The sequence below is a fragment of the Amycolatopsis thailandensis genome, from assembly GCF_002234405.1.
GTDB classification, from domain to species: Bacteria; Actinomycetota; Actinomycetes; order Mycobacteriales; family Pseudonocardiaceae; genus Amycolatopsis; species Amycolatopsis thailandensis.
This window is the reverse complement of sequence record NZ_NMQT01000008.1, coordinates 1-57,671: the sequence shown is the minus strand read 5'-3', so window position 1 is coordinate 57,671 and position 57,671 is coordinate 1. Positions and strand designations below refer to the sequence as shown.

42 protein-coding genes, 1 tRNA gene and 1 pseudogene (1 of these 44 running past the window's edge) are annotated in these 57,671 nt (G+C 66.6%); 13 read left to right on the top strand and 31 right to left on the bottom strand.

The window, feature by feature from the left end:
- The 4 genes from CFP71_RS01850 to CFP71_RS01835 form a co-directional block, all read left to right on the top strand.
- Nucleotides 1-947 carry the 3' portion of a M20/M25/M40 family metallo-hydrolase gene (locus tag CFP71_RS01850; protein WP_093932067.1) on the top strand. Its footprint begins 469 nt before the window's first position, so only the last 947 of its 1,416 coding nucleotides appear in the window; the start codon falls outside the window, past its left edge; the stop codon is at nucleotides 945-947.
- 7 nt (nucleotides 948-954) lie between these two features.
- A complete protein-coding gene (locus CFP71_RS01845) occupies nucleotides 955-1,572 on the top strand; it encodes a maleylpyruvate isomerase mycothiol-dependent enzyme family protein (protein WP_093932066.1) in 618 nt (205 codons plus the stop codon).
- Nucleotides 1,573-1,710: 138 nt separating this feature from the next.
- Complete coding sequence (locus CFP71_RS01840) at nucleotides 1,711-1,965, top strand: hypothetical protein (RefSeq protein WP_093932065.1); 255 nt, start codon at nucleotides 1,711-1,713, stop codon at nucleotides 1,963-1,965.
- Between the two features lie 45 nt (nucleotides 1,966-2,010).
- Nucleotides 2,011-2,805 (top strand): LmeA family phospholipid-binding protein, encoded by a 795-nt coding sequence (locus CFP71_RS01835; RefSeq protein ID WP_093932064.1) that lies wholly within the window; start codon nucleotides 2,011-2,013, stop codon nucleotides 2,803-2,805.
- Between the two features lie 10 nt (nucleotides 2,806-2,815).
- On the opposite strand, the gene CFP71_RS01830 is transcribed toward CFP71_RS01835, so the two are convergent.
- The 6 genes from CFP71_RS01830 to CFP71_RS01805 form a co-directional block, all read right to left on the bottom strand.
- The gene (locus tag CFP71_RS01830) at nucleotides 2,816-3,412 is read right to left on the bottom strand and encodes a hypothetical protein (RefSeq protein ID WP_093932063.1); all 597 of its coding nucleotides are present in this window, start codon (nucleotides 3,410-3,412) and stop codon (nucleotides 2,816-2,818) included.
- Nucleotides 3,409-5,022 (bottom strand): hypothetical protein, encoded by a 1,614-nt coding sequence (locus CFP71_RS01825; protein WP_425266590.1) that lies wholly within the window; start codon nucleotides 5,020-5,022, stop codon nucleotides 3,409-3,411. The genes CFP71_RS01830 and CFP71_RS01825 overlap by 4 nt, the downstream gene beginning before the upstream one ends.
- A gap of 8 nt (nucleotides 5,023-5,030) precedes the next feature.
- Entirely contained in the window at nucleotides 5,031-6,185 is a 1,155-nt protein-coding gene (locus CFP71_RS01820; RefSeq protein WP_093932061.1) for a toxic anion resistance protein, read from the bottom strand.
- Nucleotides 6,185-7,273 carry a hypothetical protein gene (locus tag CFP71_RS01815; protein ID WP_093932060.1) on the bottom strand — a complete coding sequence of 363 codons (1,089 nt, stop codon included), beginning with the start codon at nucleotides 7,271-7,273 and terminating at the stop codon, nucleotides 6,185-6,187. The genes CFP71_RS01820 and CFP71_RS01815 overlap by 1 nt, the downstream gene beginning before the upstream one ends.
- A 574-nt stretch (nucleotides 7,274-7,847) precedes the next feature.
- Nucleotides 7,848-9,269 (bottom strand): ATP-binding protein, encoded by a 1,422-nt coding sequence (locus CFP71_RS01810; protein WP_093932059.1) that lies wholly within the window; start codon nucleotides 9,267-9,269, stop codon nucleotides 7,848-7,850.
- Complete coding sequence (locus tag CFP71_RS01805; protein WP_093932058.1) at nucleotides 9,266-10,921, bottom strand: NAD(P)/FAD-dependent oxidoreductase; 1,656 nt, start codon at nucleotides 10,919-10,921, stop codon at nucleotides 9,266-9,268. The genes CFP71_RS01810 and CFP71_RS01805 overlap by 4 nt, the downstream gene beginning before the upstream one ends.
- Before the next feature lie 32 nt (nucleotides 10,922-10,953).
- On the opposite strand from CFP71_RS01805, the gene CFP71_RS01800 reads away from it, so the two are divergent.
- On the top strand, nucleotides 10,954-11,670 hold the full coding sequence (locus tag CFP71_RS01800) for a GNAT family N-acetyltransferase (protein ID WP_093932057.1): 717 nt from the start codon (nucleotides 10,954-10,956) through the stop codon (nucleotides 11,668-11,670).
- On the opposite strand, the gene CFP71_RS01795 is transcribed toward CFP71_RS01800, so the two are convergent.
- Together CFP71_RS01795 and CFP71_RS01790 are read right to left on the bottom strand one after the other, a co-directional pair.
- Nucleotides 11,657-12,211 carry an HdeD family acid-resistance protein gene (locus CFP71_RS01795; protein WP_093932056.1) on the bottom strand — a complete coding sequence of 185 codons (555 nt, stop codon included), beginning with the start codon at nucleotides 12,209-12,211 and terminating at the stop codon, nucleotides 11,657-11,659. The two genes, CFP71_RS01800 and CFP71_RS01795, sit on opposite strands and share 14 nt — an antisense overlap.
- A gap of 105 nt (nucleotides 12,212-12,316) precedes the next feature.
- The gene (locus tag CFP71_RS01790) at nucleotides 12,317-14,470 is read right to left on the bottom strand and encodes an RICIN domain-containing protein (RefSeq protein WP_093932055.1); all 2,154 of its coding nucleotides are present in this window, start codon (nucleotides 14,468-14,470) and stop codon (nucleotides 12,317-12,319) included.
- A gap of 269 nt (nucleotides 14,471-14,739) precedes the next feature.
- On the opposite strand from CFP71_RS01790, the gene CFP71_RS01785 reads away from it, so the two are divergent.
- Nucleotides 14,740-14,812, top strand: a tRNA-Ala gene (locus CFP71_RS01785).
- Nucleotides 14,813-15,370: 558 nt separating this feature from the next.
- On the opposite strand, the pseudogene CFP71_RS01780 reads toward CFP71_RS01785, so the two are convergent.
- The 3 genes and pseudogenes from CFP71_RS01780 to CFP71_RS43320 all read right to left on the bottom strand — a co-directional run.
- Nucleotides 15,371-16,318 (bottom strand): annotated as a pseudogene (locus CFP71_RS01780) (DUF349 domain-containing protein); the annotation flags it as partial.
- An 86-nt stretch (nucleotides 16,319-16,404) separates the two neighbouring features.
- Nucleotides 16,405-16,962 (bottom strand): RNA polymerase sigma factor, encoded by a 558-nt coding sequence (locus CFP71_RS01775; RefSeq protein WP_167405965.1) that lies wholly within the window; start codon nucleotides 16,960-16,962, stop codon nucleotides 16,405-16,407.
- A 5-nt stretch (nucleotides 16,963-16,967) separates the two neighbouring features.
- A complete protein-coding gene (locus tag CFP71_RS43320) occupies nucleotides 16,968-17,183 on the bottom strand; it encodes a hypothetical protein (protein WP_143267024.1) in 216 nt (71 codons plus the stop codon).
- A gap of 406 nt (nucleotides 17,184-17,589) precedes the next feature.
- On the opposite strand from CFP71_RS43320, the gene CFP71_RS01770 reads away from it, so the two are divergent.
- Both CFP71_RS01770 and CFP71_RS01765 read left to right on the top strand, forming a co-directional pair.
- Nucleotides 17,590-20,574 carry an ATP-binding protein gene (locus CFP71_RS01770; protein WP_167405964.1) on the top strand — a complete coding sequence of 995 codons (2,985 nt, stop codon included), beginning with the start codon at nucleotides 17,590-17,592 and terminating at the stop codon, nucleotides 20,572-20,574.
- Between the two features lie 312 nt (nucleotides 20,575-20,886).
- Entirely contained in the window at nucleotides 20,887-22,761 is a 1,875-nt protein-coding gene (locus tag CFP71_RS01765) for a tetratricopeptide repeat protein (RefSeq protein WP_167405963.1), read from the top strand.
- On the opposite strand, the gene CFP71_RS01760 is transcribed toward CFP71_RS01765, so the two are convergent.
- From CFP71_RS01760 to CFP71_RS01750, 3 genes are all read right to left on the bottom strand, one after another.
- A complete protein-coding gene (locus CFP71_RS01760; RefSeq protein ID WP_093932109.1) occupies nucleotides 22,758-23,687 on the bottom strand; it encodes a carbohydrate kinase family protein in 930 nt (309 codons plus the stop codon). The genes CFP71_RS01765 and CFP71_RS01760 overlap by 4 nt on opposite strands.
- Before the next feature lie 5 nt (nucleotides 23,688-23,692).
- Entirely contained in the window at nucleotides 23,693-24,877 is a 1,185-nt protein-coding gene (locus tag CFP71_RS01755; RefSeq protein ID WP_143267021.1) for a hypothetical protein, read from the bottom strand.
- A 255-nt stretch (nucleotides 24,878-25,132) separates the two neighbouring features.
- Nucleotides 25,133-25,945 (bottom strand): hypothetical protein, encoded by an 813-nt coding sequence (locus CFP71_RS01750; RefSeq protein WP_143267020.1) that lies wholly within the window; start codon nucleotides 25,943-25,945, stop codon nucleotides 25,133-25,135.
- Between CFP71_RS01750 and CFP71_RS01745 the strand changes: the two genes are divergently transcribed.
- Nucleotides 25,933-26,826 (top strand): tyrosine-type recombinase/integrase, encoded by an 894-nt coding sequence (locus tag CFP71_RS01745; protein WP_093932049.1) that lies wholly within the window; start codon nucleotides 25,933-25,935, stop codon nucleotides 26,824-26,826. The two genes, CFP71_RS01750 and CFP71_RS01745, sit on opposite strands and share 13 nt — an antisense overlap.
- 359 nt (nucleotides 26,827-27,185) lie before the next feature.
- Here CFP71_RS01745 and CFP71_RS01740 read toward each other — a convergent pair whose 3' ends face one another.
- The 5 genes from CFP71_RS01740 to CFP71_RS01715 form a co-directional block, all read right to left on the bottom strand.
- Nucleotides 27,186-27,464, bottom strand: coding sequence for a hypothetical protein (locus tag CFP71_RS01740; RefSeq protein ID WP_244199523.1), 279 nt, complete (start codon nucleotides 27,462-27,464; stop codon nucleotides 27,186-27,188).
- 216 nt (nucleotides 27,465-27,680) lie between these two features.
- A complete protein-coding gene (locus tag CFP71_RS01735) occupies nucleotides 27,681-28,208 on the bottom strand; it encodes an N-acetyltransferase (protein WP_143267019.1) in 528 nt (175 codons plus the stop codon).
- 86 nt (nucleotides 28,209-28,294) lie between these two features.
- Nucleotides 28,295-28,657: a hypothetical protein gene (locus tag CFP71_RS01730; RefSeq protein ID WP_208635853.1), complete on the bottom strand. Its 363-nt coding sequence runs from the start codon at nucleotides 28,655-28,657 to the stop codon at nucleotides 28,295-28,297.
- 481 nt (nucleotides 28,658-29,138) lie between these two features.
- Nucleotides 29,139-29,423, bottom strand: a complete 285-nt coding sequence (locus CFP71_RS01720; RefSeq protein ID WP_093932046.1) for a hypothetical protein — start codon at nucleotides 29,421-29,423, stop codon at nucleotides 29,139-29,141.
- Nucleotides 29,420-35,713: a PA14 domain-containing protein gene (locus tag CFP71_RS01715; RefSeq protein WP_244199522.1), complete on the bottom strand. Its 6,294-nt coding sequence runs from the start codon at nucleotides 35,711-35,713 to the stop codon at nucleotides 29,420-29,422. The genes CFP71_RS01720 and CFP71_RS01715 overlap by 4 nt, the downstream gene beginning before the upstream one ends.
- 273 nt (nucleotides 35,714-35,986) lie before the next feature.
- Between CFP71_RS01715 and CFP71_RS01710 the strand changes: the two genes are divergently transcribed.
- Complete coding sequence (locus tag CFP71_RS01710) at nucleotides 35,987-37,642, top strand: DUF2079 domain-containing protein (protein ID WP_093932045.1); 1,656 nt, start codon at nucleotides 35,987-35,989, stop codon at nucleotides 37,640-37,642.
- A gap of 551 nt (nucleotides 37,643-38,193) precedes the next feature.
- On the opposite strand, the gene CFP71_RS01705 is transcribed toward CFP71_RS01710, so the two are convergent.
- The 9 genes from CFP71_RS01705 to CFP71_RS44755 all read right to left on the bottom strand — a co-directional run bounded on the left by CFP71_RS01705 (nucleotide 38,194) and on the right by CFP71_RS44755 (nucleotide 52,050).
- Entirely contained in the window at nucleotides 38,194-39,534 is a 1,341-nt protein-coding gene (locus CFP71_RS01705; RefSeq protein ID WP_244199521.1) for a tyrosine-type recombinase/integrase, read from the bottom strand.
- A 414-nt stretch (nucleotides 39,535-39,948) separates the two neighbouring features.
- Entirely contained in the window at nucleotides 39,949-40,080 is a 132-nt protein-coding gene (locus CFP71_RS45295; protein ID WP_279629200.1) for a hypothetical protein, read from the bottom strand.
- Nucleotides 40,081-40,475: 395 nt separating this feature from the next.
- The gene (locus CFP71_RS01700; protein WP_093932043.1) at nucleotides 40,476-41,765 is read right to left on the bottom strand and encodes a PrsW family intramembrane metalloprotease; all 1,290 of its coding nucleotides are present in this window, start codon (nucleotides 41,763-41,765) and stop codon (nucleotides 40,476-40,478) included.
- Complete coding sequence (locus CFP71_RS01695) at nucleotides 41,765-42,085, bottom strand: hypothetical protein (RefSeq protein ID WP_143267018.1); 321 nt, start codon at nucleotides 42,083-42,085, stop codon at nucleotides 41,765-41,767. The genes CFP71_RS01700 and CFP71_RS01695 overlap by 1 nt, the downstream gene beginning before the upstream one ends.
- A gap of 350 nt (nucleotides 42,086-42,435) precedes the next feature.
- Nucleotides 42,436-49,368, bottom strand: a complete 6,933-nt coding sequence (locus CFP71_RS01690; RefSeq protein WP_093932041.1) for a LamG domain-containing protein — start codon at nucleotides 49,366-49,368, stop codon at nucleotides 42,436-42,438.
- 233 nt (nucleotides 49,369-49,601) lie between these two features.
- Nucleotides 49,602-50,252 carry a condensation domain-containing protein gene (locus tag CFP71_RS01685; RefSeq protein ID WP_093932040.1) on the bottom strand — a complete coding sequence of 217 codons (651 nt, stop codon included), beginning with the start codon at nucleotides 50,250-50,252 and terminating at the stop codon, nucleotides 49,602-49,604.
- Nucleotides 50,253-50,574: 322 nt separating this feature from the next.
- Nucleotides 50,575-50,886 (bottom strand): hypothetical protein, encoded by a 312-nt coding sequence (locus tag CFP71_RS01680; RefSeq protein WP_093932039.1) that lies wholly within the window; start codon nucleotides 50,884-50,886, stop codon nucleotides 50,575-50,577.
- Nucleotides 50,867-51,199: a cytochrome P450 gene (locus CFP71_RS43315; protein WP_244199526.1), complete on the bottom strand. Its 333-nt coding sequence runs from the start codon at nucleotides 51,197-51,199 to the stop codon at nucleotides 50,867-50,869. The genes CFP71_RS01680 and CFP71_RS43315 overlap by 20 nt, the downstream gene beginning before the upstream one ends.
- A gap of 50 nt (nucleotides 51,200-51,249) precedes the next feature.
- Nucleotides 51,250-52,050 (bottom strand): cytochrome P450, encoded by an 801-nt coding sequence (locus tag CFP71_RS44755; protein ID WP_244199520.1) that lies wholly within the window; start codon nucleotides 52,048-52,050, stop codon nucleotides 51,250-51,252.
- A gap of 139 nt (nucleotides 52,051-52,189) precedes the next feature.
- Between CFP71_RS44755 and CFP71_RS01665 the strand changes: the two genes are divergently transcribed.
- Nucleotides 52,190-52,819: a tyrosine-type recombinase/integrase gene (locus CFP71_RS01665; protein WP_208635852.1), complete on the top strand. Its 630-nt coding sequence runs from the start codon at nucleotides 52,190-52,192 to the stop codon at nucleotides 52,817-52,819.
- 35 nt (nucleotides 52,820-52,854) lie between these two features.
- On the opposite strand, the gene CFP71_RS01660 is transcribed toward CFP71_RS01665, so the two are convergent.
- Entirely contained in the window at nucleotides 52,855-53,721 is an 867-nt protein-coding gene (locus tag CFP71_RS01660; protein WP_093932107.1) for a TIGR02391 family protein, read from the bottom strand.
- Nucleotides 53,722-54,148: 427 nt separating this feature from the next.
- Here CFP71_RS01660 and CFP71_RS01655 point away from each other — a divergent pair, with 427 nt between their 5' ends.
- Both CFP71_RS01655 and CFP71_RS01650 read left to right on the top strand, forming a co-directional pair.
- Nucleotides 54,149-54,505, top strand: coding sequence for a hypothetical protein (locus CFP71_RS01655; protein ID WP_093932036.1), 357 nt, complete (start codon nucleotides 54,149-54,151; stop codon nucleotides 54,503-54,505).
- A 141-nt stretch (nucleotides 54,506-54,646) separates the two neighbouring features.
- Complete coding sequence (locus CFP71_RS01650) at nucleotides 54,647-55,324, top strand: AAA family ATPase (protein ID WP_244199519.1); 678 nt, start codon at nucleotides 54,647-54,649, stop codon at nucleotides 55,322-55,324.
- 43 nt (nucleotides 55,325-55,367) lie between these two features.
- On the opposite strand, the gene CFP71_RS01645 is transcribed toward CFP71_RS01650, so the two are convergent.
- Together CFP71_RS01645 and CFP71_RS43310 are read right to left on the bottom strand one after the other, a co-directional pair.
- Nucleotides 55,368-56,084 (bottom strand): hypothetical protein, encoded by a 717-nt coding sequence (locus CFP71_RS01645; RefSeq protein ID WP_143267016.1) that lies wholly within the window; start codon nucleotides 56,082-56,084, stop codon nucleotides 55,368-55,370.
- A 65-nt stretch (nucleotides 56,085-56,149) separates the two neighbouring features.
- Complete coding sequence (locus tag CFP71_RS43310) at nucleotides 56,150-56,560, bottom strand: hypothetical protein (protein WP_143267015.1); 411 nt, start codon at nucleotides 56,558-56,560, stop codon at nucleotides 56,150-56,152.
- Between the last annotated feature and the right edge of the window lie 1,111 nt (nucleotides 56,561-57,671).

Genomic DNA, 57,671 nt, shown 5'->3' with positions numbered 1-57,671 from the left:
ACGACTCGCGGTGTTCGGATCCGCTCGACGCGGTGCAGGACGCCCCCGGCGCCGACGACGACGCCTCCGGAGTGGCCGTCGCGATGGAAGTCGCCCGGGTGCTGGCCACTCGCCGCCCGGCGGCGACCATCGTGTTCGCGGCGGTCGCGGGCGAGGAACAGGGCCTGTTCGGCGCGCGGCACATGGCCACGCGGTACAAAGCGGCGGGCACGGACGTGCAGGCGATGTTCACCAACGACATCGTCGGTTCGAGCCGCGCGGACGACGGCACGCGGGACCCGCGCACGATCCGCTTGTTCGCCGAGGGCGTACCGACGTCGGAAACCCCCGCACAGGCCGAGATCCGGCGCGCGGTCGGCGGCGAAAACGATTCGCCGTCCCGTCAGCTGGCCCGGTTCGCGCGGTCGGTCGCGGAGAACGACGCGACCGGTATGTCCGTGCGGGTGATCTACCGGCGCGACCGGTATCTCCGCGGCGGCGACCACATCCCGTTCCTGGAGCAGGGGTATCCGGCCGCACGGTTCACCGAGCCGCACGAGGATTACGCGCATCAGCATCAGGACGTCCGGGTGGAGAACGGCAAGCGGTTCGGTGATCTGCCGGAGTTCTGCGACTTCCCGTTCATCGCCAGGGTCGCGCGGGTGAACGCCGCCACGCTGTGGTCGCTGGCGACCGCCCCCGGCACCCCCGAAGACGTCCGGATCCGCACCAACCAGCTGACGAACGACACGGATCTGGTGTGGCGGCGCGGAACGGACCCGGATCTCGCCGGATACGAGGTCGTCTGGCGGGAGACCACGGCGGCCGAGTGGACCCACGCGATCGGGGTCGGCGACCGGACCGAGGCTAAAGTGGATCTGTCGAAGGACAACGTGTTCTTCGGTGTCCGCGCGGTCGGGAAGAACGGCCGCCGCGGTCCGGTCGCGTTCCCGACACCTTTGAGCTGAGGCCACGATGCCAGTCACCCCCGACGACCTCGACGCCGCGATCGGGAGTGTGACCGCCGGGCTGGGCCAGGCGTCGGGCCGTGACTGGTCGGCGGTGCCGGGCACCGGCGAACTGACCGCCTGGCAAACGGCCGAGCATCTCGGCGACTGTCTCATCTCCTACGCGGGGCTGCTGATCGCCCGGCCGTCGCTGCCGCGTTTCGTCTGCTTCGAAGCCGTCGCCGAGGCGACAGCGAAGCCGTGGGAACTGCTGGAGTTCGTCATGGTCGGTGGCCGCGTCCTGGGTGCCGTCCTCCGCACGACGGACCCGGACGTCCGCGCGTACCACCCGAGCGGCGAAGCGGACATCGAGGGCTTCGCCGGGATGGGGTGCGTCGAGGTCTTGGTCCACGGCGAGGACATGGCCAGGGGGCTCGGCGTCACCCTCGATCCGCCGCGCGACCTCTGTTCACGGGTGCTCGCGCGGATGTTCCCGGACGTCGACGCCGGCGACGTCGACCCCTGGACGGCGTTGCTGTGGGCGACGGACCGGACGGACCTTCCCGGACGGCCTTCCCGCGAGGGCTGGCAGTGGCGAAGTGCCCCTTTGGACGATCCTCGATCTGACCGGCCGAACGGTTCCTGACCGTCACCGACCTCCTACGAGGAGTACGTGGGTACGGCCGATCGGCGCAACTTCGCCGTTGAAACGTTTGTCACCGCGGAATCCGGGAACTTTTCCGCCATGTCCAGATGGCGAACCACCAGTAGGAGCAACACGGCCGTGCGGGTCATCACCGGCATCGGCGCGCTGTTCGCGTTCATCGAGCTGCTGTACATGGTCATGGTGCTCGCGGGAGCCAACGCGGGCAACGGTTTCTTCATCTTCATCCAGGCGCTGGCCAAGCCGCTGGCGTTGTTCTGGCCGGGTCTCTTCCCGGTCAGTGACCCGAATCTCGCGGTCATCCTCGACTACGGTCTGGCCGCGGCGTTCTGGGTGATCCTGGCGGGCGTGATCGCCCGTTTCGCGGCCCGCTGACCCCCTGCGGCGGCATTCGGCGTCCCGTTCGGCGACACTGGACGAATGAGCGACGGCAGATGGTTCGAGCTGAACCCCCTCCCCGAGCTGTTCGGCCTGGCCGCCGCCGGGCGGGCGCTGTTGCCGAACGTGCCCGTGACCCCGGCCGCGGTGCTGAAGACCGTGACCGAACAGCTGGTCGGGCGACGGCTGACCGCCAAAGTGGACGGCCACGACGTCGGCCTCACCCTGACCGGGCTCGACTACCAGGCCGACAGTCTCAGCCTGGCCGCCACCGGCCGGATCGGCGACGTCCGCATCGTCGTCGAGGACGTCGACTGGCCCGAGACGCCGCTGCGGCGCATCACCGTGCTGGCGTCCAACGTCCGGCTCCGTTCGCTTCCGTCCCCGGCCGCCATCCCCGAACAGGTGAGGATGGCGATCCGGGTGTCCCCCGAGGTTCTCCAAGCGCGCGTGGCCGAGGCCCGGCCGGGCATCATCGTGACCCCTGGCGACGACGGGCATTTCCACATCCGCTGGGAAAAGCGCCCCCGCTGGGGCCATCTCGCGCTGGAGTCCACTGTGGAGGGCGACGCCGTCGTGCTCCGGCCGATGTCCGTCCACATCGGACGCCGCCGGTTCGGGCCACCGGCGCGGCTCAAGCCGATCGTGCTTCCGCTGCCGGAGCTCCCGCGAGGGATCCGGCTCATCGCGGTCGAGGCGCACGACGGTCACCTGGTCCTGCACACGCTGGCGGAGGAATGGCCGGAGAAGCTGTCCACCATCCCGCTCGGTGACCTGCTGGGCTGGGTGACGACGGCGGTGACCACGCTGACCCTGCCCAGGCTCGGCGGCCGCTAGCGGTACCGCGCTAGGCGTTTTCGCCTCGCTCACGCAGGTATCGCGTGTGGTCGGCCTGCTGGTGGACGTCGCCCGCGTAAAACCGTTCCGCGATGCGATGCGCCTCGGTCTCCATCAGCTCCAGTTGCGCGAGGAGTTCATCGGACGCGCTCGGCTCGCCGCCGGCCCGCCGTTTGGCGGCGAACCACCACGGCAGATTGAGGTAGGTCTGCACGGAGAGCGGAAGGTCCGTCCGCGCCAGCCGGGTGACCTCGTGCTGGACGTCGGGGCTGGCCGACAGCCGCTCCGGCCTCGACAACAGGTCGTCGAGGATTCCGGCGACCCGCCGCACACCGTCCACAGAGGACCCCGGCATCCTTTGCGCCTGCGCGGTCACCTTGTCGACCAGCGAACCGAGATCCGCGCGTAACTGCCCGGCCTCGGCGACGACGTCCACCGGCACCAGCCGGACCCGTTCGGGCGGCGCGAGCAGGGCGAACACGGCGTACAGCCCGGCGACCACCAGTGGCCACAGTCCGCCGACGACGCCGGTCAGGTACAGCGCGAGCCCGATCAGCCCGCCGACGCAGCCGGCGAGGTTCTTCGTGGAGCCGAGATAGCGGATCATTGGTAGCCGCGGATTTCCTGGAACACCTTGGGCAGCACGTCACCGCGCGCGTCGAACACGTTGCCGCCGGTGCGTTTCGCGACCTCACCGAGTTCGGCGGAATCGCCCTCGCCGAAGATCACGGTGAACACCGGGATCTGCCGCACCGCCTCCGGCAGCGACGGGAACTTCCGCTGGAAGTCCTCGAACGTGGAGCCGCTCGCGTTCTCCCCGTCGGTCATCAGGACGATCGACGTGAACCGGTCCGGATCGCGCGCCACCAACGGGCCCATGATGTCGTACGCGCGCTGGAGACTGTCGTAGATCGCCGTGCCGCCGTTCGCGTCGAGTCCTTCGGCGAAACTCTTGCTCTTGTCCAGGGTGGGCCGCGGGTCGCCTTCCGGCACCGCGAAGGTCTCCGGGCGGCCGGGCACGGTGTCGAACGGCAGCATCGTGACCTCTTCGCGGCTGCGGAAGCGCCGGTGCCGGCCGGTCAGCGACCCGTCGGCGCCGGTCAGCCCGATCAGCGCGGTGCGCAGCGACTCGATCCGGTCACCCGCCATGGAACCGGAGGTGTCGAGCACGTACAGCGTCCGCGACGGACGTCGGATCTTGTCGAAGTAGGCGCCCAGCAACGCGTCGACAGCCTGCTGCGTCGCGGGGAACGGCAGCTCCACCAAGTCTTTCTGCGCGAACTGCTGTCCTAAAGGGACACCTGGGACCACGGGGCGGCGCTGCGTGGTCTCCATGATCTTGCGCTGTGTGTCCGGTGTGCGCAGCCGCTCGGCCAGCTTGCGGTGCGCGTCCCGCGCGTCGGAATTCGCGCCCTGCAGCAACGTCAGCGGATAGTCGGCGGTGACGACGCCATCGGACGGGTAAACCAGCGTCAGCGGTTCGGGAAGTTTCCCGCTCGCGTTCATCGACAGCAGGACGGACTCGTAGTTGATCAGGCCGTCGACCTTCTTGCCGGGATCCTGACCGCTCGCCCGTCGTTGGTAGGCCTCGGAAAGCCAGCCGGACGAGCCCGCCGACATCGCCTGCGCGCTGAAGAACTCGGTCAGTTTCGGGGTGACGGAAGCGATCTGCCGCGCGTCGACGGCGTTGCCCGCGCCCGCGAGCGCCGACGCGACCCCGACGAGGGCCGAGAAGCCGGAGTTCGACGCCGACGGGTCGGTCATGCCGTAGGTGAAGGCCTTCTTCCCGGCCTGCTCGGCGATCTCGCCCCAACCCACCGGCCGCCCGGTCCAGCCGAGCCGTTGCGCCGCCGACGCGGACAGGCCGAGCACCACCGGCGAGCTCATGATCTTCACCTGCTCGCCCAGCCGTTTCGCCGCCTCCGGAACCGCCGCGGGATACCGGTTCGAGGAGAACCAGACGGCGTCGTACTGGCCGTCCACCTTCCCTCCTCCGAGCGACTCGGTGCCTTCCAGCGTCCCGGTGAACTGGAACTTGACCTTGACTCCGGTCGCGGCCGCCTCCTGCTCCAGCAGCGGTTGCAGGTCCGCCAGCTCACTGCCCGCGAGCACCCGCAACGTGCCCGGCTCGGCCTCCCCCAGGCTCCGCGTCCCGCCCTCGCTCGAATCGCAGGAAACCAGTGTCAGCGCGCAAAGCGCCGCCAGCCCGGCCGTCATCCAGCGTTTCACGATGCCCCCTCGGCCGTCGCCGTCTCGTGAGACCGGCGCAGATGGTCTTCGGCTCGCCGGATCTCCCCGGACAACGCCTCCACGGTCGCCGCCATCGTCGAGACGGCACCGGCCTTGTACTCGTCGATCGCGTCGATGCTGCGATAGATCCGGTCGAACGACTCCCGGATGGTCGCCACCGCCACCGCCGGATCGCTGCCCGCGCGCTGGATCTCGGCGCCGCGCAGCTCCAGGATCTCGGCGTTGGCCCTGATCAGCCCGTCGGTGGTGGCCTGCACGGCCCGGACTTCGTCGAGGACGTCCTGCTGCCCGGCGAGCGCGCCGCTCACCAGCAGTGCGACCCGCAGCGCCGCGACCGTCGTCGACACCGCCCGCTCGATCCCGCGGATCAGCTCGTCGTTGTTGCGCCGCACCAGATCCAGCGCGAGATAGCCCTGCGCGCTCACCGCGAGCTGGGTCAGCAGATCCTGGTGCCGCTGCCGGATCGGATGCAGCGCGTCCGCCCGCAACGCCTTGGCCCGCGCGGGATCGGTGAAGTCGAAGATGCCCGCCTGACGGTCGACAGCCGTGTCGACGGCCTCGGCGAACGCGGCCGCTTCGGACAGCTTCCCGAGCGTCCCCCACAGCCGCTCTCGTTCGCCTTTGAGCGCGGAGTTGTCGCGGCGCAGGACATCTTGCCGGGCCCGCAGGTCCAAGACCAGCGCGTTCACCGGCTCGTTGGCCGCGCGGTAGCGGTCCAGTGCCTTCTTCGCGCTGCCCGCGACCGGGATCAGGCCCATCAGCTTGCGCCCGGTGATCGGCAGCTTCGCCGGGTCGATCTCCGCGACGGTCCGCCTGAGCCCGGCCAGGCTCACCGTCGCCTGCTGTTGCGGTGAACCGGTTTCCGCCAGCGCCCGGGCCGAACGGTCGAGCAGCGCACCCGCGACGGTCGCCGCCGCGCGCATGTCGGACTCGCCGACCGCGAGCAGCTCGTCCAGGACCCTGGTGAACTCGGGCGATCGGACGTCGAGCGCTTCGAGCCGCTGGGCGAAACTCTCGGCGCGCTTCGCGACCTCGGCGTGGACCTCCGGTCCGAGGGTGACCAGACCGGCCGCCCGCTCGGCCGGGATCGCCTCCACCGGTTCGGGTGGAGTGAGCGTGAAATCGTCCATCAGTACTGCTTCTTCACGGCGTCGAGCAGGCGCTCCAGCGTTTCGTACGACGGCGGCTCGATGGCGTCCACCAGGTCGGCGGGCACCGGCGCCTTGGCCGCGGCGACGACGTCGGCGAACAGCCTCGGGTCACCGGTCCGGAAACCGAAGGTGGCGGCCATTTTCCCCAATTCCGGGTCGGTCGCGAGCAGCCTGCCCACCTGGTCGCCGTTCGGCTTCAGCGGGACGAGCGTGTGCTTGGAGTACACCGTCGGCGCCGTGTAGAGCAGGCGCATGTCCGGCCGGATCGAGCCGTCGGCGCGGACCAGCCTGTCGACGAACTGCGACTCGTAGATCAGCGCCATCGGCGTCTTGCCCATTCCGGCGGCGAGGTAGTCCTCGAACGGGCCTTCGGTGCTGTTCTGCGTGTAGCCCTGGTCGATGAACAGCTTCGACACCCCGGGCAGCACCTTCGCCTCGGCCTCGGGCGTGCTGACCACGTTGTTCCCATTGGCGACGAAGGAAACGATCGACAGGTACATCGCCGCCGAGTTCGATTCGCGCGGGTCCGTGGTCGTGACCAGCACGTTCTTGCGGGCCGGGAAGGCGGTGTTGCCGGGGAGCTGGTCCCAGCGCGTGCCCTTTTGCGCCAGTTCGAGGTACTTCGCGACGTCGAGCACCTGGTAGTCCCCGGCGCCCTTGCGCACGATCCCGTTGGCGCTCAGCAGGTTCACGATCGGCTCGAAGGTCGCGATCGCCATCGGCGACTGGAACGGCGTGTGCACACCGGTCACCTTGTGGTCGCGCTGGATCCGCTGCGCGGCCGGCGACGAGGACGGGAACGCGAACTCGTACTGCCCAAGGTCCATGCTCGCGATCTGCCGCGAGCCCGCGGTGTCCACCTCGATCTTGAGGCCGTGCTTGGCGAACGCGTCCACCACTCGCTTGTCGGAGAAGAACGCCAGCTTCTCCGAACCGATGACCCCGCGCACAGTGGTCAGATCCGTACCCTGCGCGGTGTTCTCGTCACCACCCCGGCCCCAGACGATCACGGCGACCACGGCCAGCAGCAGCACCACTGCCAGGCCGATCGACAGACGGCGTTTCACCGGCCCACCCCCTCGTTCACAGGCTTGATCCTTCAGCCCGTTCGACTCTTTTGACGCGCGGGCGAGCCATTTCGAAGTGAACGATCGATGAACGGAAGACGTCGTCAGTTTCTGGCGAAACGTTGGCGTGGAAGGGAAATTTGGGTCCGGGCGGTAGAGAGCCCATCGGGTGGGGCGTCGGTGCAGGTGGTCGTGAGTGGCGTTTCGGGTTATCGAGGGGTAAGGCAAAGTGTCTTGCTGGAGGTGATGTCCGTGAAGGCCTCCTTGAGGGACACTGGGTCCCTCAAGGAGGCCTTCACGGACTTTGCGTTCGGGAGACCTGACCGTGGTGAAGGGGACTTTCCTCTCATCGCATGAGCGGAAAGTCCCCTTCACCGCAGGTCTTGCGGGTACCGCGGCCTCGTGGGCGACGGAGGCTCGACGGCGTTGCGAAAGCCACGTTCGCAACGTTGAGCGTTGCGAACGTGGCTTTCGCAACATCCGAAACCGGCAGGTGGACAGGCCAGGCACACGCCACCTTTGCCTTACCCCTCAATAACCCGAATCGCCACTCACGACCACCCGGCTCTCGAAATCAGATCACGGACTGCTCCGAGACCGGCAGGCACACGGTGAACCGCGTGTCACCCGGTGCCGAGTCGACCCGGAGATCGCCCTGATGCCGTTCGACGACGATGCGCCAGGAGATGTCCAGGCCGAGCCCGGTCCCCTGCCCCACCGGTTTCGTGGTGAAGAACGGCTCGAAGATCCGCTGCCTCACCTCCGCCGGGATTCCCGGTCCGGTGTCGCCGATCTCGACGTGCACGTGGTCGTCCACCCGGGACGTCCGCAGGGTCAGCGTGCCCTCGGTCCCCATGGCCCCCAGCGCGTTGTCGATGACGTTCGTCCACACCTGGTTCAGCTCACCCGCGTACGCCGGGATCCTCGGCACCGTGTGGTCGTACTCCTTCACGACACGGACGCCCGGCGCGATCTTGCCCGCCAGCATGACGAGCGTGGAGTCGAGTCCTTCGTGGACGTCGATCCACTGGTGCGGCGCGCGGTCCATCTGGGAGTACTGCTTGGCCTTGCCGACCAGCACCGAGATGCGGGTCGTCGAATCCTCGATCTCGCCCATCAGCATCTCGGTTTCGAGCGCGTACGCGAGCCAGCGGACGGCGCCGTCGAGGAAGGTCTCCCCGACCGATTCGAGCAGCCGGTCCAGATCGGGCACGGTCAGCCCGGCGCGGACGTAGATGTCGGCGAGGTCCCAGCCCTGGTCGATGCCGTGGTCGTCGAACCAGTCGCCGATCTCGTCCTCGCGGTCGGCCTGCTGCATCGCGGTCAGCTTCGGTGCCGAGGCGACCTGCTTGACCAGTTGTTCCTGGATCTCCAGCAACTGCTCCAGCAGCGTCGGGTCGACGTTCTTCTTCGCCAGCATCGCGAGCTTGTGCCGCATCCCGGCGACCCGCTCCCGCAACGACGCCGTCGCGCGGACGGCCGCGGCGGCCGGGTTGTTGAGTTCGTGGGTCAGCCCGGCGGAGAGCTCGCCGAGCGCGAGCAGCCGCCGCCGCGAGCCGATCACGGTGTCGCTGTTGCGCCAGCCGAGGTACATGCCCTCCAGCAGATGCGTCGCCATCGGGAACCAGCGGCGGAACTCGGTGGCGAACTCGGCCGCGGGCAGCGTCAGGAAGGTGAGGTCGCTGACAGCGTGCACCGAAGCGCCATACGTGTGTTCTGTCTCCTGGTGCACGAAGAACTGCGTCGCGCCGCAGTACGCGCCGCGCTGGTCGGACCGGATCGTCTCGACCTCGGTGCCGCCGACGAGCCGCGTCATCCGCAGCGCGCCGGACAGCAGGAGATAGAAACAGGTGGCCGGTTCACCCTCGCGCATGACCGTGGTGCCGCCGGTGTACTGCTCCAGGACGGCGTGCTCGTCGATCCAGTCGAGCTGTTCTTCGCTGAGGTGCTCGAAAAGGAAGAGCCCGCGCAGTTCCTCCCTGGGCAGAACGCTCATTGTTCCTCCAAGTAGCGGTGAACCAGGGTGACGGCCATGGCGCCTTCGCCGACGGCCGAGGCGACGCGTTTCACCGACGCGGCCCGGACGTCGCCCGCCACGAACACGCCGGGGATGGAGGACTCCAGGTAGTGCGGGTCACGCTCCAGCGTCCAGCCCGGCGGCGGACCGCCCTCGGTGAGCAGATCGGGGCCGGTCCGCACGAAGCCGTGGTCGTCACGCTGGATCTCCGTGCCGAGCCAGTCGGTGCGCGGCGCCGCGCCGATGAAGATGAACAGGTGCCCGGTGGGCACGGTCTCGGTCGCGCCGCCGTTCTCGCACAGGGTCAGCTGTTCGAGGTGATCGTCGCCGTGCGCCTCGACCACCGTGGTCCGGGTGCGAACGTGGATGTTCCCGATCGCGGCGATCTGCTCGATCAGGTAGTGCGACATCGACGCTTCCAGCGACTGGCCGCGGACGAGGATGGTGACGTCGGCGGCGTGTTTGGAGAAGAACACCGCCGCCTGGCCCGCCGAGTTCGCGCCGCCGACGATGTAGACGTGCTCGCCCTTGCACTCGGGCGCCTCGGTGGCGGCCGAGCCGTAGTAGACGCCACGGCCGGCGAGCTCGGCGACGCCGGGAGCCTCCAGGGCGCGGTAGTTGACGCCGCTGGCCAGCACCACGGAATGCGCGGAGATCTCGGTCCCGTCGCCGAAGAGGACCACCCGCGCGGAACCGCGCGCCTCCAGGCCCACGACGTCGCGGGCGGTGAGCACCTCGGCGCCGAACTTGAGCGCCTGCCGCCGCGCGCGGTCGGTGAGCTGCGCCCCGGAAACCCCGTCCGGGAAACCGAGATAGTTCTCGATGCGGGAGCTGGTGCCCGCCTGCCCGCCGGTGGCCTTGCGCTCGACGATCACCGTCCGCAGGCCCTCCGACGCGCCGTACACGGCCGCCCCGAGCCCGGCGGGCCCGCCGCCGATGACGATCAGGTCGTAGAACTCCTGCGCGGGCCGGGTGGACAGGCCGACGGCGTCGGCGAGTTCGGGTCCGGACGGCTGGCGCAGCACCGTGCCGTCGGGCGTGACCAGCACCGGGATGTCGTGGGGTGCCGCGTCCGCCGCGTCGAGGATCCGGCGGCCTTCGTCGTCGTCGACGGAGTACCAGCGGTACGGCACGGCGTTGCGCGCCAAGAAATCGCGCAGGTGGAACGACGGCGACGAGTACCGGTGGCCGATGAGCTTGATCTCGTCGACCGGCCGCTCCCCCACCGCGCGCCAGGTCTCCACCAGCGCGTCGATGACCGGGTAGAGCTTCTCCTCCGGCGGGTCCCACGGCTTGAGGAGGTAGTGGTCGACGTCGACGACGTTGATCGCCTGGATCGCGGCGTCGGTGTCGGCATACGCTGTCAGCAGCGCGCGGCGCGCGTTCGGGAACAGGTCCATCGCCTTCTCGAGGAAGACGATGCCGTCCATCTGCGGCATCCGGTAGTCGGCGAGGATCGCGGCCACGGCGTCGCCGCGCAGCTTGATCTCGCGCAGGGCTTCGAGGGCGTCGGCACCGGAATCGGCCCGGATGATCCGATAGTCCTTCCCGTACCGTTTACGCAGGTCGCGGGCGACCGAACGGGACACGGCGGGATCGTCGTCGACGGTCAACAGGATCGGCTGGCTCACCGGTTCAGCCTAATCCCTATTACGTTCGGGACGTGCTGACCGAAGCCGAAGAAGTGATCCACGCCCGTACCGCCATCGCGTGTGAAGCGGCCACGGGTCTGCCGGGCACTTTCTCCGCGTGGCGCGAAGACGGGCTGCTCGCGGTGCTGGCCACCGCACCGGAACTGCGGTTCCTGCGCACGATCTCCGGCGTCACCGAGCAGAACCTGCCGTCGGCCATCCGGCTCGCCGGCGCTTCGTGCTGGGACGGAGACCCACCGACACTCGTGCTTCCGGCGGGCTTGAACCCGGCCGGTCTCGTGCCCGACGGCGTCCGCCCGATCGCGATCCTTCCGCTCACCGGACTCGCGGCCTCGGACGCGGACGTCGACGACTCGCCCGACATCGACGTCTTCCTCCGCGTCCTGCTCGACGGGTACGAAAGCGGCGGCGTCGTGACGGAGTTCATCGCCGCCGAACACCGCGATCCGCGGATCCGGCGGTCGCTGCTGGTCCAGGACGGCGTGCCGATCTCCGCGGCCGCCCTGAGCCCGCACGGGGAAGGTGTCCTCCTCGGCGGATCGGCCACGCCGCGAGCACATCGCGGCAAAGGCGCGCAGGCGCGGCTGATGGCGCATGGTCTCGCCGCGGCCGCCCGCGAAGGGCGTCGCTTCGCCGTCGCGACCGCCGTGGAGGGCTCGCCGAGCCTGTCGAACCTGCGCCGTGCCGGGGCGCGGGTCCACTTGCGACAGGCTTTCAGGCTCGGGTGAGTTTGCGCAGGCGGAAGGCCAGGACGAGCAGCATGATGCCGTACAGCAGGGCGTAGATCCCGACCAGCAGCGCGATCCCGTAGGCGCCGGCGATCGGGTTGATCACGATCACGATGCCCGCGATCAGCGAGAGCGCGCCCGCCGCGATGAGGAAGGCCTCGCCCTCGATCTGCTTGCGCAGCCGGATCGCGGCGACGATCTCGACGATGCCGGTGAAGATCGCCCAGAACCCGACGAGGAAGGCCAGCACCAGCACGGTGATCCCGGGCCAGAGCAGCACGAGGACACCGGCGGCGATACCGAGGACGCCGAGGACTCCGTAGGCGGCGCGATGGGCGGCGTCACCCGGCCGGAAGGCCTGCATCAGGCCGCCGATGCCGTCGATGATCGCGTAGATGCCGTAAATGATCGCGAGGGCCAGGACGGTGGCGCCGGGCCAGATGAGCGCGAGTACGCCGAACAGGATGGCGAAAACCCCGCGGACGGCGGCCAGCGGCCAGGCGAGGCGGGGTTCGACGACGGTGAGACCGACGAGAGGCATGCCCCGAGTATCGGAGCGCCCGGAGGCGAGCGCGCGGCATGCCACCCGTAGGGGTGAAAGGCCGGTGCGCGCCGCGACCGCCATCACGGCGCGCACCGGGGTCCATCAGGGATAGGCGACCAGGTTCGCCACGTTCGAACCCGAATTCGCCGGTCCGCCGCGGTCGTTGACGACCCGGCTGATGGTGCCGTTCCCGCCGAGGGAGACCGCGACCATGCTGCGGAACCGGACGTCCGGATTGTTCGGCGCCTCGATCGCGCGATCCGCGACCACGCTCGGATTCACGTTGAAGAAGCAGTAACTCCCGAGCCCGTACGCCTCGTGGTTCGTCACCGAATTCGCCACCTTGTAGGCCGCGTAACCCCGCGTCGAACCGTTCATCCACGCGGCCTGATTCGGTGGGTCGTAAGGCATTTCGTTCTGATAGAAGTACGTCCGGCCGCGGTTTCCGTTCCAGAGTGTCTGGTACTTCTGGTAATGCTCGACGAACAGGCCGTACATCGCGACGTCGTCGCCGTTCACGATCAGCCCGGTGTCGGCGGTGTTGGTGTTCCAGCCGACGCCACTGCCGTGGTCGGCGCGCCAGATCCACAGGTGGTCGCCGATGACGTCGTCGCTGTTGACCACCAGGCTGTTCGTCGCCTTGCCGACGCCCGCGCCGCCGACGCGGAAGAACACGTCGTGCAGCGAAGTCGGGTTGGCCGCGTGATCCTGCGCGGAGTTCGCGGGGCCGACCTCCATCAGCGTGTTCGAGTTCGTGGTGCCCGCGTCGATCAGCACGCCGGCGACCTTGACGCCGTCGACGTCGGCCACCGTCATCGCGGTGATCCCGTTGTCGGGGATCAGTGTCGCCAGGCCGAGTCCGAGCACGACGGTGTCCGGCCGGGTGACGCGGAGCGTCTCGTTGAGGTGGTAAACGCCCGGAGTGATCAGGAGATCCTTACCCTCGGCCAAAGCCGCGTTGATCTGCGACGCCGTCGTGCCGGGCTTCGCGATGAAGAACCGGCTGATCGGCAGCGACGAGCCCGGCTGGTTCGCACCCCAGGTGATGCCCGAGGCGTTGGTGCGCCTGGAAGGCACGAAGACCTGGTACGCGCCCGCGTTGTCGACGTAGAGGAACGGCTTCTCCCGCACGACCGGCGTCGTGTTCACCGTGGTGTACGGCGGATTCGGGAAACTGGTCGACGGCGCGCCGCCGACTCCGGCGAACACCATGTTCCAGTTCGAACCACTCCAGCCGCCGAACTGCGAGTTGCGCGAGATCCACTGCTGCTGTGAGCCGGACCGGACCTGGCCGTCGACCTTGACGTCGGACATCCAGCCGCCGCTGGACCAGCCGCCGTCGTCGAGCTGCAGATTGCCGCGGACATGCATCCGGCGGTACGGCGCGGCCTGTGAAACGGCCCAGCGGTCGGTGCCGCCGTTGGGGTTCACGGACAGGTTTTCCGCGCCACGCCAGAAGTTCTGCGTCGCGTTACCCTCGAACCAGTCCGCCTCGGCGTGCACCGCGCCGTTGATCGTCACGTTGTCCGGTGAGAGGCCGAGCCCGAGCACCTGCGTGTAGAACCCGACGTTGACGTCGACGTTGTAGGACCCCGGCTTGAACAGCAGCGCCTTCCGGTTCGAGCCGAACTGGCTGGTCTCCTGCTGCGAGAAGACGCTGTTGACCTGGGACTGGATCGCCGCCTGAGACATACCGGGGTCGAAGACGAGCACGTTCGGCCCGAGGTCGGGGTTCGCGGTGCCGGTGACCGGCGTGAGCCGGAAGGACTGGGCGCCGGAGCCGTTGCAGGAATACTGCTGGAGCTGGGTGCTGTCCTGGGTCGAGAGGCCCGGGATGTCGAGGCACCGGCCGCTGTTGCGGCTCACGAAGTGATAGGCCCCACCCGTTTCCTCCACCGGCTGCCACTGCTGGTTGTTCCCGCCGCCGTAGGCCCACAGCTGGACGAGCCCGCCGTCGGCCACCGACACGTCGACGACGTCCCACACCTGCGCCGGGTTGTTGCGTGTGTTCACCCGGTAGAAGCCACCCGACGTCGGCTGGAACTGCCACTGCTGGGAGAAGGTCTGGTTGCAGGCGTACTGCTGGACGACCGTCCCGTTGGCCGACCCGGCGGCACGCGCGTCCACGCACTTCCCGCCGCTGGTCGTCACCGTGTACCAGGTATCGGGAACGATGGCCGCCTGCGCCGCCGGAGCCACCACGATCAGCGCTCCGACCAGGGAAAACAGGGCTATCAGGGCTGCTCTGGCCCTCATCAGGACCTCCTCCGCGTCATTCGGGCAGGGCGAGCTGAGGCGGAGCCCAGTGGAGACGCGGCGTAGCGGGCGGGGACCTCGGCGTCACGATGGTCGAAAACGTAACGGCGGTCACACGCGGAGTCAATACACGTCTAAAAATAAGGCTCAAAGATGCAGGTCAGCACCAGTTCCGACGATCGAGACCGCGTAGAGTGACCCCCGCGTGAACGGCCTCCGCGGGCGGTGTAATGTATGGACACACGAGATGCGGAGTACAACTTCGCTCCGGGGCTATGGCGCAGCTGGTAGCGCACCTCACTGGCAGTGAGGGGGTCAGGGGTTCGAGTCCCCTTAGCTCCACAGTGACGAAACACCGCCCACTTGGCAAGTTTGCCGAGGTAGGGCGGTTTTTTGCTCTCGCTAACTTTGAGAATTGGCACGGCGAACTTCAGTTACTGTTCAGTAGCTGGAGCAAATCTGGAGCACGCCACGTCAAATGGGGTCACATCGTCTGCTCCAGCTATGTAACCCGACCGGGTGGTCTACCCGTGACCCTCACAGCCGCACAAACCCGTCAACGCCGATGAGTTGCAGATTCCCTCGGATTAAAAGTCCCCAGCTCAGCCATGTTACCTAGTGGTGTTCAGTACCAAATTCTGCCAGTTTGTGCAGGTCAACGCCAGTCTTCGCCGGGGACGAGTGCCGTTCTGTGTCGCCCCGTGTCGGGCTCTACGGCAGCAACGGAGCCCAATCGGAGACGACGTGGCCCCTGCGACAGGCTTGGCGATTCAGGTCTCGAAAGAGAGCGGTCGGGTTCGAGCCCGCTTCGATACGCTCAGGAAAAGCAGCCTTTGGGTCGAGCGCCTTGTCGACCTGGCCGCGCCAGCATCGACATACCCCTCAATATAGATCTTGTGCTCACTCGTCCACGCTGACCGCTTCAGCCGCTTCGAGCCACTCACGCCACTGAGCGGCCTGCTCGTCCGCCTTCTTCGCGCGCCGCTCGTCGCCCGCCGCACGGGCCTTCGCCGCCTGCGACTCGAACTGCTCGACCCGCTCGCGGAACTGCGCCGCCCTGGCCTGGGCCTCCGGGTCGGTCCGCCGCCACTTGCTGTCCTCGGCCGACTTGACCGCGTCCTGCACGGCCTTCAGCCGCCCGTCCAGCTCGCGGATGCGCTCGCGCGGGACCTTGCCGATCTCGTCCCACTGCTCCTGGATGCGGCGTAGGTGCTGCTTCGCGCCGTCGAGGTTCGCGGCCGGGTCGATCTTCTCGGCCTCGACGAGCAGCTCTTCCTTCTGCTGCGCGTTGGCCGAGAACTCGGCGTCCCGCTCGGAGAACACCGAAGACCGGCGGGCGAAGAACTTGTCCTGCGCGGCGCGGAACCGCTGCCAGAGCGCCTCGTCGCTGTCTGTGGGCACGCGACCAGCCACCCTCCACTCGGCCATCAGGGCCTTGTACCGGCCCGCCGCGTCACCCCACTCCGAGGACTCCGCCAATACTTCGGCCTCGGCGATCAGTTCTTCCTTGCGGTTCTTGGCGCCCGCGCGCCGCTTGTCCAGTTCAGCGAAAAGCGAGCCACGCCGCCGGTTGAATATCTCGCGGGCCTCGGAGAGCCGCTTCCACAGTTCGTCGTCGATCTCCCGGTCGACATCCTTGATCGTCTTCCACTCGTCCAGGATCGCCCGTAACCGGTCGCCCGCGGCCTTCCACTGAGTCGACTCGGCGGCCAGCTTCTCCACCTCGCCGAGGAGCCTCTGCTTGCGGACGACAGCGGCCGCGCGCCCCTCTTCCCGCTCCTGCTTGGCCGAAGCCAGCGCTTGCTCCGCATTTGCCGCCGAACGCGCGCGAGCGCGAAGATCCGCGAGGGCGGCACTAGCGTCGACCTCGGGAAGTTCTGGATCCGTTTCGTGGGCACGTTGCACCAGATTCCGGATGGCGTCGGGCTGCTCGGTCATGACGTTTCACCACCTTGGTCTGTCCGCGAGATCTGGTCGACGCGGGGTTTCAGTATGCTGCGAAGCCGCTGGATGTGGGTGCGCACAGTCGATTCGCTCATGGTCAAGCTCTCAGCAATCTCTGCAGAATCGAGGCCGGCCAGAAAGTAGAGCGTCGCCACGGCCCGGCGTCTCGGTGGCTGCGTCGCGATGAGCGTGCGGACCGCGGCGAGCAGGGTCAAGTCGTCGAGCACCTCAGCGTACTGGTCGCCGTCTGCAGGCACGTCAAGCTCGTCGTCGAATTGGACGTGCCGGTGACGATGGCGATACGCGTCAATAACCTTGTTGGCCGCAACGCCTGCCACGTACTTCCGGTTGTCATCCTGCGATCGATGCTGCCTGTCTGACCATCGGCGCAGCATCACGAGGTAAGCCTCCTGCGTCGCATCATGGGCCAGATGCGTATCTCCAGCTGCCATGCGCCGGGACGCGTTGAAGGTCTTCGCGAAAGTCGCAAGATAAAACGCCTCGAAGCTTCCCGGAAACTCATCGGGTCGCGGACTGGGCGCTGCCATACCCGTCATGCTGCCGGGGGATCGGCGGATTCACCAACGTCCGAGCCAGAACCTGCACCGATGTCGTGAAGATCGACTTCGATGACTGCTCCATCCGGGTCTCGATCGATTACACGACCGCCCGGCGCCATCATCGTCACTACACGCTCGACGCTGGCCCGGCGCAACCGGTAACGCCAGAGAGCAATCAACTCCCGCGCCACCATCCCCAGCACAGACACGACGGCAACTACCACTGCAGGGCCCATATCTGTCGTCCTCTCGCGTGCCTCCTTCCTGTGCTCGCTGGGACAGGTCGTTCTGTCTACACCAGCTCCGCAGCGGGCAGCGCCCTCTGGGTTCGCCGTTGGTTTGGTGGGCGACGTCGTGGTGACGTCTTCGGCTAGCACCGCAACGGCAGTCAGCAGCCGACTATGTCCCATGGGTCGTTGCCAATCGACTCGCGCACCGGGAAGCCAAGCGATTACTCACTGTGGCCAAAGCGTGTCTCTGGTGGTTCACTGGGGTGTCGCGTTGCCATTGCCAGCGGGGAGGTTGTTGGTGGCAGGGTTTCGGGTTCTGGGTCCAGTGGGTGTCCTCGATGACCGAGGTGAACGTGTACCGATCACATCGGTGAAGATTCGAAGCATGCTGGCGCTCCTGTTGCTGCACGCGGGACGCCCGGTCCTGAGGGAAACGATCTTACGACGGGTATGGCCGGACGAGGTTCCTACACCGAACTCGATCAGTGGTTACGTCACGGATCTCCGTGCGATCGTCACCGGGGCGTGTGGCGGTGCAGCCCGTATGCCGCGGCGGGTCGGTGCCTGGCTGCTTCAGATTGACGAGCAGGTGGAGTTTGACCTGCGCGAGTTCACCGAAGGCTTGCATGCCGCCCAGACTGCAGCTCGCGATCGTTTGCACGATCAGGTGATCAGCGAGACACACAGAGCTTTGGGTCAGTGGAGCGGCATCCCCTTGGACGGTCTGACTGGCGGTTGGGTCAGCGGTGAACGAGAGGTACTGGAGGAGAAGCACCACGCGGTGTGGCGTCTGTTACTGGAAGCCGAGCTGGCGCTCGGGCGAAACCTGGAGGTGCTCGACAAGATCGGAAAGCCGCTGAGCACATGGCCGGCCGATCAGACATTGATCCATCATCATCTGCTGGCACTGTATCGAGCCGGGCGCAGGTCCGAAGCGCTAGCCGAGTATCAGGTGATCCACCGGCGCCTGGATGAGATCGACGGAATCGGCCCCGGCCGCATGCTGCAGGAGCTGCATGCGGCGATCCTGCGGGAAGACACTGCCTTAAAAACGCCCGCAGGTACCGCGGTCGTGAATGGTGAACATCAACTCGTTCCCCCCTCGGCCCTCGACGGGTTGCCGCTCCGCTCAGTGTTCGTGGGGCGCGATAGCGAACTCGCCCAGCTCGCGGACGCACTTCAGCCCGGCCACGAGCAGAGCTTGGTGGTGGTCTCTGCGGTAGCTGGCCAGGGCGGTATCGGCAAGACCGCGCTGGCGATCCAGGCCGCTCACGATGCCCGCGACGCGGGATGGTTTCCCGGAGGGGTTCTGTTCGCCGACCTGCGTGGTTATGACCCCGACCATCACCCAGTCCCACCTACTGAAATCCTGGGTTCCTGGTTGCGCGATCTCGGAATAGCCGACGAGCACATCCCTGCGGACCTGCCTGGTCGGGAGACGCTATTCCGGACAGAACTAGCCAGCCGCGCCCGGGAAGGGCAGCGCCTGCTTGTCGTGGCCGACAACGCCGCCGACAGCGCACAAGTCCGTTCCTTACAGCCCGGTGGCGGAGTGCATCGCATGCTGGTCACCAGCCGAAACACGCTCGCCGATCTCGACGCCCGCCTGATCGATCTTGCCGTACTTACCCCGGACGAGGCGCTCGCGCTGCTGGAAGAGATGCTGCGAGTCGCGCATCCCGACGATGATCGCGTTGCCCGAGATGCCGATCAGGCATCACAACTGGTCAAGCTGTGCGGGTACCTGCCGTTGGCGTTGCGGATCACCGCAGCACGGCTGGCGGCCGATCCTAAGCAGCCATTGGCGGAGGAGGTTGGCCTCCTGGCTGATGAGACGACCCGACTGGAAACGCTCGACTATGTGGGTTCGCTGGACATTCGCGTATCTTTCAGCCTGTCCTACCGCACCCTCACCTCGGCGCAAGCTCGGCTGTACCGGCTACTCTCGATCAACCCTGGGCAACAGATCAGTGTCGACGCAGCTGCAGCCCTCGCCGATCTACCGGTGCGGCAGACACGCCGAGTGCTCAACGACCTGCAGCGAGCGCATCTGATCGATTTTGGCCAGCCTCGCGGCTGGTGGCGTCTCCACGACCTGATGCGTCTGTTCGCCCACGAACACTTCCAGCAGACCGACCCCGACGCCGACCGCGATGAAGCAATAGAGCGTCTCCTTAACTATTACCTCACGGTCACCGCCGACGCCGGCCAGCACCTAAACGCTCGGATCGCCTTACAGAACCGCTCGAACCGCTTCAGCACACGCCAGAGCGCACTGCGATGGCTCGATATCGAACGGCCTACCCTTATAGCAACCGTCCGCTTCGCCGCAGAGACTGGACATCAGACCCACGCAAGGGATCTTAGCTTCCGTTTGACCGACTACTTCTATCTAAAGAAGCACTTGGACGACTGGGTAGGAACACATCTGCTGGCCCTCGACGCCGCCCGTCAACTCAATGATCGGAATGGTGAGGGCAAGTCACTGAACAACCTCGGGGTGGCCTACTGGGAGTTGCGACGGTTTGACGACGCCATCACCTGCTACAAGAAAGCACTCGACATCCGCCGCAAGGTCAATGACCGACACGGCGAAGGCCAGATCCTGAACAACCTCGGGATCGTCTACAAGGAATTGCGGCAGTTCGACGATGCCATCACCTGCTACGAACAGGATATTGAAATTTCTCGCGAGGCCGATGATCGGTTTGGCGAAGGCCAGACACTAGGAAACCTTGGGAACGTTTACCGGCAACTGCGGCGCTTCGACGATGCCGTCACTTGTTATGAGCAAGCACTCGACGCCCGCCGCGAAATCAATGACCGACACGGCGAAGGCGCGATGCTGGACAACCTTGGGATTATCTACAATGAATTGCAGCGCTTCGACGACGCCATCACCTGCCACAAGCAAGCACTCGACATCCGCCGCGAAATTGATGACCGACACGGCGAAGGCCGGACGCTGAACAACCTCGGAGGCGTCTACCGGGAACTGCAGCAGTTCGACGACGCCGTCACTTTCTATGAGCAAGCACTCGACATCCGCCGCGAAATCAATGACCGACACGGCGAAAGCCAGACCCTGAACAACCTCGGGAAGATCCACCGGGAACTGGGGCAGTTCGACGACGCCATCATCCATCACAAGCAAGCACTCGACATCCGCCGCGAAGTCAATGACCCGCACGCCGAGGGTGCGACGCTTGGCGACATGGGCCGGGCATATCGGAGCTTGGATCGAATTGATGACGCTCGCCGAAGTTGGGTACAAGCGTTGGAATTGCTCGCCGTGTTTTCGGATCCCAGCGCCCAGCGCACGGCTGCGAATATTCGTTCGTGGTTGTCAGACGTAGATGAGAACTCGTGACAGTGCTGGGCTGCCAACGCGAGGTGATTGGAACCGCTAGTGACGGGGGCGCCTGCGGTGGATAGCTGCGACACAACGAATATGGAGCATGCGCAGGTGTCCAAGCCGAGTGCGCTAGGGGGCCTGGAATATCGGGAGGTACACAGCCACACAACCGTTTCGCATGGCGGTCCGCTACTTACAGTTGTTCGAGAGTTACCCGTGGCGCCTGCATCCTTAGTGGGCCGGGCGGCTGACTTGGCGCAGATGGACCACGCTGTGGCCAGGCAGGCTGGCCGGCGAGCGCTGATCGTGCTTGCGGGTGTTGGGGGGGTGGGCAAGACTGCGTTGGCGGTCTCATGGGCGTACCGAGTTCACGGGGCTTACCCGGATGGGCAGCTGTATGTGAATTTGGGGGCGTTCGATCTGGGTGGCCCGGTGGCGCCGGGCGAGGTGCTGGGGCGGTTCCTGCGGGCTTTGGGTGTCCCGCCCGATGGCGTGCCGAGCGAGACAGGTGAGCGGGCCGCGCTGTTCCGGTCGTTGAGCAGAGACCGGGCGTTGTTGATCGTGCTGGACAATGCGGTGTCCGCTGCGCAGGTTCGGCCGCTGCTGCCTGCGTCGGCTCGTTGTGTCGTGGTGGTGACGTCGCGGTGGCAGCTGGCCGGTCTCACGGTGGATGGTGCCCAGCTGCTTTCGGTCTCGCCGTTGGCGGAGGAGGCGTCCACTGATCTGTTGCGATATCTGGCCGGCGAGGATCGTGTGGCGGGCGAGTTGTCGTCGGCGGTGTCGGTGGCTCGGTTGTGCGGTGGTTTGCCGTTGGCGCTATCGGTTGCCGGTGCACGGTTGGCGTCGCGACCTCAATGGCCGGTGAGGCGGATGCTGCGTGAGCTGGAACCTGGTCATCGGCGTTTGAAGAGTTTGTCGCTCCAGGAGGATCTCGCGGTGCAGCCGGTGTTCGATGTGTCCTACCGCGAGCTTCCTGCGGGCGCCGCGCGCTGTTACCGGCTTCTCGGATTGCATCCTGGCCCAGAGTTCGGGCCCGGTGTAGCGGCCGCTGCACTCACCGTCGCCGAGGACGACACGCTGGGCTTGCTGGAGACGTTGGTCGACGCGAGTTTGCTCACCGAGACCAATGAGGGCCGGTACCGCTTTCACGACCTCGTCCGCTTGCACGCCGGTGAGAAAGCTGTGGCAGATGAGGACGGAGAGAGCCGGGACGACGCGACACGGCGAATGTTGGAGTGGTATTTGGCTGGGGCTCGGGCGGCTGATCGGGTCATCACTCCGTACCGGCGTCCGCGGGATCCCTACCGGTTCCTCGGCACAGCGCCAGTGGTGGATCTACCGAACAGCCGCGAAGGCGCACTGGAGTGGTTGGAGCGTGAACGTGTCGCGCTTGTCGCGGCAGTGCGGCACGCGGCCGAGCGGGAACTGTACGACCTTGCCTGGCATCTCGATGATGCGATGTGGCCGCTGTTCAACTATCGACGCCATCACCAGGACCGGTTGACCGTCGATCTTATCGGGGTGGACTGTGCGCGCCGTCTCGGTAATCGCGACTACGAGTCGAAGGTGCTGAAGCGATTGGCGCTCGCCTACCTCAACACCGGCAAGCTCGAGCAAGCAGCCACCGAGTTCACGCACGGGCTGGAATTGTGCGAACAGATCGACGATCGGCATGGCGCGGCCGGGAACCTGGAGGGCTTGGGCTTCGTCGCGCTCGCCCGACATGACCTCACAGCCGCGACGGACTACTTCACAAGAGCTTTGGGGATATTCGAGGCACTAGGCAAACCCCGGCACATCGCCAAAACACTGCTCAACCTGGGCACCGCGCAGCTGGCCACTGGTGATGCTTCCGGTGCGGTGGCGCTGCTGGAGCGTGCGCTGACAGGGTTCGCGGAGTTCCGCGAGACCGACCCATTCAACCGCGCGCGCACGTTGTGGCAACTGGGCCGCGCACTGGGACGGACCGAGGAAGTCGATCAGGCGCAGTCGGTCTTGGACGAGGCGCTGAGCGAAATGACCCGGCTGCGTTCGCCCCATGGACAGGCGAACGTCTGGCGTGCCCAGGGCGAACTCGCCATCACTGCTGGCGAGCCCACCCTGGCGCGGACACTGCTGAGCAAGGCGCTGGCTGTCTACACCGACCTCGGCGACGCCGAAGCCGCCGACACCGCCCGGCTCCTGGAACAGCTCGACGGCTAGTCCCAGCGGGACACCGAGACACCGACCGGGTGCCGCACCCGCAACTCGGCCAAGTCGGACTCGGTGAGCATCACCGGATGCGGGAACCTGTGCCCGATCCGCCATCCGGCGAACACCACGGCATCGGCGAGTGCCTCGACTGGATTCCCAGTCGCTACCCAGGAATGCAGGAACGCCGCGAACAGCGAATCCCCTGCGGTCGAGGTATTACGTACCCCCAGCGGGGTGACAGGCTTCGCCGACACCAGGCGGCCGTCGCGCAATCCCAGCTGGCAGCCGTCCTTGCCGCAGCCTACCGCCGCGATCAGGCAGCCCGGGGAGCGAGCGAAGATCCGCGCGATCCACTCCGACGGAGAACACGGCAACCGTTCGTGGCTGCAGAACACGATATCGGCCACATCCAGCCACGGCCGGTAATGCTGCTCGTTTACATCTGCGATCACGTTGAGATCGACCGCGACCGGCACTCCTCGCAGTACTGCGGATGGCAGCAGGCCACGTACGAAGTCCACGGCGGACAGTACGGCGAGATCAGCGTCGCGAGCAGCCTCGACGAACCGGCCTTCCGGGTACTCGACGGTGTTGACCAACGTCAGGTGCGGCCACACCATGCGCCGCCCGTCCGGGTCGACCAGCACCACCGAGTACGTGGACCCTGGCCCGTCCACCACGCTGGGCCCGTCCAGCCCGGTCGCGCGCAGATTGTCACGCACCAGAGAGCCCGCCGGGTCCCGGCCGACCACCGTGCACAGCGTCACGTCGTCGCCGAGGCCCCGCAGGATGCTCGCGACGTGCTGGCCCGCTCCGCCGACCCCGGTTTCCAGCCACCCAGGGCTCTGCACCGACGTGTAGCTGACCGGGAACTCCGCGACCCCCATGTTCACCGTCAGGCTGGCCACCCCAGCCACCACGATCTTGCCACCCATGACCTTCACCCCCTCGCCGTCTCGAGCAACCTGGGCGATCCGACTGCGACGGCAGTTGGTGCCGTGACGGGCTCGTTCATGCCCATCTGCTGATACATCGCCGACCGCAGCAGCGTCGCCGCGCGACCGGGGCGCGAGCTGATCCGCCTGGCCACAGCCTCAGAAGTCGCAACGTCTAGGGCTGCGGTGGCGCGTCGGCACTGTTTGGCGAAGGGCCGATCCGCGCAGAACTCAGGCGCAGCGGCCGCCACCAGCTCCATCGCGGCCCCCGCTGGTGCACGCTCGCCAGCGCCCGGGGTACGGAGCACTGGCACGCCCAGGCCCGCTGCATAGGGGGTCACCGAACCGTGGTCACCCACCAGCACGTCCGCCGCGGTGAGCAGGCCTCGCCAGCCCATACCCGGCTGCACGACCCGTACTCCCTGATCCCGATACTTGGCCAGCCACGCGGCGACCTGCCGGGGACCGTGTCCGAACCACAACGCCGGATGCAGAGTCACCACCACCGCATACTCTTCTGGCGGCAACTGGCAGAGAGCGTCGAACACCATCTCCCGGCAGTTTCCGAACAGCGACTGCGGGCCCCACGTGGACGTCACAGCCACAACAACACGACCGTCATCGATTCCCAACGCACGCCGGTACCCGTCACGACCCGAACGGCTCGCGCACAACCGGTCCCAGCACAAATCCCCTGTCACCGCCGCCGCGTCGAGAGCATCCGGGCACTGCTCGGCCAGAGTCTGCAGGTGCACGTCGTGGCTGAGCGCCACCACCGACGGGACCAGCCGGCCGTACCACAGCAGCCACGGCGCACCCAGTCCCACCACCAGCCGGCTGTTCGGGCCGCTCACCGCCTCCGGCGACACCTTGTTGCACACCACCCCGTGCGCCACCAGCACGACAGGCCCACTCAACTCATGAAGCCCCGCGCTGTCCGCGGCCAGCACCAGGTCAAAGGGGGTGTGCCTGGCCTGATCCCACGACAGCACGACCACGCCAAGACGCCGCAGGAACTCGGCGACACCGTTGTTGAAGACGTCCGGGGCCTGTGTGAACACGACCTGGACCCGGTCGTCGGTCTCCAGCAACTCCACCGCATCCAGCAAGTGCCCAGCGCTCGTCACCGTGTGCACCACCGCCAGCACCTGACGCTCAATCCGCGCCGTATGCCACACCGAACCGCCCATACCAGCCGGCACCCGCTGCCACTCTGACCCCGACATCGCCCACCTCCCACATCCCGCCAACGTGATCGACGTCGACCAGCCTGCGAGCTCTCGGTGGGCAACGAAGTGGGCAATGAAGTGGGCAACGCTGCAAGTTCGACGGAAGTACCCCCACCCTGCAAGGCGAACCCGCCAGGTTGGCACCAACTGCCGTGAGGCTCGCTCTCGCCCGCCAGGGCAGGCCCGTAGGCCAAGCAGGGACGTCCAGTCGGGTAGCTAGCTGCTGTAGAACTTGCTGAGCCGATCGGCAAGGTCGCGGGCGGCGGCGTTGTTGCGGCGACGCTCGGCCTCGTTCTTTACCAGCCGCGCGCGACCTGTCGCTCGTTCCGTTTGGCTATGTCGCAGAAACTCGATCGCGGCGCCACTGCTACGCGGTGGCTGGGGAATTGCCGCGACTTGATCGTCGATCAGTCGTCGCAGCGTGTCAGCCGTGGCGGTGGGGTGCAGAGTCTCGAGCAGGTTCATGCAGAAGTCGGTGATGGCGCGTTTCTCGGCACTGACCTCGTAGTTCCGAAGGCGCAGGGTGGTGGTTTCAATGAACTGCTGGCGAAGACGTTCGTCGTCTGCAGCCTTCATCCCGCGCAGGAGCTCGTTCTCGGCCTTCAGCCGCCGCCAGTCTCTGACCTGGTTGTCCAGGACCGACTCGGCCGCCACCCGCCGACGAGTCTCCGCTTCGAGCTTCGCGGTGAGACGAACAAGCTCGTCACGAAGGTCTCCTTGCACGACGGATGGCAGCATGTCTCCTGCCGTCGAGTCGATGCTCGAGGCGACTTCGACAGGACGATCGTCTTCGTCTGCCACGTCGTGTGCGCGCTGGATGAGGTCCTGTTGAATTGTCACCACGGAGACGGCGGGAAGCTGAGCCCAGCTGGGGCTGCGAACTTCGCCTCTATATGTGTGGTCGGGGTGGGGTTGCCGGGCGGCGGCGCAGTACAGGCCGGCCGCGAACGCCAGCATCTTCTCCTGCTGTTCGGCGGGGACACCGAGGGTGACAAGGTCGACGATCCGGTCCCAGCGTGGGCGCCGCACGGCGGCGCGACCGAGCGCAGACCGCGACATTCCTGCGGAAGATCCGCGGTCACCGGCTCTACCCGCTGTTCCATCTGCTGATATTGCTCGGTCTGCGTCGCGGCGAGGTGATCGGGCTGCGGTGGAGCGACATCGACCTCGAGGGCGGCTACCTGACGGTGTCGCATCAGATCCGGCAAGTCGGCGCGACCATCGAGATCGGCAAGCCCAAGAGCGACACGAGCAATCGTGTGATCGCTCTCGACCACGGCACCATAACCCTGCTGCGCCGCCACCTCGACGCACACCACGGCGACCCGGCGGGCTACATGTTCCTCAACGTGCACAGCCACCCGATCCGGCCCGACGCGCTGACAAGCCTCTTCCGACTACTCAACACCCGATCCGAGCGACCGCCGATTCGGCTGCACGACCTACGTAACGGCGCAGCCAGCCTGTGCCTCGTCGGCCTCGGCGCCGGTGTGGCCATGACGCTGACCAACGACCTCATCATGAGCTCGGTGCGCCCGGAGGAGTCGGGCCAGGCCGCCGCGATCAGCGAAACCGCCTACGAACTCGGCACCGCGTTCGGCACAGCCATCCTCGGCTCCGTGCTACTCGGCTTCTACCGCGCGGGCCTCGACGACACGGCCCCGTCAGGACTGCCCGGAGGCATTCTCGACTCCGCCAAGGAAACCCTCGCCGCCGCACTACTGCACGCGCGCGAACTGACGACAGACCTCGGAGCAGCCCTGTACACGGCGGCGACCGACTCGTTCACAAGCGCGCTCTCGTGGACCGGTGGAATCGCAGCGCTGATCCTGCTCGCCGTGGCGATCTTCGCCGCCGTGATGCTCCGCGGGATATCGGCGCAAGAAGACCTCTCAGACGCCGACCACTGAGATCAGTCCTCGACCATGGGCGTCCAAGCTAGGCAAGAAGACGGGAACCAGGGCGACAGCGGGAACGTGGGACACCAGGCTCCGCTGTTCGGCTTGCGAGGTCTCGCGTTCCTCAGCGGTGCAGCCGTTTCCTCCATGCCGCCAGCGTTGAGGACGAGGCGTCGGACGCGGCCATCTCACCCAGGCAAGACCATCCCTGGGAAGCACACGACGCGGGCCGCACACTCCCGTACCGGTGAGGAGTGTGCGGCCCTACGAAATCAAAGACAACATTGGAGCCGAGGCGAGATCAGCCAAGCCAGAGGCGACCACGGTCGTCGGGCGCTTTACGCCTGTCGCTTGCCGCGCCCAGGCGCCTTTCAGCGACCGGAGTGGTCGATCACGTTCCCGTTCGAGCAGTTGTTGACGTGGTTTCCCACCCAGTCACCCAGGACCGGCACGACCGCGACCTCTTGCAGACATACAGCCGCGGCGGTGAAGTTCCAGTTGTTGGCGGCGTTGACTCCGCCACCGAAGACATTGTCGACTACGTCGAGCACGCCATCCACAGGCCCCTCGGCCATGGCAGGTGCCGCAGCGCTCAAGGAGACTCCGAAGGCAATGAACAAAGACGTGACGAACTTGGCGGTTTTACGCATGGATTCCTTCCGAAACGTGCCGATCACTCCTCAAGACATCGGCGAAGCGGGCACGAAAATGGAGCGCTCTCCGCCACTAACGCCTGATCGTGTATCCACCAGCCGTTCCGGCTCATCTCGGACAACGCGCCTCACGCTTGGACCAGACCGATTAGCACACGTCTGGCTTGCGGGAAGAGAGTACGGACCACGTTCAGATGCAACCCGGGGTGCAGCTCACCACCACTTCGTCCACCGCGACTCGGCGGGCACCACCTTCGCCTCGACCTGATGCGTGCACGGATGCGGGCTCGCCGGGCCGACCGCTCCGACGCGGGCCCAGAACGCGACAGTGACCGGGTCACGCCCGATGGGCAGCATCGACCAGTCGAACTTGGCGCCCCGCTTCGTCGCGGCGTTCACTAGCACGCGGCCCGCGCCACGACGTCGATGCTTCTCCTCGACCTCGACATGGACGAGGATCGCGCGCCGGTCGACCGGGCACAGCGACAAGCGCACCTCACCAAAGACCGTGTGCCCCAGGCGAAGCTGGATGACGCCGATCCCGGCGGACACCGGCGGCGGCAGAACGACCAGGCGCAGACCGTACTCGTCCACCCCGGATTCCATGACCTGCCGCTCGACAGCGGTGTCGATCACCGCCCAGACACCGCCTTTACCTGCTAGGGCGTGGCAGGCCTCGCACAGCCATTCCGGCGCCCGGTAGTCCTGCAACCAGCCCTGCCGCACGCCGCCGACCGCCAACTCATGCCCCCACTGGCACCGCGTCGGGGTGCCAGTGCCTGGCCGGATGGGCACTTCCAGCGTCCGCTATTCCCGGTTCGCTCCAGTCATCGGAAATCACGCGACTTCGACGCCAAGCCCTGAAGATCCAACGGCCGCACTTGATCCGCGGCGAGTGTGGATGATCCTTCGGTGACTTGAGCGATTCCGCGGAACACCAGGGCGTTGCTCGCCAGCAGCACCTTCCTACTCCGGTGAAACAAGCCCGGGGACACGAGAATGTTGGCCATGCCGGTCTCGTCCTCGAGGTTGAAGAAGGTGATCCCGCCCGCGGTCGCGGGCCGTTGCCGGTGGGTGACCGCTCCCCCGCTCCACACCCGCGCACCGTCCTCGGCGTGGTCGAGCTGGGCGGCGCCGCCAAGGGGGCTCGAACCCCTGACCTTCTGTTTACAAGTCCCCTCCACCGCCATGTCAGCCAGTGCCGCGAGATGCCAAATTTTTGGCCATCCGTGCAGGTCAAGGCAGCGCCGCTTTCGGCGGTGTTGTGCTCGTCGGGACTGGCCCGGTTGAGGCGGGTTTCGGCGGCGAGTTTGGCGCGGTAGGCGGTGTCGGTGGCGTCGCGGACTGCCGCGGCGTCGCCGGCGGCATCGGCCGCCGCGATGGCGGCGCCGGTGGCCTGTTGCGCCGATGTACGGGCCGTGACGGCGAAGCGATAGGCACGCCAGGCCCGCGGCGTGGTGGTTCTGGCCACCCCGCACACCGGCTCCGACGTCGCTACGAAGGCTATCGTCAACGCATTGGGTCGAGCGTCGGGCTGTCCTTCTGCCTGGCCGACGGCAGCGCCCGTGTGGGTTACCACGCGGCTTCCGAGGAATGACTTGCAGACATGGAGAAGCCCAGGCCGCGCGGCCTGGGCTTCTCGCTCAGTCGCCGTCAGTCAGGCGTGACGTTTCACCGAGCTTTCGAGGACCCGGCCTCGGCGAGCAGACCGTCGATGTCGAAACTCGCGAGCGATTCCTGGCTGATCCCCTCCTCGGCGACCCGCCGGGCAAGCACGGCACGCACCGCCTCGCGAACCGGCTCGCGCATCAGGACCTTTGTCAGGTCCTCAGCCCAGTCGTCGTACTCGGTCGGTGTGAGGTGGCGATCCTCACCTACCCCGTAGACGTCCCATCTCCACAGGTAGTCCTGGGCGAGGCGTTGGAGAAGTTTCCACCGTTCGAGCTGTTCGTTCATCGGCGAGGCATCCGCCTTCCTGCTTTCCCCTTTGGCCAGGCCGACACGACCTTGCCTCGTTGGTTGACCACCACGACCGCATGCTTTCCGTGATAGGTCGAGGTCCTCCGCTGGAGGTTCGTGACGGCCTTCTTGGGGTTCCGCACGGCGTCGAGCATCGCCCGGGGGTGGACGCCACCGTCACCGCGAGAGCCCATCACCCGCTGCAAGCCGTGTCTGGTGTAACCCGTGATCACACCGCCGACACGTACCTTACGCGCCTGCGGAACGTGCCTTACCGCGCGAACGGAGCGCGTGACCTTCACCGCCGCGCCGATATAGCGGGAGGCACCTCCGGTGACGGCGCCCATGGCGTACTGCGCGGCGGCGCCCCAGTTGCCCTGGACGGCGTTGCCGACCGCAGCCACACCGCTCGCGATAGCGCCGATCGGGCCAGGAATCCACGAAGCGACCTCGGCGACCTTGGTCACGACGTTGACGGCCGCCTTGAGCCAGCCCCACATGGTGCCGTCGAGGTCTGTCGCGTTGATCGGGTCGCCGACCACGTAGTCGTAGTCGTTGGCCGAACCGCCCTCGACCGGGTCGACCGAAAGGAACCGGCCCAGCAGCGGGCTGTACGGGCGAGCCCCCATCTGCACCAGCGACAGCGCACCGGTGTGCTCGTAGGGCCGCTGGTACTGGCCCAGCCACCCGTAATCCATCGAGCCCGGCGAGTTGTCCGGCACGTTCTGGGGGTCGACCGCGCCCGAAGTGGCCAGCGGCTGGCCGTACGGGTCGAAGGTGCGCAGGTTTCCGGCCTGGAGGCCGGCCGCATCGGTGGACAGCACCAAGTCCCCGCGCACCGACGGGTGGTCGAACGACGGCGTGAGTGCTCCGTCGGATCCGACCTTCGACGTGTAGAGCACCCCGCCCGGCAGCGTCAACGACAGCGTGGTGAGCCGCCCGGCTCCGTTCAACGTGAGGTCCGCGCTGTCACCGTCGCCGGTGTAGCCGTAGCGCACGACGGTGTTGTTGTCGCAGTCGCGCGGGTCACGCCGGACGATCCGGTTGGTCGCGTCTCGGACGTAGGCGATGTCCGCGGGGGCCGCCCCCGTGGTTTTCACCCCGATGTTGCGGTCGGATCCGTCCCACGTCAGTGTCGTCGTGCTGCCGTCGGCCGCGGCCCAGGCTGTGGTGTTGCCGTCCGCGTCGTAGCCGAACCCGGACAGGGCAGTCGCGCCTTCGGTGCCGAGCAGCCGATCCGCCGCGTCGTAGCAGTACCGGGTTTCGGCCGTGCCGCCCGCGGTCTCGTCGAGCAGCCGCATCCGGTTGGTGTTCAGCCCCGCGTTCGGCTGGGTGCCCACCGGGCAGGTAGCCGAGGCATTCGACGTGAAGTCGTAGGTGTAGTGGTGTCCGGTGACATAGGCCTCGGTCAGCCGGCCGAGCCCGTCGTAGACGTAGTTCGGGGCGTTCGGGCGAGCGTCGGTCCCTGCCAGGGATTCGTCGACAATCGTGCCCGCCGATGTGCGGCCGACCTTCGAAACGACGTCCTTGCCGTCGCTTGTCTTCCAGCCGAGCGACAGCAGCCGGGAGCCGTTGTCCTTGGCGACGGAGGCCAGCGACGACCCGTTGCCATAGGTGACCGACGAGAGCTCTCCCGTGCCGTCATAGCCGACCGTCGCGAGTATCTGGTCGTTCAGCTTCTCGGTCACGACCCGCCCGGCGTCATCGTATGTGAACGACACCGTGCGCGGTGGGTCCGCGGGATCCGGCGATGCCACCGTGGACGACACAACCCGGCCTGCCTGGTCATACCCGGTGACGGTGCGAACGCCGTTGACATCGGTGTAGGCGACGACCCGTCCGAGCAGGTCGACAATCGTGGTGACCGTGCCTTTGTCATCGCTGACCGACGAGGTGAGCGGGTCACCGCCCACCGCGTAGTCGTGCGTCACGGTCCGGGCAGGCGCGTCCTTGCTCGCCGGCACCTTTTCCTGCACCGGCCGGTCCCGGCTGTCGTAGCTGGTGCAGGTCCAGGCACCGCCGGTCGCCTCGGCGACCACCCGTCCGGAGGCGTCGTAAACCTGCTCGTCGACCCGTGCCGATCCGGCCGCGGTCGTCGTGGACGTGGCCAGCTTCGGCATTCCGCCCTGGTTCACCGCCGTGCTGCCTGGGTCACACGGATTGACTCGGCTTTCCGCGTCGCCGTAGTACGCGTAACCGGTCTTCGCCCCGGTCGGCATGGTCTTGCCGGTCTTGCGCAGATACCCCGTTCCCGGGGTTTCGTACGACACCGCCCCTGCGACCTTCAGCCCGGCTGGGTTGGCCGAACCGGACGTCGCCAACCCGTAGGCCGGGTCGAGGCCGTTTTCACCGAACTTCGTGGTGCCCACCTTGTCCGCGACACCGTCGGACTCCGCCGCCGTGGTCGAGGTCTTCAGTCCGTAGCGCGGTCGCAGCTGCGTGCCGGGAACAGGTTGCTGGGTGCCTGCCGGGGTGGTCCAGTGCAACTCAAGCTGGGCGGTGAGGTCGAATTCGTAGTAGTCGATCCGGATCCGCTTCGCCTGCCCTGCGGCGTCGGCGTGCACGACACCTTGCCGCCACTTCGGCGTGGTGTTGATCCAGTCGTCGACCACCAGCTGGTCGTCGACCCAGACCCGCACGCCGTCGTCGGCGAGCAGCCGCAGGGTGTAGTCGCCTGCCGCCGGGAAGACGACGTCACCGGTGGCGCGCAGCGAGAAGTGATCACCGGGGAGATTGTCGCCCGGTGTGGCACTGCTCCAGTTCTTCACGAACGAGCCGTCGGCCGTACCTAGCCCAGTGGTATAGACCTTCGGCGCACCGGAGAGCTTGTCGTTGTCGTACCACGACACCGCAAGGCCGTTGAGGCCCTCGTCGTATCCGTTGTGGCCGTGCGCCATACCGCCCCCCGGGCACGAGCCGTTCGGCAGCTGTCCGTTGAAGCAAGACGCGGGTGCCGGTCCGTAGGAATCGACCGGACGATCGGCGTAGTCGTACACCGTCGTGGACTTGCGGCCAGCCGGGTCCGTTGTGGACAGCGGCAGGTCCTTGGGTCCCCACTCCTGCGCGGAGACACGGCCCGCGCTGTCCGTCGTCGACAGCGTGCGATCGGCGTCGTCGTAGGTGACCTTGCTGGCGAACCCGACGGTGGGCGAGAGTCCCGCGGTGTCCACGTATGTGGTGCGGTTGGCCGAGTCGTAGCGGTAGCCGGTGCCCTCGCGAGGCTTACCGATCGCGGCGACTGCTGAACTCACGCCGGTCACCTTCGGCTTGGCGCCGGTGTCATAGGTGATGAGCGTGGTGAGATCGGCTTCATTGATCTTACGGTTGGCCGGATCCGCGGCGATCCAGTCGTTGGCGAGGCTGCCGCGATGCCCGGCGAGCAGGCCGACGGCGTTGTAGCCGTAGTCACTGACTTCGGAGCCGGGGTCCTCGATTCGGCCGAGCTTGCCGTCGACGTACCAGAGCCGGGTCTCGGTGCCGTCCCAGTAGCTGATCCGGCACAGCATCTGAGCCGGCGCCAGCGCCTGGGCACCGGGAGGGGCGACGACGCCGCCGTAGCAGTCGTCACCGGCGCGGTTGTAGTGCAAAGCGTGGGAGCGGCCGGATACCGGATCCTTGATTTCGCGCAACCGCGAAGGCGCGCCATCGTATGTGTATTGCAATGCCGCGGGTTTCCGCGAATCGGTGCTCGCGGACTGGCTCTCGAGCTTCCCATCGGCCCGGAAGACGAAGACGTCTCCGCCGTCGGTCAACGTGACCTTGCCTGTCACGTCGAGCGCGAGGACACCGTCTTCGTCCTGCGGCGGGGTGTAGCCACCGGCACTCTTCTTGGTCCAGGTGTGCTTGGCTCCCGACGCGTCGGTCAGCACGATGTTCTGATCGGTGACCTTGGCTTCGGTATAGCTGGAACCGTTACCGTCCAGATCGGCCGACAGCGTCCATCCCCGAGGCAGCGTCGGGAGATCGTTGGTGTAGAGCCAATCCGCGGACACGATCTGCGGCGCGACGGCCGTGTTGTCGGCCGTGCGCACGAACAGTCGCATCTTCGCCGCGCCGGTGGCCTCCGCGTTCTCCACCTTGATCGGGACACGCTGCCCCGCGGTGAGGGAAACACTGGTGGACTGGGTCCAGTTCACGTCACTCGGAACCCCGACGTCGTACACCTTGGCGCCGTTGATCCAGACGACGGCGCCGTCGTCGTGCACGCCGGCGAACTGGTAGGTCCCCGTGACCGGAGCCTGGAAAAACCCTTCCCAGCGAGCGACGAACCAGTCCGGCGCCAGCGCCGGCGCGAAGGGCGACTCCGTGCCCCAGTCGACGTTGACCTGCGGTTCGGTACGTACCAGCGTGGGTTGCTGGGCGTCGTTGATCAGGCCGTTGTGTGACAGGTCGGCGAAGTAGGACGCCTTGAGTCCCTTGTTCTCCTGTTGCTGGGAGTTATAGGTGAAAGTCAGGCCGGCGTTGCCACCGACGGTGGTGAACGCCGGGGTCTGCTCGGAGACCGACACATTGCCGTTCGCGAGGTTCACCGTGACCGGACCGGCCTCGTCGGTGGGCGACGGGCCGTGGTCACCGATACGCTGGTCGACCTTCAGATGACCGATCCACGTCGGGGTGATGGTGGTTCCGCCGCTGGAGGTCATCGCCTGCCAGGTGTAGGCGACGCCGTCCTGCAGGATCCCCGCCGGGACGGTCCACGTCGGTGTCGGGAGGCAGCCGGACTCGACCACGACACCGGATTTGGCGTCGGTGCCGGTCGCGACGCGGAAGCAGTACTTGACCGCGTCGCCGTCCGGGTCGGTGACCGGCTTGACCGACAGCGTCGGCGAGAGCGACGTCGACACGGTGCCGTCGGCAGGCGCAACGAGCGTGGTCGCTGGTGCCGGGGAGCCGGTGTCGACGGTCAGGGTGGCGTTGAGGTTCTTGTAGGTCCAGGTGCCGGCGTTCTCGGCGCCGATCAGCATGAAGAAGACCGAGCCGTCGCGGGCGTTGACCCGGTCGCGGATGAATCCGGTCAGGCCTTCGCCGACGAAGCTGCCGACGTCACCGACCAGGGCGCTGGTCATGTAGCCGCCGACGCCGTTGAAGTTGAACGCGGACGCGTGGTGCAGGTTCGCGTTCCAGGTCTTCAGCGAGCCGACGACGCTGGTGTTGCGGGTCAGGTCCATGCGGGCGCCGACGACGGTCTTGCCGAACAGCGGCGTGTAGTCCACGTTGAAGACACTGCGGTTGTAGGTGTCGCCCTTGGCCTGGCTGTTGCCGATCCGCAAGCCGCAGGCGTCACAGTTCGTGCCGTCGGAGCGGTACGAGTGGGACTCCTTGACCCCGTAGGTGAAAGTCGGGTCGACGTAGACGGGGTAGACGCGTTTGGGGTCACGCAGCCAGTTCGCGTCGACGGCGACGGTGAGCCACCAGTCCGCTCCGGCCTGCTCGAGAGTGTAGCTGCCGCCGGTCATCGCGGGCGCGGTCTCGCCGGCGCCCGCGGAATCCCAGGTCTCGATCGGCGGCATCACGATCTTCGCCATGCCAGCCTGATCGGCGAGGACGACGGTGCCGTTCTCCAATTTCGGTGTCAGGCCACCGGTGTTGAGCTTGAACTTCCACGATGACCGGCCATCAGCGGGCAGGCGCTTGAGCTTGATGGTCTCCTTGACCGCGCCCGGCGTGACCTCATACTCCAGGTCCGTCCCGGCCGCGACCTCCGCGTACGTGACGGAATCACCCTGCACCGCGGCAGTCGAGCCCGCGGCCTTGTCCATCGCGAGGCTCGCGGTGTGCCCACCGGACTCGACCTGCAGCACGGCGCTGTCGTCGGCCTTCGTCGCCAGCGACGGGCTCAGCGGATGCTGATCCGCGCCGGCGCGCTTCGTCGCGGGATCAGTCGACAACGTGGTCTGGACCGGCTGCCAATTCCCTGCAGCGTCCTGCACGTTCAGCGGCTGGTTCGACTGCCGCACCGACCGGGTTCCGTCGGGGTTCTCGTACTCGGTGACGAACATCGACCGCGACACCGGCTTCGACCGCTGCGGATCGAAATGACTGCCCGCACCGCCGTCAAGCCGGGTACTGGCTCCGAAATCAGCCGTGGACGGTGCCTGCGGCGTGACCGGCGCAGCGAGTTTGGACGGCAGCACGCCTACGTCACGCGGATCGATCCGCTCGGCCGCCGCGGCGCGCGGCGGCGCCGAAACCGCCTCGGTGCTCCCGATCAGCAAGACGGCGATCAGCGCGAAGACCACAGCTCTGATCCACCGGGTTCTTTCGACCTCACGGCGCAACAGGAACACGAACACCCCTCCATCACGACAGCCAACGCCGTCGACGCAGCCTTACCTCGGTCTGTCGGGGACCGCGGCGTGATCGAGGGAATGACCCGCCCGACCGAGCCGTTTGATCGTCGCGACCACACGCGGTTGTTACATCACCGTCTGAGGTGAACCTCACTCTTGCGAAGCGCCGCCAGGTCCCGTAAAGACACTGCTCATAGCAGTCCGGAGCCGAATCGGGCAAACCACTCACCCCTCCGGACGGTGTGCCCCACCCACCCCGGCAGGAGATCCGTGAACCAGTACGCCCCCACTCGCCCCGCGGACCCGGACGAGCTTCCGCGCCCCGCGGAGCACCGCCTGTGGAGGCGGCCCGGCCAGATCGCGCTGTGGCTCTTCGCGCTGGTCCCATTCGGGCTTGCGCTGTTCACCGCCGTGCGGGCGCCGAAAATGCACGTACTGCTCGACTACTGGCATGTGCTGGCGAAAATCACCGACGACAACGGCGATCTGCTGTTCGGTCAGGTGTTCACCTATCACCTCGATCAGCCCTTCGTCTTGCCCTCGCTGCTGTTCTGGGCCGACGCGGCGTGGTTCGGCGGGGACAACCGGATCCTCACCATGCTCACGGTGCTGCTCGTGGCCGGGATCGCGGCCTGCCTGTACTCGATGCTCCCGGATTCCCTGTCCACCACGACGAAATCCGTTGTCCTGGCAGGATTCTCGTGGCTGTTGTTCAGCTCCCACGCGACGGAACTGTGGCTGCAGGGCACCAACGGGATCAGCTGGATCCCCGCGGTCTTCTTCTGCGTGCTCGCGATCGCGTGCGCACATCGTGGCCTGAGCTGGGCCGCAGTTGCCGCCGCGGCGCTGGGCTGCCTCAGTTTCGGCGCCGCACTGCCGATCTGGTTCGTCCTGGCCCTGATCGCCTGGCTGCGCAAAGACTCCCGCCTACCCATCCTCATCCCCGGCGCGATCGGGATCGTCACCGTCGTGGCATGGTTCCTGACCAAACCCTCCGGACAACATTCCCTGGCCACGACGGCGTTCGACCCCGACGGCAGGCTCTCCGTCCTCGCCGCAGCGCTCGGCGGGCTGTGGTCGGCTGACGTCGCCGTCGTCGCCGTGATCGCCGGTGGGCTCACCATCGCCGGGCTGATCTACGTTGTCCGTGAAGCGAATCCACGGGTCTCCGGCTGGATCGCCATCGCCACCTACGCGATTCTTCTCGCAGGCATGCTGGCGATGGGCCGTGCGACCGACCAGGTCCCCGGCGGCAACGTCGGGCTGATCAGCCGGTACGTCGTCATCGGCGCACTCGCCACCTGTGCGCTGCTCGCCTCAGTGGCCATCAACCGTCCACAATGGCCTCAACGGCAGCTGATCGTCGTCACCGTGACCGTCGCACTGGTCACTCACGCCATCGGTGGCACCAAAGCAGAACGCGTCCGACACGACTATGCCCCCTTGAACCTCGCGGCCATCGCCCTGCGCGTCGATGCGCCCACCGTTCTCGACACCCTGCACATCCAGCGCGCCGCCGCGCCCGCCGCCCAATCACTCGGCGCCTACCCCTTCAACGACACCTTCACCCTCGGCTGCGGTGGCCCCGAACTCGGCAGCCACCTCCCGATATCGGCACCACTCCCTGGCGGCACGGAACTCGGAGACACACGTGGAGAAACCGGCACCCCACTGACCGGGGACACCCTTCTCAGCGGCTGGGCCACCATCGGCGGAACCGGGGCCGATTGCATTCTCGTCGTCGACCGGAACGACATCGTCATCGGCGGCGGCCTTATCGGCCTGCCCGGTTCGGCGGCCAAGACGAAGACCGCGGCACCGGAAGGAATGGCCTGGCAAGCCGTCGCCCCGGCCGGAGCCACGATCGGAGGCGTGATCGCCGTCAAGACAGGTAAGTCCTACCGACTGCAAGCGCAGGCACGATGACAGGCGAGCGAACGCCGCAGTCCATACGCACCTGTCCAGCGCGGTAGCGACGTCACAGGCCGCGAACACACCCGGCTTCTACACGAAGCGCTCGACCTCAGCTGCCGACAACAGTCCGACTCTCACACCAATTTTCCTGGAGCAGTCCTGGAGCACGCCGTCGGTTACAACAGCGCCCAATGACACCGGACCGCATCAAACAGAACACAACTGCGCCAGCCGACCAGCGGGTTCTCGATAACCGCAGGTCAGCGCCTTGATCGCTGGCAGTGAGGGGGTCAGGGGTTCGAGTCCCCTTAGCTCCACCGTACGAAAACCCTCCCGAATCAGTGGAACTTCCGCAGGCCAGGGAGGGTTTTTTCGTTTGCCAGTGGATCTTCGGTGATCATCTGAAGATCCACAGCGGATCGACTCGGAACCCCTGCTGGAGGATTTCTGGAGGATCGATCTTGCTGCTCCGCCTACTTGATGATCAACAACAGGCGCCAGGGCGAGGGCACATGGGGCTCGCGGTGAAGCGAGGCAGGGGAACGTCTCAGCTACTCCGATTTTCACCGCTGCTTTCCCACCACTCCGGCGCGGTGGGGGTCGGCCAGCGTTCGCGCAGATCCGGCCTGCTGCGGCACATCCGGTCGGCCAGCAGCAATGCGTGCTTTCCGCCAGCGGCGCGCGAGACAGCGGAGCAAGCGTCGCTCGACTTCAGGGGCGACATGGCTATAGGTCTCGACGATGCGGTTGTCGAGACGGTGCCCGAGCCGTCGGGCTTGGGCGATCTCGGGGATACCGTCGGCGATCATCCACGTCTTGTGGCTGTGCCGGAGTCCGTGGAACGTCAGCCCCGGCCGGACCGGCTCGATCGACACGGCGGCGTCGGGACGGCGAAGGTTTCCGTCCACCGCGGGGCGGAAGACCCGCCGATCGAAGTCACCGCGGCGCAACCAGCAGCGACGCGGACTCGCGAACACGAACTCGCCATCGTGACCGTCGAGGTGATCCCGCAACAGATCGATCAGGAACGGTGGCAGCGTGATGGTGCGCGCCGACGCGGGAGTCTTTGGCGGCCCGAGCCAGAGCCTGTGGTTGCCTTCATGCAAGCAGCCGGTGTCCGGATCGATGACGATGCACCCGTCGTCGAGGTGCGTGTTGACGCGACGCAGCCCCGTCAGTTCGCCCCAGCGTGCCCCGGTCCAGCCCGCGGTCACCACCAACAGCCCGTAACAGCGACCGCCGAGCAACTCCGCGTTGGCGGAGATCCGGACAACTTGCTCGGGCGTGGCCCAGACCCGTTCCGCGGGAACAGGCGACCGCTCCCGGCGCCGACCACGCCGCGCCCTCCTGCGCACAGGATTGACGGCGATGAGGCGCTCGTCGACAGCGTCGTCAAGCATCATCGAGAACACCGTGACAACGCCGGCCACCGTCGACCGGGCGTAACGGCGCCGCAACTCCTTGACCCACAACGTCACCGCCAGGGCGGTGATATCGCCGACCGCGGTACTCCCCCACCGAGGTTCGATCTGGTTACGGATCCGGCTGCGATAGTTCTCCTCGGTGCGGACCTCCACGTCGAGAGTTTCGGTCCACAAGGCCACCCAGGCGGACACGCTGGTCTTCGCCGCCTGCGGGTCCAACCAGATACCACGCCGTTGATCGGCCTCAATCTGATTGGCATAGTCATCGGCCAACTTCTTGGTACCGAAACCAGAACGCGACCCGATCCTGCCGTCAGCCGTGGGATACCGGACACGCCATGAACGCGGGCCGATCTTCTCTGTCCAAGCCATACTGACCTCCCGGGCGCCAGCGTCGAAAGTGGACAGACCCGGTATGCGCCACCATTTGACAGTTCGCAACTCGGAAACTTCTAGTGCAAACGCGACGAAGGCAAGCAACGCAACTCCGCTCTTATCTGCTTCGTTCGACGCTGAGACGTCCGCTAAAGCAGGTTCAGGGGTTCGAGCCCTGATGGCGTGCGGCAGGCCGGTACTCTATTCGCCCGGCCGGATAGTTCCGCTCGGACCAAACAGCGCTCCCCGTCCACGTCGACAAGCTGCAGGTTCCCTCGGATTACAAGACGCCTCCCCTGCCATGTCAGCAGGTGTCGGGCTGCGCCGGATTTTGACAGTTTATGCAGGTCAACGCGGATCTTAGTGCAAACGGCGTGTCGCGGGGTATCGGACCGTGTCCGGCTCTACTTCGGCACTGGAGCCCAATTGGAGACGGCGTGGCCCAAGAAATCGGAGGGGACGAGGGCACATCCCCCTGTGCCAGGGGGGACGCACGGGGCGGGTGTCACAGGCGGGGCTCTAGTCCTTCCGGAAGGTCAGTTTGATCAAAGTGGCGCCGGCTGTGCCGACGATGACGGCGGCGGCGGCCACCGTCCGGTTCGGGATGAGTACGGCGATCAGCCCGAGCACGATGGCCACCACGACCAGCATGTTCCGGAACCGAAGTCGCGTAGGGCTACCACCCGGCACCGGCGAGATCAAATCCAAGCTCCTCGACACCAGCGCGCCGATAGCAGACAAATGACAGGACGCACGAGTCCGAGCGCTTTCAAAGCTCAGCAGATCGTCTCGTGAATGGCCCCGTGGACGTTGTCTCGTCATCCGCGGCCAGCACAATCTGACGGTGCCCGGCATCGGCCCGCCCTGGACAGCAGCGTGGGTCTGCGTCCCGCCGGATTCTCGGACCGGCTGGACAGGTGCGCTCTCACGGGCCGTCCCCGACCGCTCAACCGCACGCCCACCGCCACCAGCCCGAAACGCCGGCCTCCGGATCAACATCACGAGTCGACCGCACGGCTCCCGGGCTCAGCGTCGTTCGGGTTGTTTCATCGCTTGGCTTGCGAAGTGACCGCGCCGTCCAGCCAGGTCGCTTCGACTTGGGTTCTGGCGACCTCTCGCATCAGGTCGAGTTCCCTGGCGCGAACGCCGGAGCCGACGTCACCGGCCCGGATGGAACGGCGGAGGACCGCCAGCTCGGTTACCGCCTCCTGGTACTGCGCTACCGCGCGCGCCGTGCGTATGCCGGAACGTTTGCGTACCGCGGTGCGCCAATGTCGCCGGGCCCGCAGGCTGCTGAGCAGGACGAGCTCGGCCGGAACGACGACCTTGTCCGCGACCAGATCCGGTAGTTCGGCCGCGAGAGCGCGCAGGTCGCGGGCATGCTGGTGGTATACGACCAGCGCAGTGAGGGCGAAGACCGGCACCATGATGAGGAAATACACGTTGATGAAAGCGGCAGGAGGCAGGGTCTCCGTGCGAATCCACACGCTGTGCAGCCAGACCGCCCCAAGAGTCCCCAGGAGCGGGGCGCCAAGTTGAACCAGCAAGCGACGCGTCCGGATCGCCAGAGCCACGCCGACAACGATCAGGCACGTGCACAGCAGATTCATGAAAGGGGTCAGGACGCCGCGCAGCGTGAACGCGGCGACCTCGCCGGGAGCGGCGGTCGGCACGCCGGCGTGGAAGGCGGCGAACGAAAAGACGTTTTCGATGAACGCGAAGCCTGCGGCCACGAAACCGCCGTACACGATCCAGTCGAGCATCCGGTCCAGGTCACCGTTCATCCGGATCACGATGAGGATGACGAAGATCCCCTTGAGCAACTCCGCCAGCATCGGTTCACCCAGCAGACGTTCAAGCGTTGCGCCGGTGCCTTGCCGCGCACGCATGGCTTCCATCACCAGCAAGACGATGAAGCCCGCCCACGCTCCCCGCCCGAAGGAACGCCAGAACTGCCCTTCGGTCTTGGGACGCCAGCGGTCGATCCAGCGCAGGACGCCCACCGGAAAACTCACGGACAACACGGCCACCAAGGCCGCGACGGGATTCACCTTCAGTGCGACAAGCAGCAAAGTCGACAGAACGGTCAACACGATCGGCGGGCGCAGTATCCCGACCCATACGCTGGGCATGGGGTCACGATTCAACCGCCGGCTGATCTTCCGGTGCAGCTGGGCGGCCGCGGCCCGAAGATCCGGTGAAACAGGTCTGTCCGATGTCGGCACGGCGGTCTCGTGGCTTCGTGGCGGAGTAGGGTCTCTACCGAGTTTGGTATCGATCGACGCCTGAAGACGGGCAGCGGCGCTGACCTCGGCCTGGGAGAAACGTTGCGTCATCAGTCCGCGTCACCCGCCTCCAGATCTTCGGGCGGAGGGGGTTGCCGGAGGATCGGCTTGAGGAACACTTCGATCATCCTCAGTTCATCCGGTCCAGCGAGATCGGACTCCGCCAGGACATCGAGGATCCCTATCCCGGCCAAGCGCTTCTCCACATCACTCGACCAGTACAGCTCTTGGGCCATCTGGAGACGAGCCCGCCACTCGCTGCGGCCCTCCGACTGCTCCTTCTGCCGAACGGTCACCCTTACCCCGAGGAAGGCCGCGCCGGCGGTCAGTAACCCGGCCACCAGGGCCAGTACCGGCGTCAGCCACGTCATCCAGGCCACCTCGTCTTACACCCACGGTGTGCTCCAGCGTTCGGAACGCTACCGTGACACCTCCTAAGCCCTTTAGGAGCCGTTCCCTGCTCCATGAGTTTGCCAGGAAATCGTGCTACGAGAAGCTACGGGCACACTCATGGAGCAAAAGGACATGCCTAGTCCGGGTCGCCAGTTCCGGCGAGTTCCAGCAGGTCTTCCAATGTCAGTGATGACACTTTTTCCGTGAGGACTAGTCGCAGCTTCTCAGTTTCCTCCGGGCTGAGCACGCCACCCTGTGTGACGAGGCGCGTGATGCTGACCTTGCCCGTGACGATCTTGTGCTCCTTGTCGTTTCCAGGCTCCGGCCCTCAGCTCACGTCGAGGTAGTCCGCGAACAGGTCGGCGATCACCTTGGTGTGCGGTGCCAGTTCCGGCAGGACACGGCCGATCGCCGCCGCGACCTGCCGGTGCAGTTCCGCACGGTCGGCCACCGAACGGTCCACGTAGGGTTCGAGCCGCCGGACCAGTTCGTAGTTGCTGCCGATGTCGGCCGTGTGCATGGCCTTCTCCAAGGGCGGGGCGTCCCCGGTGAGCAGCGGCGGGAGTTTGCGGCTGACGAAGGTGACCCGGTGCAGCACCCGCCAGCACGGTGGCTTGTGCTCGGACTGCTGCGCCTGTTTGAGCGCGAGCGCGTTGGGGTCGGCCGAATCCAGCCAGGTCCCGTCGACGACCTTGCCGTAGAAGTCGTCGAAGTTCGCCTTGTCGCTGTCGAGATAGAACGTCATGAACCGGTAGGCGTCCACCCGACCGGGGATCTCGACCGCGTTGCCGTCGCCGTCGAAGACCGGGTTGTAGTCCTTGTCGTACTTCTGCATGTCGCCGGGAGTGTCGACGGTGACGTCCAGGCTGAACGATCGTGTGGACTCGGTGCTGGTGGCGTGGGTGCGGTTGATGCTCCCGCCGAAGGAGGCATCCAGCTGGAAGTTGACTCCGACCGCCCCACCGACCACGGCTTCGGCCGATACCCCGGTCGTCCCCATGCCCTTGAAGCTGTAGGCGCCGGTCGTGGTCTCGGTGACCACGTCCGTGAAGCCGGTGGACTCGGCGAAGAACCCTCCGTCGGCCGACCACACGTAGGTGTTGACGATGTCCCGGCGGGCGTATCCCGAGGCCTCTTTGCTCGCGTTTCCCTTGCCCTGCCCGGAGAGTGGGCCGGTGAAGCGGCTCAGCAGGTCCTCGGCCCGGCTCTGCGCACGGTCCTGGACGGAGTCGGCCGTGGACAGTCCGGCGTAGTAGGCCTGCCTGCGCTGCTGATCCTCGGTGATCCGGCGCTTGAGCCGGTACGCCTCCGCGGGCTTGAAATAGCTGAACTCGCCGTGGTCCCCGAGCCCCTGGTAGGAATCGTCCATCCGTTTCTCCCAGGCCTCGGTCCCCTGCTTCACGAAACCGGCCATGCCGTCCAAGGTGCCCTGCTTGGTGTAGCGCGGATTGATCTTGAAGGGCAGCAGGTTCCAGTCCCGCGGGATGTCCGGATTGGGCAGCATCCGGTAGGCGACCACGGCTCCGGTGTGCGCGAGCCGCAGGGCGAACACGTCGGCCGTTTCCGACTGCACCAGCGCGTAGCCGGTGTTGGCCGGCACGAACCGCCGTCCGCCGTTCTCGATCATCGCTCGTTTGCCCGCCTCCGTGGCCGGTTCGGCCTCCCAGCCGCCGCTGAGCCCGATCGAGGTGGACCGCCCGGTCTCTACTCCCTGGGAGACCTCGACCTGGTTTCCCCAGCCGGTGGACCATTCGAGTTCGACACCGGTGCCGATGTTGGCCTCCCACTCCACGAGCGGCATCGACACACCGATACCCAGCGGCGCGTTGACGAACCGGTGGGTGCCCTTGAATTGAGCGCCCAGCTTCATCGCCAGCGAGGCTTCCATGGTTCCTTCGTCCCCGGACGAGAGGATCTGCTCGACGCCGTCCGCCTGGGTGAACTCCACCATGGTCGCGTTGATGTAGCTCTGCGAGCCGGGGCGGCGGGTCGCGACGAGGTTCTCCCCGGGGATCGGCGGAGCGCCTTCGATGTAGCCGATCACCTGCGGGTCGAACTGCACCTGGCTCACCCACTCCGAGACCAGGTCACCGAGTTTGTGCCCGGTGATCAGGTTCCAGACGCCGTCCCGCACGTAGGCGTAGGCCCGCTTGAGCACTCCTCGGGTGGCGCGGTCCGGGAGGCGTTGCAGATCGGCGTACTCGGCGACCGCCGGTGTCGCCCCGATGCGCTGGACGAACCGGGGCTGCCCGGTGGCGAACACCGGTCGCACCTGCGGGGTTTCCGACGAGATCGGCGCGGTGGACATCAGTGCGACCGGCCGGTCGCGCTCACCGGCCAGCGCGAGCGCGAGACCCCGCGGGCCGTGGTCGGCCAGTTCGGTCGCGGTGGCCTCGGTCGACTCGTCGTCGAACGGGTAGTACGCCAGCAGATCCGAGATCTCGCCGGTGAGCCTGCCGAAGAGGTTGTCCAGGATCTGTTCGCCGGTGCGGGCGGTGCGCCAGATCCGCACTTCCTCCAGGATCCCCTGGTAGTGGTCGGCCACACCCGACGAGGCGGTCCGGCCTCCGAGGGAGAACTGTGGCGGACCGTAGTCCAGGCCGCCATCCACCGGGGTGGCCTGGACGGCCTGGCCGTCGAGATAGAGCCGGAACCGGCTTCCGCGCGGATCGGGGTTCTTCGTCCACTTGGCCCCGTGGAGCCTGACCGCGTGACTCCCGGATTCGTCCGTGGCCGCGTTGCCCTCGTTCTCCTCGAACCGCCAGTGGGCCACCAGCCCCTCCGGCCGGACGGCGGCTTCGAACGAGTCCGCGGTCGCGGCGTCCTGGCCCACCGAGGGCACCGGCAGATCGGCGCCCAGGTCCTTGCGGTCCCGTGCGACGTTCCACACCCGGATCTCGCTGATCTCACCGGTGAACGCCTCGGTGACGGCACCACGCCGCACCCGGCCGATCTCCAGCGGACCCGGATGCGACAGCTCCGGGGCGTCATCGTGCCGTACCGCCCCGGCCGTCGCCCCGTCGATGTGGAAGGAGATCTCCGACCAGTGTTTGACCGTCAGCGCTTCGATGGTGTCGACCACCATTTTGGTCGCCGTACCCGCCGCGTTGAGCACCGAGATGTCGCGGGTCCCCTTCTTCTCCTCCCTGGAGTCCCCGAGCCTGCGCACGACGGCGATCCGGTGGAAGGTCCCGGCCGTGATCGCCCGCTCCGAAACCAGCCGGACGGTTTCGCCGTCACGGCCCTGGAAGGAGAAGACAAGCTTGCCGTCGCCCGCGACCCCGAGCTGATAGGGAACACGACGGCCACGCCCGTCGTCGATGTGCCCCTTGGACAGCAAACCCTGTGCGCCGCCGAGGGAGTCGGCCCGGAGAAAGACCTCGAGCGTGAGTTCGCGGCCGATGTCGAGATCGGCGGCGTGGCGGGCTTCGGCGTACACGCCGTTGGCGAACCGCAGCGCCCACGACTGTTCGAACGCGGCGGCCACATGGGTCCAGCGGTCCGCCGCGACCGTGGTCGTCGTCGTGACGAATCGGTCGCCCACTCCGGCGACGAGCGCCCGAGCTCCCGGTTCGGTGGCCGTGGCGGCGCCGAAGCCCAGGGTGAAGCTGGAATCAGCGCTCGTGTCGCCGGTATTGACGTGCACGATCCGGCGCGACTCTTCGGTGGTCGTGCCCGCGGCCGGCTTCACCCATGCCTCGACGGTGAGGTTGTCGATCAGCCTCGCCGCCGCCAGGTGCCGGGCCGTGTCCAGCGCGGGAGGCGTGGTCTCCGGGCCGAAGCTCAACGCGCGCCCGGGCAGGTCACTCCACCATTGCGGGAGCCTGGCCTCACCACCGGCCGTCGCCGTACCGTCGGACACGGAACCGCCGGCCTCGCCGGCGGTCGAGATCACGGTCGCGGTCACATACCGCGAACCGTAACGAGCCTCGGCACCGGGACGGACGTGGCCCACCAGGCCCGGATCGTAGGAAACGAGCCGGACGGGCAGGCCCGCGGCGAGCGCGGAAATGTTCTCATGCACGCGTACGCTGGTCGCGGTTCGCTGTACCGCTTCGGCGACCGTGCAGGCCAAGTCGCCGACAGTCAGCAGATCCCCCGCGGAGAGCGGGCGGTCGGCGCCCGGAGCGGAGAGCGTGAGCACACCGTCTCCGGCCCCGGTGGTCGTGCCGACCGGGAGCGGCTCGCTCCGCTGTCCGTTGAGCGCGGCGGCGAAATCTTGGGCGTTCCGGGACAACAGTTGCCAGGTCTCGGTGTCGCCGCCTTCGATGTCGACGGTCAGGGAGCACCGGCCCTCGACAGCGTTTCGTGCCGGGCCGACGGTCACCGTCACGGTGGCCAGATCCACGCTCGCGTCCCGGGCGCTGAGCAGGATCGTGGTACCGCAGGTGGCCGCGACCTTCTTCGTGGAACGGTCGACGTTGGTGTCGTAGAAGACGCCGGTGAACCGATCCGAGGTGTCGCGGTAGTACAGCCCGAGCTGCCCGGTGCCGCCGACCGACAGCAAAGGCGAACCCTCGACAGCGGCGAAGTCCAGCAAAGCCCCCGACCAGCCGAGGCCGAGCCGGTCCTGCCCGAGATGCACCATCGGAAGCGCACGGGTGCTGCGCCCGGTGACGTAGTCGGTGATCACGCCGAGCCGTCGCTGCGCGTTCTCGATCTCCGTGTTCACGGCAGTGATCTCGGCGTCCCATGCGTCGAGAGCCGCTTTGGCGTCGGATGCCGTGTTGAGCCGGACAAAAGCGGCTTTCACGGCCGCGACGGCACGGGTCTCGGCGTCACCGGAGGGTGCGGCCGGGACGAGGAACACCTTGAGCTGCCGGTAGGTCTTGTTGTTGTAGGCGTAGGTACCGGTGCCGTGGATGACCGGGCGCCCGTCTTCCCAGACCAGGGTCTGGCTGCTGAACCAGCCCGAGGGCGTGGAGCATTTGCAGGTCAAGGACTTGCCGGCGGTAGCGTTCTTCTCCGTTTCCGCGTCGAAGCTGAGGACCCGGCCATCCCCCAGGAAGAAATCCTTGCGATTCTCTTTGCCCGTCAGGTACTTGCCGGCTTTGACGCTTTTGATCTTCCGCTGGGAGGAGTCCCACTCCCACTGCGCCCGTTCGCTCGTCCCGGCGCCGGCACCCGCGGGCGCTATCAGGTCTTCGGAGTTCTCTCCGACCGTCAAATGCCGGAAACCCGCCTGGTCGTTATGGAGATACATCAGTGCGACAGGCGGTTTCGCGTTGCCCAGCACCAGGCTGGTGGCCTCGGCCAGCGCCCGCGTCAACGCCGTCGTCACCCGGCCCCGGTTCTTGACGTCGGCCTGCAACTCCATCTTGCCCTGCTCGGCCGTCCGAAGCCGCTGCCGCAGGGTATCGAGTTTGCCGCGAAGGACGTTCTCCTCTCCCGGGTCGACCTCCTCGACGGCGCTGCCCAGCACCGGCAGGTCCAGGACGTCAGGGAGTTGCGCGATCCGGCCGTCCCTGGCGACCGCCAGGTCGAGCGCGGCGATCCGGCTGTCGTCGGCGCCGTTTCCGCTCGTGGCCCAGGTGACCAGCACCCGTGCTTGCCGTTTGAGGGGGCGCACGGCACCGTCGCCGACGGTGCCTTCCTCCTGCTGATGGTAGAAAACGGCCGAAAGTCCACCGGTCAAGTTGCGGCCCGTGACAGCGAATGAGTCACGGCGGATCCCGGCGTGGTCGGCGAGGGGAGCGTCGGAAACGACCCACTCGGTCGTGCCCCTGATGGTGGCGTGGGCTGCCCGGGGCCCCTGGTCATAGCAGGTCGCTCCGATTCCCTCGTCGAAGCGATAGTAAGCCGCCAATTCCGGTTCGTCGCCGACCAGCCGCCGTTCCCTCGTCTCGACGATCCGGTCGGTGCGCCGGGCGCGGGACCAGACCCGGACCTCGTCGAGCACTCCGGCGAACTTCGGTTTGCCGGGCTCCTGGCCGAGCCACAGCTTTTCGGGTGCCTCCGCCACCCGCAGCGTCTGCGCGTCCTGCACCGCGCCGTCGACGACGAGAGTGACCCGGGTGCCGTCGAACACCGCCGCGATATGGACATAGCAACCGGCCGTGACCAAGCCTTCCGCGGTCGTCCTGGTACTGCCGACATGGTTTGCTTTGAGCCGGCCGTCCGCGGTGACCGACAGGCTCATTCCTCGTTTCCCGGTGGACAGCACGACGCCTTCGGCACCGTCCCAGTTGATCCAGGCCTCGAGGGTGTACGGGCCCTCGCCCAGCCCGCTGGGCGCCTCCGCGTCCGCCCAGCCCCCGCCGGACAACCGCAGCGCGGACTCTGCGAACCGCGTGTCCGGCTCGACCGGTACCAACGGCTTCTTACTGAACGGGCACGTCCCTGGCTCCCGCTCCAGCACCGAATTCCGGTACTCGGCTTCCGGGCTGGTGTAGAGCAGCGTGCCCTGGGTGTCGAACAACCCGTCCGCACCCTGCTCGACATTGATCGCGTCGATCCGGCTGGAGTCGTTGCCCGCCACGAAGAATTGCCAACGCGATGTACCGGCCATCGCGGTGGGCAAGAGCAAGACGGTGAATCGCCCGTCGGCGACCCGGCCGGCGAACCCCAGTTCCAGTGTGGGCTCGTGGAACGGCTTGTCGTCCATGTCGGCGATGCCGAGGCTGTCCTTGGCCGACGCAGGCCGGTCCCGATGCCGGCTGCGCCGGTACCGGACCTCCTGAACCGGCAGCAGCCGGTCACCCGCGAGAACGAAACGATCGCACAGCAGCGCACCGGCCGCGACCGCGGCGCCGTCCGCGCCCCGCTCCCCCGTCAGACTCCCTTGATCGGTACGAAAGACGGCATTGGCGTCAGCGGCGTCGACGGCCTGCCGGAACACGAACACGTGCTTGCCATCGGAGACCACCTGAAAGGGCACCGCGGCGGTGAGCCGGCCGGTGCCCGACAGGAAGCCGTCGATCTCGTCGTCCGGCACGACATCGCCAGGGTCGACCTCGACCCGGCCACCCAGCCGGACCCGGGGCAGCCGCTCGGCGCCAAGCGTGGCGTACCCGGCCCGGGTTATCTCGCGAGGAAAGACGAGCTGACAGGGATCGTCAGCCCAATGCCGCGCATCGATCTCGCCACCCGCGCCGCGGGATCCGGCCGCGGAATCCAGATCCAGCACGCTGTAACGAATACGGCGTCGATCGTCGATCGCGAACGCGATCACCGTACCTTGATGCCGCACCATGGCTGTGTGCAGATACGTGTGGTCGCTGTAGGTCTTCAGCCTGTCTTCGGTCGACCCTTGCTCGAGCACGCGAGAAATCTCCTTCACCGAAGGGCCTTCGGCGTGCCCTCACACTCCCGACTTTCTCATCGAAAAGCGCGATCGGATAGAGCCCTTGAACGAGAGAAAAAGACACCACTCGATCGGCCGAGTCCATGATCGACTCCCTCCACTCGATCGAGTGTTGACCATTCCGACGGACAGCTGTATCAAAACCCGGAACACCTTCCACGCACGACCATTACTGGTCTATACCAAGGAAATCAGCGTGACGAGTCCTCGATAATCGCTCTGGCGGATTCTTGTCGCCCGGCGAGTTCTCGCCTGAAGGCCCGCAGTAGCGCTCCTTTGATATCCGCCGTTCGCGAGGTGTCTGCGTAGATGGAGTTGACGTGCAGGCCGTAATGGTCCCGGTGGAGCCAGAACATGAACCCATTGGATCCCGAGAACCAAAGATGAACGTTGCCTTCGGCGCTCGGCGCGCGCCGGAAGTCGTTGTAGGAGAAGAAATTCACTGGCCGGTAGCCGCCGTCACGGGCGTCGCCGCCCAGCAGCCGCCACGCGCGCAGGTAGTGAACGCCGAGGTGTTCGCGCGCTCTCTCATACGACTTGCGGGCTTCGGCGAGCGTATGCGTAAAAGTCTTGCGGACCGCGACCTCGACCGGTAGGGCGTTGATGAACCATCCGATCGCGTAGTCGCCGCCTCGGTCGTTCACCGGCATCAGCGCCCGATACACCTCGGGCCCGCCCAGTTTCGGCATCACCATGGCGAGAGCTGCTTGCAAGCCCAGGAACATGCCGCCACCGGCGGTCCGGCACCGAGCTTCGAACACTTCGGTCTCTTGAGAACTCAGCAGCCGATCGGTTTCGTTGGCCGGCGCGTACCAGCGGCCGGGGACCAGGCCGAGGTCCACCGGAAACCGGGGGGAAGAAGGTTTCGTCGCGGGCGGCGAAGTCTCGCCAGTGCGACAGGTCCTCGTGATCGGCTCGCAGGGCTTGATTGCGTGCGCGCTGTGCGCGGACGTAGTCGAGGAAGCTCGCCACCGGGGGTTGCTGCGCACACGTAAGATCGGCGATCGCGACGGGGACCGACCAGGTGTCGGACACGACGTGGTCGAACGAAAAGTACGCGGTAGCCGAGTCTTCCCGGATCACCGCCCCCATGACGATCACGGGACCGGTGATCGAGTCCACGCGCTGAAAGGCCTCGTGCAGGTACGGGGAGACGTCGTCGACTCAGCCCACGTCGACGCGTTCGAGCGCGAAATCGTGCAGGGTGAAGGAAAGTCCCGGACTGACACGCAGGACTTCGTGGCGGTGTACGAGTGACCGGAACGCGGCTTCCAGCGCATCGGGTCCAGTGGGCCCCGGTAGTTCGACCGTGCCCGCGATGTAGGAGGTGATCCCGGTGGCGGCGGCCGCGGCGATATGCGCGGCCTGGTTGTAACTGGCGACGTGACGAGACACCACGTCAGCGGACAGGATGAGGTGCCACTCGTGGACCTGTCCCGGCGCGATCTCGACGGCGTCAACGGGAAGCTGGCGCATGCCCGCACATCCCGGTGAAGACGGGCACGGCGTCGTAGGAGTGTTCGACCAGCAGGCCGTGCCGGCGCAGCTCGGATTCCGCGACGGCGAGCCGGATATCGGGAAGCCGGTCGAAAAGCGCGCGGAGCGCCACGGTGCCCTGCGGGCGGGCGAGCGGGGCTCCGGAGCAGTAGTGCTTGCCGTGCCCGAACGCCAGATGCGGGCCGCGACCCGGCATGATCGTGCCGGGATCGGGGAATCGGTCGGGATCCCGGTTGGCGGCGGCCACGGCGATCAGCACCACCGCGCCGTGCGGGACGACGGTGTCTGCGATCGGGGTGTCCTGGAGGGCGAAGCGCCAGGTGGCGGTAAGGAACGGGCTGGTCAGACGGATCCCTCGATGAGGACCGGGTCGACGGCACGTCGCCCAGGAACGCGCATGAGCTCGATCGCGCCCGCCGCCACGAACGTGGTGACCGGTGAGATGCCACCGGAGAACAGCCCCCAGGCCACCGAAGTGAGTTCCTGCGGTGACAGCTCACCGCGTCGGCAGGCGCGAATCAAGTGGCTGAGGGCGTCTTCGCCGAGGGCCCGCTTCTTTGCGCCGATGATCCTCGCCCATAGCCGGAACAGCTCGGCGCCCTCTGGATGCCGAGGGTAATCGGAGGTGATCACGTTCAGCGTCAGGCGACTGAGTTCGTACAGGTGCGCGGAGGGGATCCCGAGGATCTTCGCGGTGACCCGGGTGGCCAGCGGTCGCGCGTAGTCCGCGACCAGATCGGCCCTCGCCCCGCCCACGAGGCGGTCCAGCAGCTCGGCGCAGGTCCGTTCGATGAACGGCTCCCAGCATGCGGTGGCAGAGCGGGTGAACAACGGCGCCAGGATCGCCCGCAGCCGTTCGTGGTCCGCGCCATCGCTGTTGAGCAGATGCCTGCCCTCGACGGCGAAGATGTCGCCGGGGTAGCGGTGTCCCGCGAAGCCGTGCCGCGGGTCGCTCAGCCGGCGCAGGTCGTAGGCGAGCTGCGAGTCGGCCAGTGCCGCGCGCGCCTCCGTAGCACCGGTGACGAGCCAGGCGACGAGGCCGCCGGGCAGCACAACTTCCTGTACCGGCGCGTGCTCGCGCAGCGTGCGGAACGTTTCGTGGGGACACCAGACGGTGGCGTCGCCGTCGATGAGCGTGGGCATCATCGGGCGGTGAGGGCTACAGGAAGCGAGTCCAGTCCGCGGATGGCGGAGGTGATGTCTTTGTGCCGCGGCGTTCCGGCGAGTTCCAGGTTCCCGGGCTTGCTGGGCCGTCCGGCATGAGTTGCTCGAGGCGAACCCGATGGATCGCATCGGCACCATCAAGGTCCCGAAGACGCTGCCGCGCCCCGCCGCGGCGAAGGACGTGCAGACGGTGCTCGCCCGGATCTGCACCCGCAGGCCACGCAAGGACGTCCCGCTCGACCGGCTGCGTGACCGGGCACTGTTCGAGACCGCCTACGTGTGCGGCGCTCGCGCGGCCGAGGTCTGCGGGCTCTACGTCGATGACTTCGACCTGCGCCTGGACGACGAACACGTCCAGATCCACGGCAAGGGCGGCACCGTGCGCACGGTCCTGCTCGACGACCGCGGCTACGTCGCGCTGGTCAGGCTCTACCTCGCCCGCTCCGGCTACACCTCCGGGCCGATGTTCCGCGCCAGCATCAACGGCTCCGGCGGCCCGCTGTCCTACGACGCCGCCCACCACCGCTGGAACACCTACTGCACCGCGGCCGGGCTCGACATCGACATCCAGCAGCTACGTCATGCCCACGCCGCCGAACTCATCAACTCCGGTGTGTCCATCGAGGTCGTCCGTCGGCGACTCGGCCACGCCTCCACCGAAACCACCCAGATCTACGCCCTGCTCGCCGACAAGGTCGCCGACGACGAGATCCGCGCCGCCCGCCGCCGACGCGAGAAGAGCCGCTAGAAGCCAGCGCAGTCAGTGCTGCTCGGCCGTCAAAGCTACGCCGGCTGCGCAGGCTCCTCGCCGCGATCGATTTCGCAGTTGTCAAGCAACCGGGCAAGGTAGCTGTAGGCAGCGAGACGCTCGAGGCCCTCCTGCTCAGACAACTCGTGCCGCGTGTGCGTGGCGATATTGCGGACCGTGAGATTCAGGCCGGTCGCGAGGCTGTTCAGCGCCTTGGCGAGCGGTTCAAGACCACCACGCATGCTTCTGTTCGTCTTGTCGGCCGGATTTCCCGGCCACACGAGCTTCGGCTGTTCAGCGGACGCCGCTCCCGGCGCCAGGCTCTGCTGCCAGAAGACCGTGTCGTCGACGTCGTTTCGGCCGAGGGTGGTCTTCCAGTGCACCGTCAGCGCCTCCGCCGCCTCCCGCACCGCCACGCGGTACTGGTGAGTCGTCCAGTGCGCGGCCGCGGCGGTCCAGATCACCGGATGCAGCTGCGAAGGCGCGAACCCAGGAAGCGCTGACTCCGAGGCAGTTTCAGCCTCGGCGATCATGGTGGACAACCTGCCCTTGATCCCCGCTGTAGTTGAGCGAATATCGTGGGGGCTGAACATCGCCTTCGGCGCGGACATCGTGAACCAGTTCGCGATCGGATCGAGCGCTCCAGCACCGGCAACCATGACGTAGGTGCCGGTCACAGCCACAGCCCTCGCCGCGGCGCCAGCCGCTTCAGCAACCTTCAGCTCCAGACGCCGCACAACAGCGGGATCCTGCCCATCCTTCGCCCAGACGGTAGGCATCAACCCCCGCGAAGTCAGATGATCAGACTCAACCTGCGTTCGCATCCACTCGTCGAAAGCGTCAGCGAAGACCTCCACCGCATCGCGGAGCCGTCGCAGGTAGTCCACGCTGTAATTCGCCATCCCCCTCTGTACCAGCACCTTGCGCCAGTTCGAGTGCAGACGCGCCAGACCAAGCAGGCGCCGCGCGCGAAGAGGTTGGCACCACCTTCGACCATGAGGTGGGGGTAGCCGAACCAAACCACCCGATGTCAGCGCCGAGGCGACACTACTGACACGACGAGAACGATCACGAAGACAAACTCACTGTCATCCAATGTCGCCTACCCACTGACACCAGCTGTCGCATCACAGGTCAGCAAGACGTCGCCTCACACCGGCGTCCGCCCAGGCCGGCTTCCGGCCAGAGGCGTCTTGTTCCCGATAATACGGCATTATCTGGAACAAGTGCGCCGTAGCCTTGCGAGCGTCGCGCCCAAGTTAGCTTGCCAAGAACCTTGTTCTAGAAATAGTTCCTTGTTTTACCGTCTTGGATGACTACCATGGCTGTATGACTCAGGCGAAGCTTCCGCGGCTGATCCCGACGGGCACCTGCTGGTGTGGTTGCGGGAAGGAAACCGCTATCGGCGCCTTTTTCGCGCAGGGGCACGACAAGATCGCCGAGGCGGCTCTGATCGCCGCCGAGTTCAACGGCTCGGTGCCGCAGTTGCTGCATGCCCAGGGCTACGGGCCGGGTCGGTCGGTCATCCATCAGGCTGTGGAGGCGGGCGTCTGGGAGGCCTGTCCCGAGCGGGGCTGCTGGTACAAGGGCACAGCTCAAAGCGTGCGTACCCACCAGCGCAAGTACCACGCCCCGAGCCCTGTCGAGTCGATGCAGAACACTGCACCCACCACCAGGAACAGCTGATGAGCGGCACCGATTCGACGTCGTGGCCGGGGTTCTGACGTGATCCTGCACCAGGACGAGTCAGCAGGCGGGGGGTTCGTCCAGTCGATTCGGCTGGTCCCAGGCTCGGATACCGGCCGCTACCCCTTCGCACTGCCCGTCGTGCGATATCTGGCCCGCACCGGCGGCCTGGCGCTCGATCCCGGGGTCACGTTCCTTGCCGGCGACAACGGCACCGGCAAGTCCACCCTTGTCGAGGCGATCGCGGTCGCGGCCGGGTTCAACCCCGAAGGCGGGTCGCGATCCTTCCGGTTCGCTACCCGCGCTACCGAGTCCAGTCTCGGTGACCACCTGATCCTGCGCCGCGGTATCCGCAAGCCCCGCACCGGGTTCTTCCTGCGCGCCGAGTCCTACTACAACGTCGCCACCGAGATCGAACGCCTCGATCAAGACGCCGGGTCACCGTCACTGATGGCCGCCTACGGCGGGATCTCACCGCACGAGCGCTCCCACGGACAGTCTTTCCTGGACCTGGTCACGCACCGGTTCGGTCCAGACGGGCTCTACCTGCTCGACGAACCGGAAGCGGCGCTGTCCCCGCGTGGCTGCATGGCACTGCTCGCCCGCATCACCGAGCTGCGAGACAGTCGATGCCAGTTCCTCATCGCCACCCACTCACCCATCCTGCTCGCCGTCCCCGGCGCTCGGATTCTGCAGATCGACGGCGAAGGCGAGATCGAGCACGTCGCCTACGACAACGCCGAGCCAGTCACCCTCACCCGCGGATTCCTCACCCACCCGGAGCGCTTCCTGCACCACCTGTTCACCGACGACGGCTGACAGTGCGATCGCCGGCCGTCACGACCGCAGCGGTCATGCCTGTTCAGGACAAGAGGGCGTGGTAATCCCGGTGATACCCGCCCGGTTCCGGAAGAACGGACATCGCAGCCCGCTCGGGAAGCTGATCTCGCGACAGCGCGCTCACGGAGGGAACTCCGTAGTCGTCCAGCGAGCCCGACACCGACAGCTCAAGGCCGTCCAGCTCCATGCCGTAACTGACGAGGCAGCAGACCGGGCCTGCCCCCGGGTCGTCCATCGTCGCCGCGATTCCGCCACCGAAACGCCAGACGCGCAGAGCGACTGGTGCACCGTCGACGGAGACGGTCTGCACCGGCCAGTGGTCCAGGGACGCCGTCTCGGCCTTCACATGATCATCAAGCCGCCGCAGGAAACCGGCGGGCCGGTCGTCCCCGGCCGGAAGCCGGAGCATGGCGAGTTTGATCGCCGCTTCATACGCTGCCGAGACACGCCGGTCATCGATCGTTATTCGCTTTCCCGCAGGTTCCATCAGGGTGGCGACAAGGAGCATTCTCGCGTGCCCCTCGGTGGATACTGAATGCCCGAGCCAGACCTCGGTCGTGGTCTGGCGAACCGGGTCGATCTGAAAGAAATCGAGATTCTTGGTGCCCAGCCACTCCGGCACGGTGAAGACCGGGAAGCCGACACTGTATCCAGTTGTCGTCCCACCCCCGTTGCCGGGTCCGGCATTGCTCATGTCCCTCATCCCGCCCGTGAGACCTCTGACCTGACTGAATTCCATGGTGCCAGGCCAGAGGCCCTAACGGGGTGGGCGCGCGCACCTTTCACCCGCTGACACGAACGTGTCTACTCGCCCCTCACCTTGTATCGGACGACGAACCTGCGAGCGCAGGTGTCGACCCCTCGCGAGTTGAACACGTTGACCTGCCACACGCCCGCTTGCTGGTAATTCGCGTCAGAAACAACAGCGCTCCCTCCAAGAGGAGAGGCGTTGAACCCGGGATACCTGGCACCACCGGCCAGGGAGGTAAAGGTCATCGTGCCACTTTGAGGCCCGATATAGCGTTGCAGATCGACGTAGGTGATCTTAACGTCGAAATTCCCGTTACCATCAAGTTCGGAACCGAGATAGGAATCCGCGAAAGAACTTCCGCAATCGAGCGGCAACTTCTCGGGCGAGGCGCTGGCCACCCCTGCCATGGGCACTACCAGGGCAAATGTTGATATCACTGCGGCTAAAATCCTGCTTTTCCTCACAAAGCACCCTCCCTGACTTCAACTTGACATCGACCGTCCTCGCTCGCCGCCGGACTGCGCCGACGGGGCGGACGTTCCGGACTCACTCCGCACATGCGAGCAATCAAGGTCGACGGGCTAGGAAATTGCCATTATTTTACGAGAGCATGGAATCATTTATACCCCAGCTCTCATCCGTGGACGCGGAATCGATGCGTGCACCCACAGGAACACTGTCAACTTTGACAGTTAAAGGAAATCCTCCATTCAGGTGACCGAAGGTCACTCCCGTTTCTGCAAATTATTTCGAGAATGCCACGGAATTCGTAGAACGAGTTTTTTCATCAGTGAATTGGGCATGACCGAGGAACAAGAGAACCGCTGAGGCACTCCTGGCTGGCCAGCCTTCCTGGGCAACCGTCGATCAGGTCGATCCTCGGCGACGGTGCGATGTCACAAACGGTGCGTGCATCCCCGGAAACGGCAGGCGAACTGATAAACGATGACTCTCCCCCCCGTGTGCAGCCGAGGCGTGAGTTCGGCCTTCGGCGTTCCAACCCCTCCACGCGCCCCCGCACGCTCCGCTCCAGCTTGTCGATCATGCGCAAGCGTAGGTACCTCTGCCCGAGTGGTTCGTAAACTACTTTCGATATGACCGTTAACCAGGACAGGAAATCTCCACTTGATACTCGGCTGCTGCGGCAGTCTTCGTCTCGTGTCTAAGGTCTGCCCATGACCACGGCGAATAAGGACCAGCAGGTCAAACACGTTGTCGAGGGCGTGGCCCTCGGCGTGCTTGCGGCCGGGGTCGAGGCGTTGACCAGCACGAAGATGACCTTGGAGCTGAGCCTGGATCACCGCGGTCGCCGGAGCCCGGGGAAGATCTTGCGATCGGCATGTGAGGTTTCCGGTCGTGCCCGCGTTATGGGTTATGCGGGTTGGCGAGTCACGACAAGCCGGAAGCGCCTGGAACCGCTATGCCCCAGGCGATCACTCACCGTCACAAGCACAACGAACACGCGATAATCGGATACGCGCTCACCAGCCAAGTGCTGCCAAGTGGGAGGGTCGGGAGCCGGCGCGGTGGCGGTATCACCAGTCTCAACCCCCGGGGAACCTACAAAACCCGCTC

What these genes read in the sequence shown, in the direction of transcription:
- CFP71_RS01845 (WP_093932066.1), top strand. Translation starts at nt 955, where the DNA reads ATGCCAGTCACCCCCGACGACCTCGACGCCGCGATCGGGAGTGTGACC.
- CFP71_RS01695 (WP_143267018.1), bottom strand. Translation starts at nt 42,085, where the DNA reads ATGACGTGGCTGACGCCGGTACTGGCCCTGGTGGCCGGGTTACTGACC.
- CFP71_RS01680 (WP_093932039.1), bottom strand. Translation starts at nt 50,886, where the DNA reads ATGCGCCAGCTTCCCGTTGACGCCGTCGAGATCGCGCCGGGACAGGTC.
- CFP71_RS01660 (WP_093932107.1), bottom strand. Translation starts at nt 53,721, where the DNA reads ATGGCGAATTACAGCGTGGACTACCTGCGACGGCTCCGCGATGCGGTG.
- CFP71_RS45295 (WP_279629200.1), bottom strand. Translation starts at nt 40,080, where the DNA reads ATGCTGGTCGTGGTGGCCATCGTGCTCGGGCTGATCGCCGTACTCATC.
- CFP71_RS01700 (WP_093932043.1), bottom strand. Translation starts at nt 41,765, where the DNA reads ATGACGCAACGTTTCTCCCAGGCCGAGGTCAGCGCCGCTGCCCGTCTT.
- CFP71_RS01775 (WP_167405965.1), bottom strand. Translation starts at nt 16,962, where the DNA reads ATGGCAGCGCCCAGTCCGCGACCCGATGAGTTTCCGGGAAGCTTCGAG.
- CFP71_RS01770 (WP_167405964.1), top strand. Translation starts at nt 17,590, where the DNA reads ATGCTGGCGCTCCTGTTGCTGCACGCGGGACGCCCGGTCCTGAGGGAA.
- CFP71_RS01740 (WP_244199523.1), bottom strand. Translation starts at nt 27,464, where the DNA reads ATGCGTAAAACCGCCAAGTTCGTCACGTCTTTGTTCATTGCCTTCGGA.
- CFP71_RS01810 (WP_093932059.1), bottom strand. Translation starts at nt 9,269, where the DNA reads ATGAGCGTTCTGCCCAGGGAGGAACTGCGCGGGCTCTTCCTTTTCGAG.
- CFP71_RS01825 (WP_425266590.1), bottom strand. Translation starts at nt 5,022, where the DNA reads ATGACGGCCGGGCTGGCGGCGCTTTGCGCGCTGACACTGGTTTCCTGC.
- CFP71_RS01665 (WP_208635852.1), top strand. Translation starts at nt 52,190, where the DNA reads ATGGATCGCATCGGCACCATCAAGGTCCCGAAGACGCTGCCGCGCCCC.
- CFP71_RS01755 (WP_143267021.1), bottom strand. Translation starts at nt 24,877, where the DNA reads ATGGGCGGTTCGGTGTGGCATACGGCGCGGATTGAGCGTCAGGTGCTG.
- CFP71_RS01655 (WP_093932036.1), top strand. Translation starts at nt 54,149, where the DNA reads ATGACTCAGGCGAAGCTTCCGCGGCTGATCCCGACGGGCACCTGCTGG.
- CFP71_RS01760 (WP_093932109.1), bottom strand. Translation starts at nt 23,687, where the DNA reads ATGGGTGGCAAGATCGTGGTGGCTGGGGTGGCCAGCCTGACGGTGAAC.
- CFP71_RS01730 (WP_208635853.1), bottom strand. Translation starts at nt 28,657, where the DNA reads ATGGCGGTGGAGGGGACTTGTAAACAGAAGGTCAGGGGTTCGAGCCCC.
- CFP71_RS01720 (WP_093932046.1), bottom strand. Translation starts at nt 29,423, where the DNA reads ATGAACGAACAGCTCGAACGGTGGAAACTTCTCCAACGCCTCGCCCAG.
- CFP71_RS01790 (WP_093932055.1), bottom strand. Translation starts at nt 14,470, where the DNA reads ATGAGGGCCAGAGCAGCCCTGATAGCCCTGTTTTCCCTGGTCGGAGCG.
- CFP71_RS44755 (WP_244199520.1), bottom strand. Translation starts at nt 52,050, where the DNA reads ATGCCCACGCTCATCGACGGCGACGCCACCGTCTGGTGTCCCCACGAA.
- CFP71_RS01830 (WP_093932063.1), bottom strand. Translation starts at nt 3,412, where the DNA reads ATGATCCGCTATCTCGGCTCCACGAAGAACCTCGCCGGCTGCGTCGGC.
- CFP71_RS01645 (WP_143267016.1), bottom strand. Translation starts at nt 56,084, where the DNA reads ATGGAATTCAGTCAGGTCAGAGGTCTCACGGGCGGGATGAGGGACATG.
- CFP71_RS01795 (WP_093932056.1), bottom strand. Translation starts at nt 12,211, where the DNA reads ATGCCTCTCGTCGGTCTCACCGTCGTCGAACCCCGCCTCGCCTGGCCG.
- CFP71_RS01835 (WP_093932064.1), top strand. Translation starts at nt 2,011, where the DNA reads ATGAGCGACGGCAGATGGTTCGAGCTGAACCCCCTCCCCGAGCTGTTC.
- CFP71_RS01820 (WP_093932061.1), bottom strand. Translation starts at nt 6,185, where the DNA reads ATGGACGATTTCACGCTCACTCCACCCGAACCGGTGGAGGCGATCCCG.